This is a genomic window from Moorena sp. SIO3B2, from assembly GCF_010692525.1.
Taxonomy (GTDB): Bacteria; Cyanobacteriota; Cyanobacteriia; order Cyanobacteriales; family Coleofasciculaceae; genus Moorena; species Moorena producens.
Genome location: NZ_JAAHHE010000027.1, coordinates 1 through 50,193, shown reverse-complemented (window position 1 = coordinate 50,193; position 50,193 = coordinate 1). Strand labels below are relative to the sequence as shown.

Below are 50,193 nucleotides of genomic sequence, written 5' to 3'. Positions count from 1 at the left end.
CACCGCAGTTTTCAGACACCCAAGTGGTTAGAATACTTCCTAGTTTTGTGTGGTACCATTTCCTGTCAAGGAGGAGTGATCGATTGGGTAGGACTACATCGCATCCATCATTTGCACTCTGACACCCAACCGGATCCCCATGACTCCCATCAAGGGTTTTGGTGGAGTCACATGGCTTGGATGTTGCATAAAATTCCTGCTGATGAGCAAATTTCTAAATTCACTAAAGATATTTCTGGAGATCGGGTTTATCAGTTTTTGGATAAGTATTTTGTGCTTGTTCAAGTGGTTCTAGGACTGTTGCTGTATGCCATGGGTGGCTGGCCATTTGTAGTGTGGGGGATTTTTGTGCGGCTAGTACTGGTGTTTCACTGTACCTGGTTTGTCAACAGTGCTACTCACAAATTTGGTTATCGCACCTATGAGTCTAATGATTGCTCAAAAAACTGCTGGTGGGTAGCCCTACTAACCTATGGCGAAGGCTGGCACAACAATCACCATGCTTATCAGTATTCTGCAAGGCATGGCATTAAATGGTGGGAAATTGACCTGACTTGGATGACGATTCAGTTCCTACAACAGCTGGGTTTAGCCAAAAACGTGAAACTGATTAGTCCTGAACAGACATAAGTTTCCCTAGGGTAGTACCTTGAGTGCTACCCTGCCAGTTGCCGAGCGGCTTCAGTTCTGAGGGCGGCTTAGTTGTAAAACCTCCTGAGCAGCAGAGTATACTCCGGTTTCCAAAGTGCAAGCACCATGGATTTATCCTGTCTACTTCAGGACTTATGACTCTAGCACTGAGGCTTAGGGAGTTTCTGGTAAAATTATAAAATATTAAAAATTCTTAGCTTTTGTTTACAAAAAACGTAAAGTCTGCCTTTATAATCGTATAAGTATTGTTACTAATCTCAAATTGTTCTTATCGAACGTTAACGGATACACCTTAGCAACAACTCCTTAGTGATGCCCCGGATACTGGTCATCGATGACGACCCCGCAATTTCAGAATTAGTCACCATCAATTTGGAGATGGCTGGCTACGATGTTAGTCAAGCAATGGATGGCATCAAGGGTCAGGCTCTAGCTCTGCAACTGCAGCCAGACCTGATTATGTTAGACTTGATGCTACCCAAGGTAGATGGTTTCACCGTCTGCCAACGGTTACGTCGGGATGAACGCACTTCCGATATTCCAGTATTGATGTTGACTGCCCTAGGTCAAACCCAAGACAAGGTAGAAGGCTTTAATGCTGGTGCCGATGATTATCTCACCAAACCCTTTGAACTCGAAGAAATGCTGGCGCGAGTGCGAGCATTACTACGGCGCACAGACCGAATTCCCCAAGCTGCTAAGCATACGGAAATACTGAACTATGGTCCTTTGACCCTAGTTCCAGAAAGGTTTGAGGCGATTTGGTTTGATAAAACCGTGAAACTGACCCATCTGGAGTTTGAACTACTGCACTGTTTACTGCAGCGCCATGGTCAAACTGTTTCTCCGAGCGAAATCCTTAAAGAAGTTTGGGGGTATGACCCTGACGATGATATCGAAACCATTCGAGTGCATATTCGTCACCTGAGAACCAAGCTAGAACCTGATCCCCGCCATCCTAAGTACATCAAAACCGTTTATGGAGCAGGTTATTGCTTAGAGTTACCCAATACAGAAAAGACCCTAGAAGTGACTTCGGCGACTGCCTAGGATGAAATTGGTAATGTCAGAGGTACTACAAATCTACCTTCTTAAGCTAGAGTGGAAAGCCCCCGCCCTTAAGCCGGGGGTAAGCTTTCTCACCGTTAGTCAGTTGGCTAATTCTGATCAAAAATTGATCAAGTTCTAGGGAGCCAAGGCATTGCCCCGCAACAAGCTACCAATTGTCTTCGCTGTAATCTTCATTTGGATAAGAGGATTAGCAGGTACAACGGTTTTATAGAGATAGCTATCGAAAGTCAGCCGCTGCACATCCTTGTCAGCACACATCTCTACAAAGGCTTCTCGGCTAGCATCGGAGTTATAGAAAACTCGTTGTAGAATATCTAGGACTTTGTAGGTCATGCCGTATTTCTTATCCCAGCGCTTCAGATAAAGCTTGAGGTCACTCTCTGTGGGGATACGGCTACCGCCATTAGAGGTTTCCACAATGGTTTCAGCACACATGCGAGCTGATTTAGCCGCAAAGTAAATCCCTTCCCCAGAGGATTTAGTTACTGTTCCAGCAGCATCACCTACCAAAGCTACCCGACCAACTACACGTCTAGGTCTGGGATGCTCAGGAATCGGATGGGCTTCCACTTTGATAATTTTTCCACCCACAAGTTTTTTAGCCGCACGGGCGCGAATCCCTGCTTGTAGCTTTTTGATCAGGGATTGGTTGACCCTCATAGTGCCGGTGCCAACAGCAACGTGGTCGTATTTAGGGAAGACCCAGGCGTAGAAATCAGGAGAGACATCATTACCCACATACATTTCTGCCAGGTCTTGGTAGTAATTCATCATGTTCTCTGGCAAACTGATGCGCTCTTGGAAAGCGATCGCATAATTGTAATCCCCAGCATCAATTGCTTTGGCAACCCGGGAATTTGCCCCATCAGCTCCAATCACCACATCTACTTTCAAGGTTTTGTGGGTTCCCTTGACACTGCCATCAGAATGGTCAGAATAATAGATGGTATAGGGTTGAGAGTTACTGGTGGGAATATCGAGTTTATAAACGGTGCCATTAATTAAGTTAGCCCCCAACTCAGCCGCACGATTGCGCATGAACCCATCAAGCACCTCGCGACGGCACATCCCAATATATTCGTTTTCCTTTTCTATATGGATATCAACTTCAAGATCAGACGGTGAGATCATCTTCATGTTTCTCACTTGCCGGTCAATAATTTCTGGTGGCAGGTCAAACTCACTCACCATACATAGTGGAATCGCACCACCACAGGGCTTAGCATTGTCCAGCTTACGCTCAAACAAATAGGTTTCGATTCCTGCTTTAGCTAACGTCTCGGCAGCAGAAGAACCTGCTGGTCCCGAACCAACTACTGCAACCCTTAGTGCTGGCATGTTTTCTCCCATGGTTTTTTAAGCTACGGAATGCATACTATCATGGACTTTCCTGTGATCTGAAGCTTCCCTAATATTTGGGGTCAAGTTGCAATACACCTTAACAAAAGTTCGTCACATTACTTAACAATTACAGCGGTGATTGGTCATTTTCATCGTTACCGATTAATTGTTAAGATTAATTATTAATTATTAATTATTGTGTAATTTTTAGTAATTGTTATTGTTAATGGTTAATTCTTAATTAGACCGAGCTTAGACCTGTTGGGAAATAAGAGAAAATATCGATAGTGTAGGCAAATCGGTAAAGTAATACCAATTCCTCAAAGTAGGACTACAGATGCAGATGATCCGAGAGTCGAGTTTTGGAACTACTGAATTTAGCGTTGCAGTTTCTTCCGTGCCTGCTGACGTAGCTTCAGGGCATTCCGGTGGTTAGGTTCAATCTGGAGTGCCTTATTTAAAGAAGTGATTGCCTGATTAAAGCGTCCTAGTGTCATCTGAGCTTCCCCCTTAGTCATCCAAGCCTCTGCCAAATTTCGTTGAAGTGCGATCGCTTTCTCCAAAGCCGTAATCGCCTCAACAGAACGACCCAACTTTTGGAGGGTTATTCCCTGTGAAAGCCAAGCTTCCGTTAAATCTGGCTTGAGAGTAAGGGCTTGGTTATAGAGTCTAAGGGCTTCTACAGACCTTTGCTGTTGGTCAAAGGCTTGACCAAGGCTCCACACAGCTTCTGGATAGTTAGGTTTGAAATGTAAGGCATCATTACAAGCAACAATTGCCATCTCCGGCTTTTGGAGTTTATTCAGACTGTAGCATCTGCCCCAATAGGCTTCCGCAAAATCGGCTTTTTTAGCGATCGCTTGGTCGTATAGTTTGAGAGCTTCCTGGTACTGTCGAGATTTCCGCAACTGCTCAGCTTCCTCTAAAAATTGCTCTTCTGTAACCGTAGCCTCAGTCTTATAGTCAGTCTTATAGTCAGTCTTATAGTCAGTCTTATAGTCAGTCTTATAGTCAGTATTTTCACCAGTCGGTTGAGCAGATAGAAAAGTTTTCCACAGCAGCAAGCTGACCCCCAAGATAGTTATCGATACAGTAATTAACCCCAACTTCACCAATCGTTGCGGAATAGATACTGTTGTCAAGTTAGTTGCTGAACCTCTCGAATGTTCGGTGAGGTCAAGTTGAGGCGTAGTTCTACTTTGACTCCTGGTCATCATTGACGAGTGGACTGTAGTTTTTGGTAGGTTCCTAATGTCGGGAATTGGGAGTTCCATCCCAGACTGGCTTTCCCTGGTAATTTCCTGAGTAGGGATTTCTTCCTCAGCTTCAGACAACAGTTGCTGTGTTGGTAAACTAGCCAATACCTCTAGAGCGTCAGTTGCTGTCCGATAACGGTCACGGAAATCATAGCGCACCATAATGTCAAGAATATGGGCCAACTCTGGGCTAACCTGCTTTGCGTAGTGTTGCCAATCAATTTCACTAGTTATGGGATTTTCCTTCAAGTTTTTGGGATGAACCCCAGTTAATGCCTGGATACCAACCATCCCGACAGCATAGATATCACTGCTAAAGCGGGGCTTTCCTGCCAATTGCTCATGGGGCATATAGCCCTGGGTGCCTATAGAAACCGTTAAATGAGTTTCCCCGGTTTCAGGATTAATCTTTTGGCTACTGACTTGCTTAACAGCACCAAAGTCAATCAGCACGATTTTCTCGTCCCCTTGGCGGCGGATCAGGTTAGAGGGCTTAATATCCCGGTGGATAATCTGTTGTTGATGAACAAAGGCCAATACCTGTAGAATGTCTGTTAATAAAGCAATAACTCGCTCTTGTGAACACGGATCACCCTGGACAAGTTCTCGATTCAAAGGTTGTCCTTCAATCAATTCCTGAACCAGATAAAACTGCTGATCTTCCTCAAAATGTGCTAGTAGGCGAGGGATCTGGTCATGATTACCTAGCTGGTAGAGAAATCGAGCTTCTCTATCGAAAAGGCGTCTTGCCATTTGCAGCGTTGCCGTCTGTTCGGTTTGGGGCAAAAGATGTTTAACCACACATCGGGGTTGATTTGGCAAATGTATATCTTGTGCCAGGAACGTTCGACCAAACCCACCAGATCCCAGTTGGTTGATAATTTTGTAGCGTCCGCCTACTAGGGCTTTTGCAGGTTTTGTCTGTGCAGATAAGCGGCTCATCGAGGGGTTAGTGATGACTACCTAATTATGATTCCAAATTCAGTAAATATACCATTGATTTGGATCCTAAAGCCAGTTATACCACAAAGAAAGTTAACATTACCAGTTGTTTAATTAACCCTCAACTCCCTCGTCTTGGTGCCCGTTCACGCTTAGCTTTTAAAAAGCGCAGGGTCCCACGGCAACATTAACTTTTTCCTTGACTATCGGACATTAAGAGACTTGTCCCTTAATCAGCTCAACTAACGATAAGTTACTCAAATGAGGGAGTAAGCTGTCACCCATTGAAATTGTGCATGGGGCTGATGGTCAGATGGTCAGATGGCGAGATAGTCAGAGGGTAGACCGGCTTTTGCAGAAGTGGCTCGGACTGAAATTTCAATAGAGCTCTGCGGAAAATACTCAATACCTCTGTGCAACTAGCTCTAAAAACGCGATCGCCAATTTCAATTACCAGTCAGTTTCTAGCTAAAAATAGGTACTTGAGCTAATTGATGTTAATAAATCAGCCTTTTAAAGAGGGTTATACTCATTGTTTATTTCGACAAAAAAAGTAATCAATTATTATAACGCCATTATATTGGGGGGATTAGTGCCCCAAATCTTAATCTCAATAACCCCAAATACAGCTAATTATCTGTTCATACTTCCTGGGATTCTTTATCGATGATGTTTTGACAAACATCATATCACCCATCAGCAACCAAGATGCGCTGCTCTACATAGATTTGAATTTGACCATAGCTGAACAAAATCCCATCAGAGTGCATAATACCCATAAGACCAGTATTAAACCAGCCTTAAAACCCCCTACCCCCTTTTAAAATTACCAATTCATCGAGTATGCTATGGCTATACCCTTTTGTCAGGATAGTAGCTTGGCCGCAAAACAAGCGGTTGCTTAGGTCTACTTTCTGAGATCTTCTTCCAGAAGTGGTACAAAAGCGTACAAAGTACGGCTGGCTATCGCCTTTTGGCTCTTAGCTCAGAGATTACCTCTGGGATGATTTATGTCAGTCGATAAAATCATTACCTTAAACCAGTATTTTTCGACCAAACTTTTATAAATTAATCCAAGACTACCAACCAGATAATGCCAACAAAATTTGGTCATTACTGACTTTTAACCTATGGTATAAATAATTTATTTCATGAATACATCTGTCTCAGTAGTTATCACCACCTTTAATAAAGCCCAGTACCTCGAACAATCAGTAAAGAGTGTACTAGCGCAAACATTTTCCCAGATTGAATGCATTATTGTCGATGATGGCTCTACCGATAATACCCGCCAAGTTGCTGATCAGTTAGTCCACTACCACCCAGAGATACAGTACTTTTATAAAGACAATGGAGGGGTATCGTCTGCTCGTAATTTTGGCGCTGATAAAGCCACTGGAGAATGGATTCAATTCTTAGATGCTGATGATTGGATTCATGAAGATAAAATCAGATTTCAATTGAGCTGTTTAGAGGGAACTGGTGATAATGTAGTATTTTACTCCGACTATGAACGGGTCTATGTTGATCAAAACGAAAACATTATTGAAACCAAGCCTCATGTTGTTGGTGCTCTCACCAAAGAACAGCTCATCGAACGACTGCTAATTTGTCCAGATTTTCTGGCAGATTCTCCTTTTCCCTTGTTACAGCAATCGATGCTGTTCAAGAAAAAACTCTTAGACCAGAGAAATTTTGATACTCGCCTGAAAGCCTGTGAGGATCGAGAATGGGTATTAGAACTTCTGCAACGGAACGTCAGATTCGTCCATACTCCAATCATCGGAGCCTATTATAGAAAACACCGCTTCAATCTCACCGATAATAGCTCACTGATGCGGGAGTCTTACATTAAGTATTTTGAAATTGTCTTGACAAATCACCAAAAATTAGTTAGCTTATGCCAGAAAAGTATTAAGTATTTGATAGAAAAAAGTTTTGAGGAAAAAGACCAGGAAAGTTTTACCAGATTAGCTAAATTAGTGGAATTACCAGTAGATCTGCTCAATGGCAAAATTAAAGTTAATCATCGTTGGTTATTAAATTTACTCTATTGGCTCAGAACGATGATACCAAACTTTTTACTATACGAAAGATACCGAGGTCCCCGTTCTCGTAAACTTTTATCCATCATTAGCCGTCGGTCTTAGCATAAACTGGGATAAAAGTCCCGTTCCGTAGAATCAGCCTCAGGATAAATCCTAGAGAGCATCCTGATTAAATTCCTGATTAAATTCCTCCTGTCAACAGCAGCAACACTGTTTGAAATAGTCCCACCATCACTCCTAAAATACCCCCTAAATTCACAATAGCTTGTAATTCACTTTTCACTAAAGTCTGAATCGTGATTTCCATATCTTTTGGAGAAGTAGCGTTTACCCGTTCAACAATCACCTCATCAATAGATAAAATCGGAATCACTTCAGTCATAATTTTTTCCAAATCCTCCTCCAGGTAGCGCTCTATAACCAAAGCGAGTTCCTTGCTAATCATTGTCAACGATGTAGTCATAATTGCTGAATCTCGGAGCCGATTAACAATTAAGGCAGACACTTTTTCCCAGTCAATAGATTGATTTAATCCTTGTATAAATTCAGCACCCCCCTCTTGAATATAAGCACGCACCGAATCCCGCATAGTTTTCCGTAGTTGTCTCACTGTTGACAAAGGCAGATTTTGCAATGAAACATTTTGCAACCATTCCCGCAAGCGATCGCGAGTTCCTAGAGCCACAATTAACTCTTCGATGCGAGCATTAGTCGCTTCTTTTTCGTCAAGGCAAAAGCTTCGCAGGCGGATCAAAGCATTGCGTATACCAAATAAATTTGCCACTACCCAGTATGTCCCACTGGACTTTTCCCGAAAGTCTTCATCAATGATTTGAATGTTGCGGTCAGTTAGGAAATCAATAACTGCCTGTCGCAAAATATCTGGGGGTAGTACTACTTTTAAGATCCACTCAGAAAGCTTCCGAGCTTGTTCTTGATCCAGTCGAAACTCCAATAAAATCTGGTCAAAAACATGGTTAAGTTGGGCTTCTAGGAAATCCTTACGACGGGCTAAGACTTTTAGCATACGTGGCAACGATTCCCCGATCAAGTCTCGGAGAATCCCAGCAAGAATATGAGCTGTTTTCTGTTGCTTATCCGACCGGACTTGATCTAGCGCTAGGTTTAATAGCCACAAGATCGCTCCTTCCACACGTTCAGTATGGAGCAGACGCTTTGCCAAACGCTGTAACTCTGTTGGCGTCAGCAGAGAACCCATAATAGTGTCAGCAACTCGCCTAGCCAGCCGTTCCTGGTTGCGAGGAATTAAACCTGGTGTAAAAGGTAGCTGACGCTTACCGATGTAAATTGGTCTGTAGGGACGGAACAACATTTTGATGGCTAAATCATTGGTGAAATAGCCAATAATTCCCCCAGCTATGGGAGGAACAAACAACAATAATAGGTTAAACAGATCCAAAACAAAAATCGAGTTGTGTAGAACTTAAAAAGCAGGTAATAGGTAATTTTAAAGTATGATGGAGAAAGTATGAAGTAAACTAGTTATAGCATTTATTAAATAGGTGAGGTACCCCGCCCTTGGAGGAGTAGGGAATAGGGAATAGGGAATAGGGAATAGGGAATAGGGAATAGGGAATAGGGAATAGGGAATAGGGAATAGGGAATAGGGAATAGGGAATAGGGAATAGGGAATAGGGAATAGGGAATAGGGAATAGGGAATAGGGAAAAAATCCTCTGTACCTCATTACTATGAGAACCGCTATATATGGCTGCGGTCCCTTAACAATTAGTAGGTTTGAGCATTAATTCAAAGATGCACCATCCCTCACCTTTATCATTATTGCTGCCTTTACACTTGCTATCTTCATCTTTTATACTTCAAGAATTTATTTAATGCCCAATCTCTATTGTAGGCTTTTTCCAAAAGTGACATCCTGCTACACTAAACCCGAACGGGATATAATACACATTGCCGTTGATGGCACTGTTCGTTTTCTTTTTCTTTAAACCATGACTGAAGTACCACCAGGCTCTCCTGAAAGTCACCCTCAAACCAATTCAGAACAGATAAATGCTGAAGATTTATTAACCTTACTGCGGCGCAAAGAACGTAACTGGGTGGAGTGGGGTCAAGCCTGTCAGCAGCTACAAAAAGCTGGCTACAGTTCTCAGGTAATTTTTGAAGAAACTGGGTTTGAGCCAATTCAACAGAATCAAGTGATGGTGGCATCTCAGGTTTACACAAGTTTGATTACAGTCGGGGTGTCCGATGAAGTGCGATCGCGTTTTGAGAGTACTGGTAGCGATTCCCTGTACGAGTTGCGGATTCTCACCCAAGAGGAACGAGCTGCTGCTGCTGAATTTCTCGTTGCTAGAAACTTGAACTCCGAAGGAGCCCATGAAGTTGCCAAAGCACTCAAGACCTTTTCCCGCAGAAGCCGTCCACCGGAGGGATTCACCAATCATCCTGGTGATGCTGTTGCCTATCAGTATTGGAAACTTGCCAAACAACACAATGATTTGCAAGAACGTTCTCGTTTGATTGCCCGAGGCTTGATGTTTGCTCATACTCAACAAGCCCGACAACAAATCGAAGAATTACTCACAGGAGCATTTGGTAGCACTCAGCGTCCAGCCCCCAGATTACCCATATACCGCCTTGAAGCTGAAGAAGATTTGCCCCGTTTGCTTCCGGTAGTGGGTGCCTTACCCCTGACAATAGCTGATCTCAACCAGGTTCCTAGAACTGACTATAAGGGCACTTTTAGTATAGTTAAGGGGCTTCGAGAGCAGATGTTCGCCGCAGTACCGGGCTGGCAGGTAGTTTTGAAGGCACAAGATCCAGTGGTGATTTTGTGTAACAGTAATCAGCTGCCTATTCAACAGAATAACAAACCTGAAGAGATTTTGCTTATTATTGACCGCTCACAGCAGCAGTGGGATGGGGACAGCTACTTTTTGGTTGAAGAATCAGGACAGTTAGAGATTAAGTGGTTTCCAGATTCTCCTGATATTAGTTTTTTGGGACGCCTCATCCTAGTATTACGACCGAAAAAAATTCTGGATGAAGCATTAAGTCAAGATGTCTGGCAAATTGATGAGTAATTAGTCATTAGTTATTAAGTTAGTTAATTTCTGTTTTGTTGACTCTTGACTCTTGGCTGTTGACTCTTAAAAATTACCCTCAACAAAACCCTTTTCATCAGGCTCAAGTAGTTCGATTAGCCAGTACTGCATAGAATGGATCGCCTAAAGTGATCCCAAGCTGTAGCAGAAAAGTAGGAAGCGGGGATGGTCGAGCAACAACCTCAGGCGAACTAAATCCAGGAATAGACTGGTAATAGGTTTTCACTAACTCCACTCGACTTGTCTCGGTCCCATCTCGCCAGGACTGAATCGCCTTTTGAAAAAACATTCGGTTAGAAAAGCTAATAATTGCCATTCCCCCTGGTTTTAAGACACGATGAATCTCAGCAAAAACTTTTTCAGGGTACTGAAGATACTGAACTGAAACAGCAATCAGCACAGCATCAAAGTCTTGGTCAGGCAATGGCAATTGCTGGTTTTGATTCAAGTCTTGGATAAAGTAGTGATTAAGTCTAGGATTTTTGACCAATTCTTCCAGATTCATGCCATGCCCCTCAACATGAGCAAACTCCATGTCTTCTGGTAAGTGAGAAACCCAACTGCTCATGAGATCCAGGATTCGCGTGTTGGGTTGTAGTCGTTCCCGGTAGAGGTTTACCAGCTGATCGATAAAGCCCTCATCGACATGAGTCACAAACCGTGGAAATGAATAGAACAGAACATCATCGCTCTCATCCAATTTACTGCGTTGAAGGCGCTGGTAGATCATTTTATGATATGGTACGTATCTTGCTCACGAATATTATAAAGATTTATGAAGTTTATGGTAAGTATTTCTGAGTTTGGGTTATTGCAAGGAATATTTTGAGGCGGTTAGACAGGATTCTACAACAAAAATAGGGAAGAGCATTAATATCTCTTCCCCATTGTTGATTTTTGTATTGATTTTGGTTGTCTTGGTTTCGGTTTTGGAGTGCTTTCCGACTTTCCTTAAGCTTCCGGCGCAGCATCTGAGTCTGTTTTTTCAGTTGTTTGCGCCGTGCAGAGCCGATACTTTTTAGCTACCAGAATCTACCAAAGGTAAACTCTAGCTCGCCAATGCAAGCTGATTTCTCAGCCAGGGGGTATCTCCCAAAGCCCTCAGGAATATCCCGCGAGCGCCATAAAAATTTCAACAAATTTGGTTCCACCGGGAACTAAGCGCAACTATTAAACCCTTGGTTTTCGGCTTTAATTTAAGTTACATAATAATCCCTGTCGGTGTTACCCTAATTTAAGTCTAACAAATAATAAGAGTTTTTGCTAGACTCTGCGACATTTTCTCTAGCTGTTTACTAACCCTTAGTTACAGTGGGCGGGGAGAGACTCGAACTCTCATGACCATAAGGCCGCCACATTTTGAGTGTGGTGCGTCTACCAATTTCGCCACCCGCCCGTTTGGGCATCTCCTTTATTATAACTAATTAATCGCTGATTTAACAAGGACTGATAAGATTGAGAACTTGCCCAACGGTCAATTTCTCGCGCCCGTAGTACAGGTAAGGGATGGCTCAGTTGAGAGATCTGCAATTGTTGGAGTACTTGACCCAGCTCAGTATCACCAGCGCTATCGTAAGCTCTAGCTTGAGTAATAAACGCATCTAGGTTAAGTTGTGGTGCCAGAGTTGGCGAACCACCAGCCAGTTTCATCAATACAGACATGACCACTCTCGGATTTTGAGTAGCCAGTAAAGCAGCGCGATCGCAACTAAATTCCGCACATCTTAGCCACTCTAACATCTTCTCCTGTATGCTTTGAGCAATGAGCATCCCCCAATTGGGAATTAAACTAGCCGCTAATACCATGATATTGAGCGGTGTCAGGTACACCCCATGTTCACATTTGAGATGACCCAGTTCATGGGCAATAACCGCCTGAATTTCCTCTGGTGTCAGGAGATCAATTAAAGAGGTGTGCAAGACAATGAAAGGCTGTTTACCCCGCATAGCGAAGGTATAGGCATTGGGAGCGGGATTTTGCTGCACATAAAGCTGAGGCGGCTCTAAATCTAAAGTTGTGCAGGCATCTTCGAGTAGTTTATGAAGATGGGGCAGTTGATTTTCTCCCACCAAGACACTAGCAGCAATATTGTTCAGGTAAAAAAACTGTTCCGCCACAGGACCTAGTAAATTTCGCACCACCAAGTCTATCCCTGGCAACTGTTTCAGGGCTGTGGTTGCTTCCAAATCTAGGGGATGACGAAAATGATCTGCCTTCAGACCAAATAGTGATGTTTTAGTCATTAGTCATTACTTATTACTCTAGGACTTACCCAAAATCTCTGGCTCAAGCCTAATCTATTGTAGGGGTACAAGCTTTGCGGCCTAACTAGATATAGCGCTACCTATAAGCGCAAACTATATAGCGCCACTACCTAAGTCCTCTATTCCTTGGTGGTGGTCTTGAACTGACAGACTTTCAACTAACCATGCCCTAAACGCTAAACGACTTACCACAGCCACAGCTTTGATTGGCATTGGGGTTGGTGAATTGGAATCCACCACCAATCATAGCATCGCTGTAATCCAGTACCAGACCGTAGAGATAAAGCAGACTTTTTGGATCACAGATTATTTTGAAGCCATCGTAGTCAAAGATTTCATCATTCTCCCGAATGTTACTAGGTTCTTCAAAATCCATCATGTAAGACAGTCCTGAACAGCCTCCCTGGCGAACACCAACTCGCAGGTAAAGGTCTTTTCCTTGACTTTGTTGCAGGGCTAAAACGTGCTTTAGAGCTTTGTCTGTCAGTTGAATACCTTTTTGCTGTGACTCAGTTGCTTGTGCCATTGCTTACTTTTGACTCCTAATTTTGCTTGGTCTTAAGTTGTTGTGGATTTTAAAGAAAGATAATTATCAGGCTCTAACCCAAGATTTAGCTTAGAGTGTCTCATCAAACTAGATCCTTCACAGCTTATAGCTGAATCAGCTCTGCCAGTTCACAGTTTTGTTGTTTATCGATAATTATCTAATTTGCGTGAAATGGGAATTATCGGGGGTTTAGATTTTAATTGTAACGAGTCTTTAGGCTACCATGCATTAATCATTCTACGTTATGGTTTAACCTTCCACCGTGACTAAGATACTGGCTAATCTCTTCTTCACTAACTCGGTAACCACAGTTAATAATCATCTTCTGTACTTGTTGGCTGCACTGCACCCCTTGCTCAGATATACCCAGACAGTTATAAACTGTCCTGAGTTGAGAGAATTCAGCCTTTTCATGGAACAAGCTCTCCCCCTCCCCAGGATGGGCGATTTCTTGCCAAAGTCTTAAGGCTTGTAAGTGATACGCTAAGGCATGGGGGTAATTTCCCAAGTGGTAGTGAACCGCTCCGATATAATCCAAGCTTCTGGTGTTACGATGAAGTGATTTACTCAGTTCCTGACCAATCTCCAAAGCTTGATGATAGAAATCCAATGCCCGTAGTTCCTCACCTAGTCGGAAGTAAACTGTGCCAATCCTCTCAAGAGTAGTTAACTTCCGACTAGAGTAACCAGAGGATGTTTTTTTTTCGTGAATGCTTAGGGCTTGCTCCAAGACAGCTAGAGCTTGACGGTATCTTCCAAGCTGGGTATAAGCTTCCCCTATATTTTCCAGTGCTCTGCCTTCGCCCTCAACTGAATTGCCCGAGTTTTGAAAAATCTTCATCGCTTGGCGAAAGCATCTCAGAGCCAGTACTGGTTGATGCCAGCTATTGTGAATTTCCCCTAGGTGATTAAGGATTTTAGCAATTTCTGAATGATCTTGAGTTTTTTGGAAAATCCTCAATGCTTTTAGATAAACCTTAAATGCCTTATCATCCTGGTTAGTCTGGCAATAAGCCATTCCGAGATGATGAAGAATGACGCCTAAACTCTTGGGCGAACCAATATCATTGGCCATTTGTAAACTTTGCTTGAGACACTTGATTCCCCAGGCATACTCTCCCAAACGGCAATGAACTAACCCAATGCGTTTGAGAGTATCCACTTGACCAGCCAAATCTTCCTTAGTTTGACAAATTGCTAAGGTGTTTTGCAGTGTTTTGAGTATATTTTGTAACTGACTTTGGCGATACTTACGAGGTTGAGGCTGGACAGGGTCATCTCCTGCACTCTTGTTTTGGTGTTGCTCGACTTCCGTTTCAACTAGATTCTGAACCAGATGTGCCATAGTAATATTGCTCCCTGATGTAGATGGGGGGGATGATGGAGCCAAAGAAACTTGAGTAGCCCATCTCCCTTGCTCATTTTCAGCAGTTATGTCTCTGTTTTACCTCGGTTACCAGAGATAAGATTACTCACAACTTGCTGTATATTCCTAAATATATTTTTCAGTAAGTTAAGGAAATTATTGAGCTATTTATAAAAATTAACATCAGTAGCCTGTGCACACTAATCTGGAAAGACCTAGTTGCCGTCATACATACTACCTTCTTTCCCAATGTCCCCCTCAACAAGTTGCCGAGGATGCGCTTCTTGAAGCGAACTCACTCTCAAAATCTGTCCGGAGAAGCGTCATACCTACTCGAATAAGGAAGTAGTAGATGCACCCTGATCACCGCCCCCAGCTTTTACAGCTTGGGGGTTTCCTGATTTTTTAAGCTATTCCTCTGGTGTTCAGTTTTCTGAGCAATAACCACTTATTTCCCCCGAAGAGTAGTAATTTCTTTAAGCCTCAGCTAACACAAATAAACTCAAGCCTCAGCTAACACAAATAAACTCCCGCACCTGCTCTAGATAAATCCCTGGAGCCTCCAACATCGGAAAGTGAGCTGTATCAGGAATTTCAACATACTTGACTTTTTGACTTAATTGTGATGCTCTACGTCCTAGTGCTGAAGGAATAATTTTGTCGTATTCACCAGAAACTAGCAGGGTTGGCACCTTTAACTGAGCAAACTTATTAGGCATTACCTCCGCCGCATACTTACTAACCGCAGTCAGCATTGTTCCCAAAGCTGCCTCATGATCTGCCATTAGGTAATCTGCCAAAAAATCCCGGCTCACTGCCCTAGGTAGGGGATGGTGCAAAAATCGCATCATGAACAGTGTACTGGCCAAGGGAATATTTAACAACCAACCGGGGCGGAACTTTACTACTAACTCACCAACTTTGTGAAAAGCGGTGAAGGATTTCTCGTCATAATCAAAAACACCGCTATTATTCAAAATTGCCTGCTCAACCCGCTCAGGATAACGATTGAGAAACATGGTAGCAGCAGATGCGCCTAGGGAGTGGGCATTGATATAGATACGACTAACTCCCAGGGTATCTAACAACACCGCTAAATCTTCAGCATAGTCCTCCATCTCATAGGTCAAGTTTGTCCCCTGTTGGGGTAATTTTGACCTACCAAACCCCTTTAGGTCATATAGGAGGCAGTCAAAGGTATTGGATAGAGCTTTAGCGGTACTTTCCCAGTAGCGAGACGAACCACACCAGCCATGGATAAATACCATCACAGGTTTATTTCCACAAGCTGTTGACTTCTTTACCCATTCATAGTAGTGTTCTACACCCCGAATTTGAATGTAAGGCATTTTTCGACCTTTGTCCTTTGTTAATTGAAAATCAACAATCAAAAATTAATAATAAACAATTAACAATCAACAATTAACAAGCAATAAATTTTATTTTGACCAATGACAAATGAAAAATTACTACTATGCTACTACTATGCTGATTCTGGCTTTGGCAATGAAGAAGGATGAACCAATAGTTCAGCAGTGGAGCGCTTCTCTACCATTTCCCTAGTGATTGTACAGCGAGTGACATCCTTACGAGAAGGCAACTCGTACATCACTTCCAGCATCAATTCTTCCACAATGCCCCTTAACGCCCTAGCACCAGTTTTACGACGGTAAGCTTCCTGGGCCAGCGCTCGAATTGCATCTGGCATAAACTCCAAGTTAACATTGTCCATCTTCAACAGCTTCATATACTGTTTGACCAGTGCATTCTTGGGTTCTGTCAAAATTGCCATCAGGGCTTCCTCATCCAGGGGTTCAATGACCGCTACCATTGGTATGCGACCAATGAACTCAGGAATCATGCCGAATTTCACCAAGTCATCTGGCTGCAAGTGTCGCAGAATATCTGCTGTGCGCTTTTCCTTCGACTGATTCTCTCCAGGCTGAATAAATCCCATGGAACGCTTGCCTAGGCGTTGCTCAACCACCTTATCCAAACCAACAAACGCACCACCGCAAATAAACAGAATATTGCTGGTGTCAATCTGAATGCAGTCTTGATAAGGATGTTTGCGTCCACCTTGAGGCGGGACATTAGCAATTGTTCCTTCTAGCATTTTCAGTAATGCTTGCTGGACTCCTTCCCCAGAAACATCCCTGGTAATGGAGGGATTTTCACTCTTGCGGGCTACCTTATCGATTTCATCGATATAGATAATCCCTCGCTGGGCTTCCTCCACATCCAGATCTGCCACTTGCAATAGTCGCAGTAAGATGTTTTCTACATCTTCGCCAACATAACCAGCTTCTGTCAGGGTTGTGGCATCTGCCACAGCAAAAGGCACATCTAATATTTTGGCTAAGGTTTGGGCGAGTAATGTTTTACCACAACCAGTAGGACCAATTAGAAGAATGTTGGACTTTTGTAGCTCTATGCCATCATCGATTATTCCCTGACCCTGACCCTGAGCTTTAGATTGGAGCAAGCTTAGGCGCTTGTAGTGGTTGTACACAGCAACTGACAGAACTTTTTTGGCTTCCTCCTGACCAATCACATGGTCATCTAGATACCGTTTAATTTCCCTGGGTTTGGGAATCTGATTCATGGAAATGCGGTTGGCACGGGGACGACGTTTCTTGGCAGGTTCTGGTCGAGGAGCAGGCTGGGGAGCAGGCGCACCGGAATCAAGTAACTCCTCATCTAAAATTTCATTACATAAATCAACACACTCATCACAAATATAGACTCCGGGGCCAGCAATTAATTTGCGTACTTGCTCTTGAGACTTACCGCAGAAGGAACATTTTAGATGGGAGTCGTATTTAGACATAAGAAGCCTCTTTCTAGATAGAAGCGACAGCTGCTTCCTGGTTAGGAAGATTCTGCCGGGAGATCACCTGGTCAATTAAACCATAGTCTTTAGCTTCCGCCGCTGACATGAAAAAGTCGCGTTCGGTATCTTCGGCAATTTGCTCCACCGGTTGACCGGTGTGATTAGCCAGTAATTGGTTAAGGGTTTGCTTGTGGTATAGAATTTCCCTAGCTTGGATTTCTATATCCACCGCTTGTCCCTGAGCACCGCCTAGGGGCTGGTGAATCATAATCCGAGAATTGGGCAATGCCATCCGTTTACCAGCAGCTCCCCCTGCTAGGAGAAATGCGCCCATACTAGCAGCTAAGCCATAGCAGATGGTAACCACATCAGGGCGCACTTGCTGCATCGTATCATATATTGCCATCCCTGCAGTTACCGAGCCACCTGGGGAGTTGATATACAATTGGATATCCTTTTCCTCGTCTTCAGCTTCTAGGTATAACAGCTGGGCAACAATTGAGTCAGCTACCACATCATCGACCTGGGTTCCCAAAAAGACAATGCGTTCTCGCAGCAGCCGCGAATAAATGTCAAATGCTCGTTCTCCCATTCCAGACTGCTCTACCACCATTGGTACAACAGTACTACTGGAGGTGATTTGGTATTGGTCTAGAGAACTTAAGCTGGTGATTGAGGAATGAGGGGACACAGATTGCAGCATAGGATACAACTCGTCAAGACCTCTCGATTTATTAATAAAGGTGCTATCTAACAAGGGCACGAATAGGCATAAAGTCAAAGTCTCTATAGAAACTATTATGCCTTAACTGTTTGCTTGTTGGTGCAAGAGTTTACGGTTAGAGAGTTGAGGCTTATCTACAAGCCTAAGCTGTTGAGCTAAGGTGTGTTTATTCTAAGCAATCTAAGCTGAGCCTTGGGTTTCAGCCTCAGAATTATGAAAGTTAAATCCGCAACAGCTTAGCCACTCACTACCACTTCCCCTGGGCAAATCACCAACAAGGCCAACTCTAGGATTTACTCAGAAACTGGTTCAGCTGGTACTTCAATGGTCTGGGAAGCCGCATCGGTTGTTTCTAGTTCGGTTACTGTAACGGCCGTGTCTTCTGCTTCAGTTTCTTCTTCTTCGGTGATGGTTCCTTTGGGAACCAGCTCTATAGTACCGTGATCTTCTAACCATTTAATGGCTTTGAGTTTGAGCAAATCGGACTCGACGAATTCCCTCAGCCGATCCGGATCTACCTCTTGACCAGCCAACTCCTTCATCAATTCTTTACTTTTCGCTTCTATTTCCGACTCTTCAACGGTTAGGGATTCACGTGTAGCTATTTCCTTAAGGGCTAGGGATTGTCGGAGGCTTTGGATGGCATCAGGACGTGATCTTTCTCGCAGCTGTGGTAGATTCTCTTCGGTAAACAGCCTTTTGACATCCATTCCCAACTGTTGCATCTGGATCGCTGTTTGGGTCAAAATTGTTTGGAGTTCCTGGTCAATTAGCGTTTCAGGCAAGTCAACTTCAACCTTTTCCAGGAGAGCGTTGATTAAAGCCTCCTCCTTGCTGGCTTGCGTTTCTTGATCAGCTTTTTCCTGAAACTCCTGCTGTAAATATTCCCGTAACTCTGCCAAGGTTTCTTTATCACTAACTTCTTGAGCGAAGTCGTCATCTAACTCTGGCAGCTCTTTTTCCTTGATTTCTTTTAGGGTGATGCTAAAGACCGACGACTTGCCAGCTAAATCTTCTAGGGGGTAATCTTCAGGAAACGTTACTGGTACTTCTTTATTCTGATCAGGATTCATACCAACGATGCCTTGAAGAATGTCCTCTAGGAACTTGCCTTCCCCAAGTTCAATTTCAAAATCCTTAGCCTCACCGTTAGGTATTACTGAGCCTTCATCCTCTTCGCTATCACCAGTAAATCGACCGACATAATCCACCACGACCACATCTCCCATCTGAGCTGGGCGTGATTCCACTGGTACTAGGGTAGCCTGCTCAACACGCCGTTCTTCGAGAAAATTCTCGACGGCATCCGGTTCAACCTTAGTTTCCTCAGCTGTCACACTTAAGCCATTGTATTCCCCTAAATTAACCAATGGTGGCACATCGACCGATGCGGTGAAGGTTAGGGGTTCCCCTGGTTTGAACTGGCTGAGCAAATCTTCTAAGGTAGAGGTTAAATTATAGTTCCCTAGTGCCTCAATTTGGGCTTGCTCAATCGCCTGCTTTAGACTACTGTCTAGCAACTCTTCGATGGCAGCAGCTTTTACCTGTTGGGCACCAAGACGTTGTAGCAAAACCTGACGGGGTACCTTACCTTGGCGAAACCCAGGAATTTTGACGGTGCGGGAAAGGTTCTGTAAAACCTTTTCATAGGCTTGTTTGGTCGTTTCAGCCGGAATTTCAATTTTCAGACCAACCTGGCTAGCGGGAAGTTTTTCCTGAGTTACTTTCATTGACGCTTGGGTGTGAAGAGTTAATTGTTTAATGAGTCGGGACAGTGGATAATCAACCAGGCTGAATCAAAGATTCGACCTGGGGACTCCTATATTACTTTAGGTGTTGCCTGCTTCGACCAACAAAATTCACCAAAAAGATTTACATTGTTTCAGCCAAGGTATTTATCCACATGCACTAGTTGCCCTAGCCGACGCGCCATCAGGGGGTTTGGCAACAAAGTCGCTAGCCACGAATTTCTCAAGGGGTTTGAGTCAAAACGCCGATCTCCAAAGGAGTAGAGGTGAACATTAACCGTTATCGAGTATCGATACAGATGGACAACCTCTACTTCGGATTGAACTAGACGGGAGAATCCAAAGCAATTATGGTATGCTGATCCTAACAACCAGTAAAGCGTGAAGCACATCTACCAGTTCCTTTACGGCAGTAGACAGAACTATCTATAGGTGGTTACTACAGCCTTTAAGCCAGCTCTTAGTCGATCAGAGCTTTTTAAGTGTACCTAACACGCCAGTCGATGACTCTGGCCCGGGCTAAATAGGGCAGTGTGAGCGATTACACTCGCGCTAATTGATAAGTTTATTATTTATGTGGTAATTCCAGGCATTTTATTAAGACGCCAAGGGAAGATAGGGAACAGGGTAAGGCCAAGAATCAATAAGGAGGCATTATTATCAACAATATTGAGACAAAAGTGCAATAGTACTGAGAATCAAGGCTTATTATGGTCATAACCCTTGGGCCATATCACATTTTGGATCAATTTTTATTGCGCTTACCCTGCTATAGCGAACCGTTATCAGAGGTTAAATACCTAGTAAGGGAAAAAAAATTTAGATACTCTTAAAGAATGCACTGATGAAATTATCAAAATATTTACTATGTTGAATTGAATGAGTGGAGGAAAGTCATTTGTCTAGTCAAGTTCGCGTTGCCATCTTAGGCGCAACGGGTGCCGTAGGTGAAGAATTACGGTTACTCTTGCAAAGCCGAAACTTCCCACTGGCTGACCTTAAGCTGTTAGCCTCACCCCGCTCTGCTGGTCGTGTCATCCCCTTTCAGGGAGAAAAGTTACCAGTGGAAGCGGTGGGAGAGCACTCTTTTGATAAGGTAGATTTGGTCTTAGCATCAGCTGGGGGGGCAACGTCGAAAGCTTGGGCGGCTATTGCTGTAAAAAGTGGTGCAGTGGTCATTGATAACTCCAGTGCCTTTCGGATGGATCCACAAGTGCCTCTAGTGATTCCGGAAATCAATCCAGAGGCAGCAGCAAATCATCAAGGAATTATTGCGAATCCCAATTGCACTACGATTTTAATGGGTATGGCAGTATGGCCATTACATCAGGTACAGCCAGTAAAACGCATAGTGGTAGCTACTTATCAATCCGCTAGTGGTGCTGGAATGAAAGCAATGGAAGAATTAAAATTACAGACTCAGGCAATTTTGGAAGGAGGAACGCCACCAACAGAAAGCTTTCCTTATCCCCTGGCATTTAACTTGTTCCCCCACAACTCCCCTTTAAATGAGCAGGGGTACTGTCAGGAAGAAATGAAGATGGTCAATGAAACCCGCAAAATATTTAATGCTCCACAGTTAAAAATTAGTGCTACCTGTGTACGGGTTCCCGTACTGCGTGCTCACTCAGAAGCAGTTAACTTAGAATTCGACCAACCCATGCCAGTGGCTCAGGCAAGAGAAATATTAGCCACTGCCCCTGGAGTAAAACTAGTAGAAGATTGGCAGGCGAACTACTTCCCTATGCCTATTGATGCGTCCGGTAATGACGAAGTACTAGTGGGTAGGATTCGACAAGACCTTTCTCACCCTTGTGGTCTAGAAATTTGGTTGAGTGGAGACCAGATTCGTAAGGGTGCTGCCTTGAATGCAGTGCAAATTGCTGAGTTATTGGTAGCCAAAAATTGGCTAAAGTCCTTAGTCCCTAGTTCTTAGTCCTTTGTCGGGTTTTGTCAAAAGTCCTTTGTCGCTCGCAAAAAGTATTCTGGCACAGAAGCTACACCAATGACTAATGAATAATGACTAATGAATAATGACCAATGACCAATGACCAATAATTAATGAGGAGTTAGAAAAGGGTGGTCAATTTTGGACGTGTGCTAACGGCGATGATTACGCCGTTTAGGGAAGATAGCAGCGTCAATTATGCTGTGGCAGAGCACTTAGCAGCTCATTTGGTTGACAATGGGACAGATACTTTGGTCGTATGTGGTACGACTGGGGAATCTCCTACCCTTACCTGGGATGAAGAGTACCAGCTATTCCAAGTAGTCCAAAAAGCAGTTGCAGGTAAAGCCAAGGTAATTGTTGGAACGGGTTCAAATTCTACAGAAGAAGCGATCGCTGCTACTGAAAAAGCTGCTAAACTAGGGTTAGATGGATCATTACAAGTTGTACCGTATTACAATAAACCGCCACAGTCAGGACTATACCAACATTTCCAAGCGATCGCAAAATCGAGTCCTGACTTTCCCCTGATGCTCTACAATGTACCGGGTCGCACAGGACAAAATCTCCAACCGGAGACGATTGCTCGTTTAGCCCAAATTCCTAATATCGTAGCTCTCAAAGAGGCTAGTAGCGACTTTGAACAGACTAGTCAAATTAGGCGTTTAACCCCACCAGATTTTGCCATCTATTCTGGCGATGACTCCTTTACCCTAGCCACCCTGGCACTAGGAGGAGCAGGTGTAGTTAGTGTAGCCAGTCATCTGGTTGGCTCCCAAATCCAACAGATGATTCAAGCTTTTGAGGAGGGTAAAACTACCGAGGCTACTCAAATTCACCTCAAGCTTTTTCCCTTATTTAAAGTACTCTTTTGTACTACCAATCCTATCCCGATCAAAACAGCACTAGAACTTCAAGGTTGGCAGGTGGGTAGTTTTCGCTCACCCCTGTGCGAACTACCCTCTGAATTAAAATCCCGTTTAAAGGAGGTTCTAATTGAGCTGGATTTAATTTAAATCAGTACTCATTTTTTGGTAACAATTACCTTTGATCAGATCTATCTTCGCTTTGTAAGGGAGGAAAGATGAATGACTGCTTAGCGAAGACTATGTTAGGGATTGCGAGGGAGATTAGTTAGCTATAAAGGGTTGATTGAATTTTGGCTTCCTTTATCCCTAATTTTTTACTATTTTTTTATTTTATATTATTTTATTTCCTATTATTTTCACGTTTATTTGCTAATAATGATTTTAGCATAAAAAGCTATACATCATTGCTTTATATGTGTAATTGATATCTATATTAAAAAGGTAATTGGTATCACTTTTATCAAATTTTTACTATCAAAAACCCCCCGAGGATTAAAATGACTAAGCAAACATCTAAACCAGCTTTAAAAATTATTCCCCTAGGCGGACTCCATGAAATTGGCAAGAACACTTGTGTTTTTGAATTCAATGACGAAATCCTGCTCTTAGATGCTGGGATTGGCTTTCCTAATGATGAGATGCATGGAATTAATATCGTCCTCCCCGATATGACCTATTTACGGGAAAATCGTCACAAAATCAAGGGCATGATTGTCACTCACGGTCATGAAGACCATATTGGTGGCATTCCCTATCATTTAAAGCAGTTTGATATTCCCGTGATTTATGGACCCCGCTTAGCCATGGCATTACTTCAAGGCAAGCTAGAAGAAGCTGGTGTAGCTGATCACACGGAATTGAAACCTGTAATGCCCCGTGAAACGGTACATATCGGTTCTTCATTCCTTGTAGAATTTATTCGCAACACTCACTCAATTGCTGATAGCTTTACCATTGCCATTCATACGCCAGTGGGTGTGATTATCCATACAGGTGATTTCAAAGTTGACCATACCCCTGTCGATGGAGAATTCTTCGATTTCCAAACACTAGCGGAACATGGGGAAAAAGGGGTCTTGTGCTTGATGAGTGACTCGACTAACGCCGAAGTTCCCGGACATACTCCATCTGAACGTTCGGTTTATCCGAATCTAGAACGGGCCATTGCCCAAGCACCAGGACGAGTCCTAGTGACTACCTTTGCCTCCTCAGTTCACCGGATAAGTATAGTCCTGGATATCGCCCAAAAACAAAACCGGAAGGTGGCAATTGTGGGTCGTTCCATGCTGAATATGATTGCCCACGCTCGTAGCCTGGGTTACATTAAATGCCCAGATAACTTGTTTGAGCCGTTAAAAGCAATTAAAAATATAGCGCCAGAAAAAATCCTGATTCTGACAACGGGTTCTCAAGGGGAACCGCTAGCCGCAATGACTCGGATTTCTAAAGGGGAACACCGGGAAATTCAAATCCAAGCAGGGGACACAGTTGTCTTCTCTGCCAACCCCATTCCTGGTAATACGATTGCGGTGGTGAATACCATTGATCGGTTAATGAAGCTGGGAGCCAATGTAGTGTATGGTCGTAAGCATGGCATTCATGTTTCTGGTCACGGTGCTCAGGAAGACCATAAACTGATGTTGGCTCTAACACGACCAAAATTCTTTATGCCGGTGCATGGTGAACATCGGATGCTAGTTAAACATGCCTTGATGGCTCATAGTATGGGTATCCCTGTGGAAAATACTGTGATTACCGACAATGGGGATGTAGTGGAGTTATCTGAGGACAGCATTAGTATTACAGGTAATGTCCCCTCAGGTATTGAACTGGTAGACCGCACTGGTATTGTTCATGACAATGTTATGAAAGAACGTCAGCAGTTGGCTGGAGATGGAGTAGTGACTGTAGCTGCAGCAATCAGTTGGGATGGCAAACTCCTTGCCAAGCCAGAAATTCATCTGCGGGGTGTGGTCTCACCGTTAGAAACATCCCTCCTGCAACAGTTGGTGATCAAAAGAATTGAACGGACATTAAGCGATCGCTGGTCAGATTTTGATAAATCCTTGACAGGGAAACCGACGGAAATTGATTGGGAAGGCTTGCAAAAGCAAATTCAAGCTGACCTCCAGCGTTTAGCTCGCCGGGAACTCAGAAGTCGTCCGCTGTTGGTGTTCTTGCTGCAAACCCCAGAGGAACCACCAGTTAAGGTCACAGGTACACGACGTCGGCGCTCTACTGCCAAGGTGGCATCATAAGCAGAAGGGTGAAGGTTCGCCCTTGGCGTCCTTTTTGCCTTATTTTCGTTCTTAATTCCCAAAAAGACTGACTTAAACACTCAGGAAACAACTCAATGTTGAAGTCAGTCTTTTTTTTTATGACATTAGATTCACTGATGAGTTATTCTAATCAGTGTGATGAGTTATTCTAATCAGTGTGATTACTCAATCCCTATTGCCAAATTGCCAAAGTTCCGTAAGACTGACCAAGCTTGGTCATTACGGATCTTGGCAGCATATCAGTAGATGCAGTTAATTACACAGATAAGCTAGTTTCACAGATAAGCTGGTACACACTAAACTGATCTATTGGAATTGATCACAGCTTGTTGGCAGTTGATCCTTAACCCTTAACAGTCAACTATGCTTTAAGCGCGCTACTGGAAAAGCTGCGCTTGCCAGTTATCAACTCTGATGCCCCTGTAGCGAAGGAGCTGAGGCTGGATTACTAAACCAAAAGCTCAGTTTATGTCCCTCGGAACTATCGCGCACCAATGGCTGCAATTGAGTAGCGTAAATGGGTATTAGCTTACCTGGTTTACACTAACTGCTATCTATAGGATTTTTCCAGGATTTTTCCTGACCTAGCCATGTTTGTGTCGATTGACTATATATATTTAATTCGATTTTAAGATCAGCTGCTGATTTCCAGCGGCGAAGAGACCCTATTCCAATAGTGATAGGGTAAGGACAAAAAAAAGGCGGTATGCCTGTAATAACCACCAATATCGGCTCTCCTCAGGCAGAGGGGGGGGTGTTATCTTGCTCTGGCAAGATATGCATAAAAATGATCCTCTGTCAATCCGGTATGAGAAAGATATCTTGTGTAGTTATATTACAGGCGACTGGATTACCGCCTACTAGTAGTATCACAGGTAAAAGACATGAGTGTATCTGATTATACAATAAGTAAGCTAATCATTACAAGCCGGGTTTGGATTAACCCAGGAACAGATTCCTCCAAGGTTACAATTCCTGCCTTACCCGGCAAGACCAGGAAGACTTTTGATCTGCTGGAGTCATTACGGCAGTGGCTGAACCAAATTGAGGTTGATAACCCCAAATTAGCCCACCGTCTCTGCCGACTAATTCCAGCCCAGTGTCCTTTTGAACGGCAGATTAAACTGTTCAATCGCACTCTACTTCGGATTCCACCATTGTGTAAACTCAATCCTGTCTATGATGAAGTGGTAGCCCTGCGCTTCCGAGCACTGTCTTATCTGGCGGATGAATGTGGTGAAGATATCACCTGTTACTGCTAAAATTCCGAAACGAGAATTTTAGCTGCGGGCGTCGGGAAACCGTGCCTATTAGAAAACATCATGGCCATTATTGCCCTAAAAGCCTGGTATCTCCAGAAATACGAACCCATCAAAGAATTGGAGAAACGCCACCATGACCTGCGTTTGAGCAAAAATAGTTTGCTTAAGTCAGGCTTAAGAGCAGATTTTTTGGATGATAGCCAGGATGTGAAAAACTCTGAATGGTTTAAGCGCTACCTAGCAGGGGAAACGGTGGAGTTCTACATAGAAGGTAGTGGGGGCTATGCCATTTCCAATATTGACTTGATTTCTCACGAGATTTACTTCACGAAGCGAGAGGTAATGGCACAACTGTCGCCAATAATCTTTGTGAGTTACCAGACTGAATACAGTGCCTCTAGTGAGGCTTTGCGTAGCACCCTGTCAGATACCCTAGACACCTTTAATCAGCGATCGCGTTTACCCCTAACCCTAGAAGAATCCCGACGCCCCATTGGTCAACCAATGCGCCTGGGGAGTACCCAGATGCGCAAAATCCGCAAAAGTCTGGTATTCATTGCTGATGGAACCCCGGTGGCTGGTCTAGCAACGGAAAACAAACCGTTACTGATCCCTAGTCCCTATGTTTGTGTGGAAATCGGCTATGCTTTAACGGCTAAGCCGACGGAACAGATTTTGCTGGTGAAAATGGAGCGACCAGATTTACCAGGACAGTTTCCTTTTGATCTGCCTAGCTACCAGCAGCTGATCTACCAAAGTCCACAGGAACTGCGCCAAATGTTGCCAACGGTGATGGAAAATTTGCTGAAACGGTTTAATTTATCAATCTAAGTAATCTGTAAATCTCAAGCAAGACTGGTGGATAAAGGACAAAGGAGGTGTAAGGGGATTTGGTGTATTGGGAATCCCTTTGAACTTGGAGCAATGACTTTTTGCCTTCCCCTTCAAGGTCGCTGATAATAGTTGGGATGGATTAAGGAGAATTTTCGATGCCAAGAACCCCAGACGAGTACGCTGTTCACATTCTTTTGTCAAGTGGTCACCGGGAAGAAGTACGGTTTGCCACAATTAAAGAGTTTCAAAAGTGGTATAGTGGCGAACTTATCCCAAAATCTAACTCTGAAGACTTCATTAGCGTACCCATTAAAAATGTTCAAGGGGAGTACATGGTAGTACGTCCTGCTCGGATCGCTGCTATCCGGGTGGAACCTATTTTCTCTGGTAGCGTCGAACGTTTTTAATGCAGCTTGACTGCTTTGACTCGGCAATAGCTGGTGATTGAATTCTTGGCAAGTATGAGAAAAACTCTAACTAGGATTTCCCTGACCATAGGAATAGCCATCCTACCGATTAGTGGTGCTGCAGTTGCTAGTGTTCCGCTGCAAGCGGTTCAACTAGAGACTGTTCAGTTCAATCAGGATCCATTGGGTTTAGATGAACAGCTTTGGAAGCGTCCTGGTGGTAAGTCAGGGGACTGGCGAGCCATGTTGAGGGCGATAGACAATAGCTTGCGTTATCTGAAAACCCCTAGTGCGGCTAAGGCTTACCAAAACTATTCCGTACCAGGAGTAACTCGCGATCGCGTCCGCCGTTCTCTAGTCCGTTTCCGCCAACTCCTGATCAAGTCCCCTACTCCTAAAGCGCTGCAAGCAGCCATCCAACAAGAGTTTGTCTTTTACAAGAGTTTGGGGAAGGACAATCAGGGAACTGTTGGGTTCACGGGTTATTTTGAGCCAGTGTATGCTGGGAGTCGCACACCTAGTGCTGAGTATCGCTATCCCCTTTACCGACTACCTTCTGATTTCCAACGTTGGCAAAAACCTCACCCAACCCGTGCGGCATTGGAAGGATGGGATGGTTTAGGGAAAAATAGCCCACTACGAGGGAAAGAACTAGTTTGGTTACGCGATCGCTTAGAGGCGTTTTTGGTTCACGTTCAGGGTTCAGCGCGAGTTAGAATGCCGGATGGCACCTTGATGAGCGTGGGCTATGCCGGTAAGACGAGTCATCCCTACACTAGTATCGGGGGACAACTGGTTAACGATGGCAAGATGGAGCTAGAAGGGCTAACCCTGCCTGCGGTGATCGATTATTTCCGCACTTCACCGACGGAACTGAGTCAATATTTACCCCGCAATAAAAGTTTTGTGTTCTTTCGGGAAACCAGGGGGGCACCTGCTACCGGTAGTCTTGGTTTGCCAGTAATGGCTGAGCGCTCGATTGCTACCGATAAATCTATCATGCCTCCAGGAGCCTTGGCCCTTATCCAGACTAGTATCCCTTATCCCAATGCTGTAGGTCAGTTGGAATCTAGGCTAGTCAGTCGCTATGTGTTGGATCAGGATACTGGTAGTGCGATTAAAGGGCCGGGTCGAGTGGATATATTTATGGGTACTGGTAAATTAGCAGGTAATCGGGCAGGGCTGATTAATGATACGGGAGAGTTATACTATTTGTTGCTGAAAAATTAAGACCTCAAAATAGGCGTCAAGCTTTACCTATAAACTTTAATTATAAAACTATACATAAAACTATACATAAAATTATAAATAAAACTATATTCGAAAACACACCTGATCACCTACATTACCCGTTGAAACTGAGAAGAAAGGCTAAAAAAACGAGGTAGGTCAATATGAGTCGTTTTCAAGGGTCAAACCAAAATTATTTCAGTCAGCTTGATGTGGTTGCTGTGATGTTTTTCAGTTCTTTTGTACTTGGCTTTATTCCTATTAATATTGGTTTTAACCAAAACTTACCAGTTAATGAAGATTTTGTCAATCCAACAGAAGTAGAACTTTGGGGGGTTGAACTTTCCCCCGGCTTAAAGCACGGGGGCAGCCCGTTAACCTAATTTCCCTTATCAATCTCCCACAGTGGCAATTGTTGAATTGGGTCTAACTGGACATTCTTTAACCCTGACTGGGCAAAAGCATATTCCTTTGGTTGCCATAAGGGTATTAAGGGTACATCCTTTGCTAACAGTTCTTGGATCTCAGCAAAAATCTGCTTTCGAGCGGCTGGATCTGATTCCTGACGCTGTTGCTGAATCAGTTTATTGATGCGATCGCTATAGTAAAAGGATCCTTGAGAACGACTGGCTCCGGCTTCACACCCTTTCCCTTCCGAACCTTTAGTACAACTGACTAAGGGCTGAATAAAGTTATCGGGGTCAGAAAAGTCAGGATACCAATCGACTAAAGCACTCTGATAAACTCCCTTACCTAGATTGCCAAAGAAATTCGCTGACTCCACAGTTTGGGGCTGGATTTCCACAATTCCCCCAAGTTCCTGGGCAGCATATTCTTTCAGAAGACTCGCAAGTTGTTGCCGGGTTGCTGAACCTGAGGAATACCAAATTTCTAATGTCAACGGATTGTCTTTAGTAAATCCCGCTTTGGCTAGCAGTTCTTTGGCTTTGGCAATATTACCGTCACCGTAGGCGTCTTTAAAGGTGGGCTTGGAGACATCAAAGCTAGTGGGAATGATACTAAAGGCTGGTGCAGCTTGGTTTCTTAGCACCCGGTCGTTGATCAGTTTACGATTAACAATCGCAGCGATCGCTTGTCTGACTTCTGGTTTATCCAAGGGTGCCATCTGAGTATTGAGCACCATGTAGTTAATATTATTGCTGGGAGATTCTATGACTTGCCAACCACCAGAAGCTGCTCCTTTTTGCAAACTGAGGATTTGATCGGGATCTAAACTTTGATAACCAATGTCTACAGCACCGGTCTTGATGGAATTGAATAAATTAGCCGAATTGGTGAGGATTTGAACGTTTAATCCCTGATTGGGGGGTTTTTTACCCCAATATTCTTCAAACACATCTAGGCGAATCCCATTAGGACTAAACTTGACTAGCTTATAAGGACCAGTGCCTACAAATTTGGTCGGTTCAAATTTACCACTACCAATTTCATAGGCATTGGGGGAAACAGCACAGGTTCCAGAAAAAGCTAACAGTGCTGGAAAGGCAGCGAAGGGATTTTTGATTTTAATCGTCAGTTCGTACTCTCCAGAGGGTTCAATCGAATCTACCAAACCTTCCAGTAGAGAAGAGGGCTTGCCACCATTTTCGATAAACCGACGCAAGGAAAATGCCATGGCTTCAGCGTTAAATGGGGTGTTATCATGAAAGACTACACCTTGGCGTAGGGGAATGGTATAAGTTAAGCCATCCTTGCTGATGGTAGGCATAGCAGTTGCCAGTTGTGGCACTAATTCTGAGGTACCCAGCTTGTAGGTATAAAGGCGATCGCCTAAGCTGTAATGGATGTTACTAGCTGCTAGTTCGTAGGCATCGGCTGGATCGAGGGTTCTCGGTTTTAGGGTAGTACCGATGGTGAGTCTATTACTGTTACTGGTGATGGAGGAACCTGTCTGTTGATTGCTCGGAGAACCACCACAACTAATAATTAGGAAACAGCTACAGAGGAATAAAGCTAGGAATTTGGTAGTTGACCAGTGTTTGCGGGATAGGGTAAACCAGTTCATGCTTTGGTAATTGTGATTAGCGACGAGTAATTTCTTATCGTAGCTATCTTATAACCAATTTCAAAAAATCTAGCGTTGTAGAATACAGCGATGATTGATCGAGAGGGGGGTTCTTCCGTAATTAGTATGCTAATTTAGCCTAAAAAATAAACTATCAAAATATCAAAGCTATATAACGTAGTAGGTTTATTTAATTTAACTTATTATTTTAGAAAATGTACCGAATAGCCATATTATTTAATCCTCAATCCTAAGCAGTCAAACACAAGCTGATAGCTGTTCGCGTAGCGTGCGCGTAGCGCATTACCTAAGAGCTTACCTAATACCTGAGAGCTTACCTAATTTGTGAATAATTGTTACAAAAAAACCTACTTTAGTATAAAAACACCCAGCTTAACCTGAATAACTAATTAGATCCCATAACTCCTAGCTAACTACCGTTGGATGAAAACACTTCCCCACTTACTACACTCAGCACTCAGCACTCAGCACTCAGCACTCAGCACTATTGTCAAATCGGGATTAAATGGGAATATAAAACACAGATATAGCGATATGTGGCAACCCAACATAAAACATCTTACCCCAGAGCAAGAGACTTTAATTTCATTTTATCAAGAAAAATGGCACAACTTATCTTTTTTAACTGGAGTTATTGATCGTCACGAAGCAACACTAGCCATAAACGCTGCCTATACAGCCATTGGCAAACCAGTACCAGATATTGTTTTTTGTGATAGCCCTTACGGTTTTTTTAAAATTATCCTGAACCAACTCCAGCAACACATTGACAGCCAACTAGAGAGTAAACTCCAGCCACGACTAGAGAGTCAATTAATCAGTCAACTACGGCAACATCTCAACACCCAACTCGGCAAAGAACTCCAACAAGAGCTACTCTACCAACTCGGGCAAAAGCTTAACATTAAACGGATTAGCCGTCAACTTGAAGAGAAACTGTGGCAACCCTTGGACACGTCCATGGGAACCCAACTACACAGGCAATTGCAAAACCAATTGTTATATGAACTAGATACCTCAAAAGTTAGCCAACAGCGAATTCGACTGGGCTTGCAAGTACTTGAACAACTTGGGACTGAATTGAGACTATTCATGTCACCCTTATACTGGAGTATTTACAGTAGTCGGTTTGACTTTTATATTTCCGTCTTAAATTGCCCTCACCATCAAACCACATGGCAAATATTCCAATCCCTAGCCAAACACTGTAGTTGGATGTTCCCATTTGAAAACATCTGCTTCGTTTGCGATCGCCCAACCAAGCTCTCCTTTGACACTCAACACCGCCTTCATAGAGAAGGACAGCCAGCCATGGAGTTTGCCGATGGATTCAGCTTATACTCTTATCATGGCGTGAAATTACCAGAAAAATACGGTAAAGTCAACCCCAAGCAGTGGCAAGCTGGGTGGCTTTTAGAAGAACCCAACGCTGAACTTAGGCGAGTCCTGATTGAGGGGATTGGTTACGCCCGAATTTGCCAAGACCTAGAAGCACAGCGATTAGATTCCTGGGAAGAATACACCCTATTAAAAATTAATAACGATATCGATATCGAGCCAATTTTTCTACTCAAGATGACTTGTCCTAGCACCAACTTTGTTCACATTATGCGAGTGCCGCCTCATGTAGAATCAGCCCGTGAGGCAATTCGCTGGGTAAATTGGAATACTGATCCAGAGGAATTTTTAGTCCAGACTTGAGTCCAACTCAGGTTAATATCAAGTGGTTAATACCAAAGTTGCCTTCAAACATAGCACCATTCCCATCACCAGGGATAAGAGGGAGCAGGACTTACGGAACGACTCTAAGGGACTCTAGCTGTAGGGTGCCTTAATAACGCAGCCTACAACATCAGCGCGTTTGTTGCCCAGTTTGGCGTAAGTCTTGAACTTGCACAAATGGTGCAACTGTTTTGTGGTTGAAGGGTGACCTTCAACCTACCCAACAAGGGACGCCTGGGCAAGAACAACCTTCAACCTTGAAAATGTATATGGGAGTCAGGATTGTTTTAGTAGAACCCGCTGGTCCATTGAATGTGGGTTCTGTAGCACGAGTGATGAAAAATATGGGGTTATCGCAGCTCGTGCTAGTGAATCCTCAGTGTGACCATCTCAGCCAAGACGCACAGCAGATGGCAGTGCACGGGGTAGATATCTTAGAAAAAGCCCAAGTCGTAGCAACCATACCAGATGGCTTAGTCGGGTGTCAAAGAGCGATCGCAACCACCGCTCGTAGCCGCGCCATCCCCACTACTCTCGAACATCCCAGAACCGCCTTACCCTGGTTATTGTCAGCTGGCGTAACCTCTGCCCTGATTTTTGGGCCTGAATCTAGGGGATTGAGCAATGATGAACTCAATCATGCTCAGCGGTTTGTCCGGATTCCCACTAGTTCCACCTATCCAGTCTTAAACCTAGCCCAAGCCGTAACAGTGTGCTGTTATGAACTTTATCAATATCAACTTTATCAAAGTACACACCAGCCATCACCCGTCCCAAGTCAACCCTTATCCCCCGCTCCCCCCTACCAAGATTCTGCTCCTTTGGACCTGATAGAACGCTACTCTAACCATCTAGAAGCCCTACTATTGAAAATTGGTTATCTTTACCCCCATACCAAAGCAGCACGGATGGAAAAGCTGCGACGTCTATTAAACCGAGCAACCCCCACCACAGAAGAGATCAACATGCTCAGAGGAATGGTCCGCCAGGTAGAATGGGCGCTACAATTTTTGCCAAAGTCTGGGGTAGATGATCCATCAAAACCAAACCAGTCCTAAAATAGGCTTGCATAGGTTCTATTGGAGGTGTGATAGATGGGCGCTTCAACTGTTGATACTAGATCAAAACTCTGTAATCGGAAGACTCAAGAAAAACTGAAAGGGAACCTTGATAGCGCTACATTCATTAAAGTTCTCTCCCTTATGATTAGACCATACTCAGAAAATTCCGAGAACTAGCAGATTGTTTCGGGTTTTATGTATCTGGTAAACCTCAGCCTAAGATTCAGCAGTGGAAAAACAACAGAAACCAACCTCCTCCCGCCGCCGCCCGCGTCGCCACGTTAGCAAACAGCCACAAACTAAGGACATTAAACCCTCCAAATCCCAACCAAAACAGAAAGCGCGCCGCCAAAGCTCATCCGCAAAATCACATAAATCTCGGTCAACCCCGCCACCTACCCCCCGTACCCGTGCTCGTCTATCCCGTTCACCAAAACCTTCTACAATTCGCTCCAGTCAATCCCAACTGAGGGTAGCATACCGAACACCCCATTTACCAAACCTTCGTAGAAGAGTCAATCCCTTTGCCACACCAGCGTCCTCATCCTTGCCCACCATAACCAATGCTCGTAATCCAATTCGGCAACGTCCTCAGCCACAATTAGTTGCTGATTTATCCTCTAAATCCTCCAAACCAAGCCGACTAAAGGCTAGCCTACCCCTCCCCAATCCCCTAAATCATCAATCTGTACAAATTCGGAGAACTCGCCGAGAACGCCGTTCCGAAAACTCCTCTACCCGGCTTTGGATTTTGATTATCCGTTTGCTGATTGTAGGAATTGGTCTCGGAGCGATCGCAGGTACCGTATTATCCAGCTTGGGTACTGCTAGCCAACCATCTACCAAAACCACAGACAATGCTCCCATTGAAGTCCAGCAGAGTTTGAGTCAGACAATTAGTTCTCAATTGACACCCCTGCTGCTGAACAAATCTCCCTTACAAAAACAAATTCAAACTCTAGTAAAGCAACACCCCCAATTGCAACCGGGAATCTTCATCCATGATCTTGATACCGGTGCTTTCCTAGAATCAAATAGCCGTCTAATTTTTCCTGCTGCTAGCACCATTAAGTTACCAATTCTAATTGCTTTCTTTCAGGATGTAGATGCAGGCAAAGTTTTATTAGATGAATATATAACCATGAAACCAGAGATGATTGCTGGTGGTTCTGGAAACATGCAATATCAAAAACCAGGCAAACAGTACAAAGCTCTGGAAGTAGCCACCAAAATGATCACCATTAGTGATAACACGGCTACGAATATGCTGATTGAACGTCTTGGTGGCATCGAAGTTCTCAATCAACGATTCCGCTCTTGGGGTTTGAAAAAAACTGTACTGCGCAACCCCCTACCAGATTTGCCAGGAACAAACACCACTAGCCCAAGAGAACTAGCTAGTTTGATTTTTAACCTTGAGCAAGGTAAGTGGATTTCTCCCCAATCTCGTACTGACCTGATCGATATCATGATCCAAACTAAGACCAACACCTTATTACCCCAAGGACTAGGTAATGGTGCCACCATTGCCCACAAAACTGGCACCCTTGGCCGACTACTGGCCGATGTAGGTTTGGTAAAAATGCCCAACGGCAAGCGTTACATTATCTCTGTAATGGTCAAACGCCCCTTTAATGATGCCAGTGCCGAAAAACTGATTCGCACCATTTCTCGACAAGTCTATGACTACTTTAATAATTAGCCATTAATAATTAGTCATTTCTTAATTACCGGTTAAACCTTGACAGTTGACTGTGGAAGGTTGACTGTTGTCTTTGAGCAATCTGCCACTGACAACTGATCTAGAGATTGCCAGATTTTCGATAACAAAGCATCCAAGCCGATTTTAGCAACAGCTGAAATCGAAAAAACTGGTACCTGAGTAAGCTGATTTAGGTAAGTAGAAACCTCTTCGATCATGTCTTGATCAACCGCATCTACTTTATTAAGGGCAAGAATTTGGGGACGCTCTGGCAATTCTCTGCCATAGGCTTGTAACTCCTGTTGAATGGTTTGATAATCAGCAATCGGGTCAGCAGCAGTAATATCAATCAAATGCAGTAACAAGCGAGTGCGTTCGATATGACGTAGGAAGTCGTGACCGAGACCAATACCTTGATGAGCTCCAGCAATCAACCCAGGAATGTCAGCAAATACAGTACCATCCCCAGTTGGTTTACGAACCACACCTAAATTCGGAATCAAAGTGGTAAAGGGGTAATTGGCTATCTTGGGTCGTGCCGCTGAGAGTGCTGAAATCAGAGTAGACTTACCAGCATTAGGTAGACCAATAATGCCCACCTCCGCCAGTAACTTCAACTCTAAGCGTAACCTCAATTGCTCTCCTGGTAGTCCAGGTAACGCATGCTCTGGTGCGCGATTGTGATTACTCAGGAAATGCCGATTTCCCAAACCTCCTTTACCACCCTTGGCAACACAAAGCATTTGCCGAGGTTGCACCAAATCCCCCAGCATTTCTCCCGTGTCAGCATTGTAAACAACCGTGCCACAGGGAACTTCAATAATGCGATCGCTACCATTTTTTCCCGTCCGATTATTAGGGCCTCCCCGACCCCCATTCTCAGCTCGAAAGCAATGGGCGTATTTAAAATCTAGCAACGTTTGCAGGTGCTCTATAGCATTCAAAATCACGCTACCCCCCCGACCACCATTACCCCCCGCCGGTCCTCCAGCAGGAACATACTTTTCCCGCCGAAACGCCACAATTCCATCGCCCCCGTTACCAGCGACAACTTCAATTTCTGCTTGGTCGATAAATTGCATAATTAGTTCTTAGTCCTTAGTGTTTTCTTGACACCAGTCAGTTGACCCCATTCTCCTTAATCAATCTAACTACGAATGACCAATGACTAATGACTAGTCACCAATGACTAATGACTAATCACCAATCACCAATTACCAATCACCACTTATAAATAAGATGAAACATCTTCACCACAATCATCGGCTAAATAAGATAAAGCCCGGAAGCGCAAGCCGACTAACTGATCATAGAGAGGATTAAGCTTACACATCGGTGGGATGTGGACGATTTTGTGATTAAATAGCTTCACGTCCCGTTCAAACGGACACTGAGCAGGAATCAGTTTGCACATAAATCGAGCAACACGTGGGTCATTAACATCCATACCATCTAACCAATCCCGTACTGGCTGTAGAATATCCGAATGGGGATGGTCAGAACTTCCTGGTTCTTGAGCTAACGCATCAGCAGAATCCCTTTGCTCAGTTGCCTTATCGTCATAAAGAGTTACCTGCAGTGATTCAAGAGCCTCAACCTTATGACCTAGTGCTTCACAGAACTGGTCTAGAACATCAGCTTCAGTCGCAGAGTACACCCCATCTGCCAAGGCTACCATTACAGCAGTTCGTAGAAAATTCTCTGCCGTTGTGTTATCCTTACCTAAAGCTGCTGCCAGTTCTTCAGGAGTAATCGGTTGATCAAAAGACTGCAAATCAGTACCAGGAGCCAATGTCTCCTGGGTGATTTGAGCCATAACCTCTTGTTCTTCAGGGTCAAAGTGACCATCAGCCCAGGCAACGGCAAATAAACCCCGCAGCCAAGCTGAAATCTGTTCTTCGGTGTAGGTAGCAGTGCTGGAAGTAGCCATAAATACTTAAAATCAATCTCCTAACACTATTTTAGGAGCAATCACAATAACTTAAGCTCCTGAAGGTTGAAGCCTATAGCATCAAACTAGCAATCGGATTAAGAAGCATCGACCACTTGTAATTCTGAGATATTCGTGAATCTAGCAGAATTTAGTCTTTTCTTAATGTCAGTCCTAACCAGTGCTACTGGACAGTTCTTGCTCAAAACTGGAGCCGAAAAGCTGGAAAAAGTTAACGCTAGCAATTGGCTAGATCAGATTTTCAGTATACCCAAGACCCCAGAAATTATAGCAGGGCTAAGTTGTTATGGTTTAGGGGCACTGGCATACATTTTGTTGCTGACGCGGGTAAATCTCAGCGTTGCTGGTCCTTCAGTATCCTTGACTTACGTCTTCTCCGTACTGATGGGCTATTTTTTCTTTAAGGAAACCATCCCCGTTAGCCGTGCCGTGGGGTTGGGTTTGATTATCTGCGGTGTAATGTTGGTAATTTGGAAAAAATCAGTTAGTCATTAGTCATTTGTCAAGACTATGGATGTAAGCCTCTTGTTTACCCGGCTTTTTTAGGGGGGTAATGGGGGGATACCATCCAACCATACAAGCCTTTTACCTACTCAGGACTTACCCACTCAGATCTGTAAAATCAGATCTGTAAAACTGCTGTAATTCCCTATTCCCGGTTCTTTCCAGAGCCGAAGTTCCCTATTGGCTAAAACCTTAATTTCTCGATCAGCTGCGTAAGTCCTACTTGTGATACACACACATAACTTATTCATAAGTTTGACATCGTGAAAACGCGATCGCGAACAACAGGTGGCAATACTGTAAATAATCACTAGTCTAACTATTACGGCAATGGCAATAAAAAATCAACGGAATGAATTAGATTATTTACCTGCTATTAATGTACATTTGCTAGAGCGTAGAATATCTTGTGTAACCGTCCCTAGGATTGTAGACGCCATTCATGCCGCTTGCGTTGAAGACAGAAAAATAACCGTAGCTCACTATAACGTACATAGTTTTAATTTTTCAATGCAGCTCCCATGGTTCTATGAATTTATCCAAAGTGCAGAAATCGCCCATTGTGACGGTATGGGTATATTAAAAGCCCTTCAGTTTATGGGGTACAATTTATCCCTAAAATACCGCGCATCTTACACACTATTAATGCCCAAATTACTGGATAATTTTAACCAAAATAGTTTGTCAATGTTTCTGCTGGGGTCAAAGCCTAAGCATCTAGAAACAGCCCTTAATAACCTTAGACAACAATACCCCAATATTATTGTCGATGGTCATCACGGATATTTTGATAAAGAAGACCCCAGCCAAAATGAAGAGATAATTAATAAAATTAACCAGGCAAAACCTAATATTTTATTAGTAGGCATGGGTATGCCAATTCAAGAAAAATGGATTTGGCAGCATCGTAGTCGTATTAATGTCAATGTGTTCATGCCTTGTGGTGCAGTGATCGACCGATTAGCAGGTTTGGTTCCTGACTGTCCAGAATTTATTTCCAATCTTGGTGGAGAGTGGCTTTATCGTCTATCCCGTGAACCCAAACGTCTCGCAGCTCGCTACTTACTCGGTAATCCAGCCTTTTTCTTTCAACTTGCTCTAGCTAAATTTTATGCACAACCTTTGAGAGTAGAGAAGATGGGGTACATGCTAAATGGACAAAAACACAGTTTAGACGAGCCTGTAAGCCTTCTTTCACCATTACCTCAGGGAATGAACTAGCAAAATCAGGATGTACCTGATGTGTAGCTGTTAGTCAGTTCTAGCCAGTCAACTCAGAATAACTGAGAAAATTAATTTTATTAATTTTGTCTCAGTCATGGTGCAATAACACCATGATCGTGATTCATACCAAGTGATACTAAGTTGCATTCATACTTAGCACTTTCTTCCCATCACCCCATCACTCCATCACCTTTTGAGGAAGATACTATCTTTGATCCCAACTTAGTATCAATTGCCCATTAGCTACGGTTGACATTTACAAAGCACTTCGTATATTGCAGGTATATTTCCGTATTTTAGAGTGTCGGTTCACTGATCACTATTGACATAGGCAAAATGCTGTGAATACCCTGGCACCATCCCCCCACTAAGCCTGCGGCTAAGCTGGGGGTCTTATGTAGTGTATGGTTGTATCCCAATTGTATAGGCACCACAGAGGTAATTCACCAACCTTCCAAGATCGGGAGAAAGTTTTGGAGTTTCCACAAAGACACTGCTTTCATGATCGATAATTTTTCTGCTTGAGAGTAATAGTGTTACTTTTTCTCCACTAATGGGAATTCTGTCATTAGATAGTCTGAGATTTCTCACTTAGCCAGGGCAATGCTTTTATTGCCCGTTTTCTGATTACTCTTTTCAATGCTAGTCTCCTTAACTACTTCTCTATCCTTACTTTTCCCTTGAATAGGAAAATCAGGGTAGTCAGGAAAACGAAAACATAGATATGGCAAGGCAAACCCAAAACTGGATTAGTTTTTTAGCAGCTTAGCTTCAAGATAGGTCAGATGGATCACACACTAGCCAAGATCATCAGTAAATCAAAATACGTATCATTTGATATCTTTGATACCGCAATTATACGCAATGTTTTAGAGCCAAGTGATGTCTTTACACTGGTTCAAAGGCAGTATGAGTATTGTCATTCCGAGTTATTACCAAATTATCCTAAGCTTAGGCAAAAAGCATAAAAAAAATCTAGGGAAAAACTCTGGAGACGAGAACAAGTGTCAGAAGTTACCTTGGATACCATATTTGAGTGTTTGGTAGAATATTTTGGAGTTAATGACCAAACGGCACAAATACTCAAAAAAATTGAAATAGAAACCGAAAGGGATGTTTGCCGACGTAATGAATTTATTTTTTCGGTCTATAACTATTGCCGAGAAAATCAAAAACAGATTATTTTCATCTCAGATATGTATCTCCTATCGGTGATTAATAAAATTCTTCATGCCGCAGGCTATGATCAGAGTGACAATCTATTTTTGTCTTCTGCTATAGGGAAAACTAAATTTATGGGAGATATTTATCCATATGTTCTTGAACAGCTATGATGTACCCCAAATGATATCCTTCACATTGGTGATAATTATCATTCCGATGTTTTGAATGCCAAAGCAAATGGCTTATTAAGTTATTTTTATGAAAATCAAAGAGAGAGAGCTATTAATAATTATTGGTTTCAAAAGTAAAAATTTCATCAGCTTATAACCAAAAAATATATCGATAGTTCATTTTACCTAGCAACCCTTATCAATCAGTATTATAGCAGAAGTCAAAAGTCAGAAGTCAGAAGTCAGAAGTCAAACTCTTGCGCTTACTTAGGTTTGAGACTTTTGTCATGTCCTAACTGCCCTGGCGACTGCTATATTGTGACCCTCAGGATAATCAAACGGGTGCATCTCATATTTGTAAACAAGCAGGGGCGGGGGCGCGGGGAGTCTGGAGATTTTATTATAATTTTTGGCTAATTGCAAAAGTGAGATGCACTCAATCAAACTAGCTGCGAGGAGTAATTTTGCTATAACTTCGGGTTTAATAATTTTGGGTTCCTTTTTTTTTGTTTCATGAATTGACTGATATCCCCCTACTAGTATTGAGATTTTATAAATTATTCAGTTAATTCAAATAATATTATTGGCGTAGGGGCTATATAAAGAGGTTGTTAGCTAATATTTATTCCTTTGATTACTTACAAATTTGAGTTGGTTTTGGTTCCCTAATTACCCAAGGGTAGCCATGCTTAATCAGTCCCTAAAACTAGTTATTTTTTTTTAAAAATATTGCCAATCATTAGGATTTATAATCAGCAGAAATTTTTCATTTTACATATCATCAGGAGGATATAACCTTGAAACCCTTAGTTAGTGTCGTAATACCTACCTATCGCAGACCAAAGTTAGTTAAACGAGCTGTTCAAAGCGCTCTAGCTCAAACCCTTAGTCAAATCGAAGTCATTGTTGTCATAGATGGTCCGAATGAGGCTACTTGTGCCTCACTCGCAGAAGTGGATGACTCCCGGCTAAGGGTGATTGAACTGCCCACCAATCAAGGTTGCACTGCCGCTCGTAGGGCGGGGATTGCTGCAGCTCAAGCCCCATGGATTGCTCATCTAGATGATGATGACGAATGGATGCCCCAAAAACTTGAACTGCAACTGGAAGCGGCTAATCGTTCCCAATACAAATACCCCATTGTTACCTGTTACCTAATTGCTCGGACTCCCCAAAACGATTCCATTTGGCCGAGAAGAATTCCCTCTAAATCAGAAGCACTGAGTGAATATCTGTTTGTTCGCAATACCTTCTTCCAGGGAGAAGGACTAATTCAAGCTTCAACTATTCTTACATCCAAAGAGTTATTGCAAAAAATCCCCCCCGGAAGCAGCGGTAAAATTCACGAAGATTGGGGCTGGGTGTTACGGGCGACTACTTTGGAAGAGGTAGGAATTGAGTTTGTGACTGAACCATTGTCAGTGTGGTATTTAGGAGAAAACCATCCTAGTATTAGTAGCACTACTAAATGGCGGACTTCATTAAACTGGATTCAAAATTTACAAGAGTTAGTTACACCCCGTGCTTACGCATCCTTTATCTTGACACAGGTAAGTTCAAGAGCTGCCTTCGCTGGTGAGTGGAAGGCATTTTTTCCCCTTCTCTGGGAAGCCATTCGCCATGGCAAACCCCTACCTATGGATATAATTTTGTACTTCGGTATGTGGCTAATCTCTCCCAAGACTCGACGCTGGTTGCGGAATTTACTGACTAAGAATCCTCAGCCATTAACAACTTGAGCAAAACATCAGGTTATATCAAGTCCGTTTTTGTCGTTTGTCATATTTAGTGTTCATAATGTAGTGTTCATAATCCAAGGTTGTTTTGGGTAATGGGTCACGGAAATAGGCAACGGGTAATCGGTAATGGTACAGGAGTAATCGCAATTGCCAATTACCCATTACCTCTTACCTATTACCCACGCCTTACAATAACGATGCTACCGGAGTGGATCTAAAAAATTAATCTAGCAATCTACCCTGCTAGAACCGTCTTCTACGGTTTCGGAGTCTTCGACGTTCCCGATGTCTCGCAATTTCTTTACGTTTGCGTTTTTGTGCAAATGTCTCAAAATGACGATTCTTTTTCATATCGGCAAAGATGCCAGCTTGGGAGACTTTTCGCTTAAATCGACGTAGGGCTGACTCTAACTGCTCATTTTCACCAACCACCACTTGGGTCATTCAATGTCCTCCTGTTTTGATCGCTTCCGTGGTCGAATAACAAGTCATCATTCATCCCATAAGTACAGGACAGGGCAAACCTCTGATTGACTGAGAAAACTCCTACAACTGACGGAAGGTGTTGGCATCTGGCCAGTTTTTAAAACGAATGGCTTATATCTCAAGTCCGTTGAAAATCATAATCTTGCACCTGGATAGCCTGCACTCGTCTATGGCAAAGAAATCCGAATTAAGCCTGCCAAAAGCAGGCTCTCAAATCCTTATTTTTTCCTTACTCCTTGTCAAGTGGACTGTGATGGTGTACCTCCACGCTTCAGCCTGGAGAGTTTGCTACAATATCTCCCTTAAAACTGACTTTAGCTATGAGCCGTGGAATTAATGATATTGTTGGTTAACTCACACACTACAACTAGTGTGATTCTCGATCTGAACACTGCCTATTTGGGTTTTCCTACTTTAGGTCTTAAACGTTCATACTTGTCTGAATCAAAAAGTTTAAGATGCCTTCAATCGACTGATAGACAGCAATCCTACCCACACTAGTATCTTCCAACTAGAGTTCGAGTTTGCTTTACCCTACCAGGATTACTCCCTAAATTCTGACGCGCAGGGTAGAACTAGACAGGGGTAAAACCCCTGCCCTGGGCTCAGACCTGAGAATTGGGTTTTGATTTAGATCAAAGCGAGCTTAGTAGCGACGAGCGCCGAAGTTATCACCTTTGCGACCGCCCCCAAATGAGTTTCTTTTTTCCCGAGGCTTGGCTTTATTGACTTTGAGCTCGCGCCCCATCCATTCAGCTCGATCAAGCTCTTCAATGGCCTTCGCTTCTTCCTCCTCTGTGTTCATTTCCACAAAAGCAAAGCCCCTTAAGCGACCTGTTTCGCGATCGGTGGGCATGTGAATTCGCTTGATTTCGCCATATTCTTCAAACACAGATTTCAGATCCTCTTCTGTCACCTCACGTGCAAGGTTACCAACATAGACAGACATACAATATCTCCAAAATTTGATTTATGTAGAGATAGAAATTTCGGAGGCATGCTTAGCAATATGAAACAGAAGAAACCTGTCAACACTGAAAACAAAAACTGCAACCGATACCTATACTCGCTTTTTATGATAACATAGACATTAACGTGACTAACCTCCTACTTGGGTTGTGCAATTAAGTTGTGCAATTAAGCTGTTGTGGATTTTAATTGCATAGTTGCCAGTTTTGAAAAAACTTTTCATACCCACTCCTCATCTCTCCCTCTCCCCTCACAGCGGTTTCATTATAGCCGCAAATCTCGATAAACCAGGGCAGGTGACCGAATTTGGGACTGAGCTTTTGACGGACGCTATCAGCGTGTCGCTGATCAGCCCATTTGGTGATCACCTTTTGCTGATCAGTAGTCGGACCAAAGTTTTTATCGCTATGTAAATTTTTGTAAATTTTTATGGGATCTGCTTGGAGTAAGGATGGCAAATTTTTTAACTTTTCTTCATGTAGCACCGTTTATTTTTGAAAGAACTTCAATTTGTAATACATTAAGTAATACAGCGGTTGGCCATTGGGTGAGGTACAAATTCTTGGGTTTTAGGGAACTTCGGATCAGGGAACAGGGAAAAAATCCTGAGGTGCGACCCGAAGGCGCGACCCAAGGCCGGGTTACCCGGCCTTGGAGGCGCGCAGCTAATGGGAATTTAATAATTAGATGCGGAAAGCGCACCTATGTACCTTATAGTCATGAAAAACGCTGTATATAAAAACCTCATGCTGAGTGATCATCCCAACTAGAAATACTTAGAATTATTTAACAATTTGCGATTAGCCCTTCGGGCGATAAGGTCAACCCCATTGCAAAATCCTCAAAATTCGTAATCTTTTAGAACTACACAATGTAGTGAGTAATTTTTGTGACAAGATGCTCACAAGTGACCCAAACAGAACCCAAACCACTCGCTATTGCATCAAAACGGGGTAATAAACTTGAATGTTTCTCATAACTGAAGTCACACCGTTCATTTGTACTACTTTCAGCCTCAAACTCTCTTACTGTAAACGATGTAGCGATTGAGTTTCCCAAATATGTACCCATGTAGGTTTTGGCTTGATGCTTGCAATCATGGTACTATGCACAAAAATAGCATTCGCTTCAAATCCTTTCAAATGCTTTTCAGGAGTCGCTTCTAAATGTACCCAGTAGCGGTAGCTTAAAAATGGCTGGAAACCTCTCTAGGCAAGGGTTTTTATGAAATCGCTAAGGGTAACTTCAGTCGTAACCGTCCCAGCCTCCAACGAAGAAATGTGGGTTTCAGTGGCGATTCTGTGGTAAGATTGGGTTTATGAGTGTAGAGATTAACATCCCAGGGATTCAAATTCCTTTGGGAGATTGGGATGCCACCCCAGGGAGTGTAAAAGCGGTGGTAACAGTTTTGAGTGAGCGTTTGGCCTATATAGAAGAGCAACTCAAGCAAAATTCACAAAATTCATCTCGTCCCCCCTCAAGTGACGGTTTTGGTCAGCAAGATTTGTCAAACCCCCAGACTCTCAACAAGAAAAAGACAAAGAAAAAGAAAAAGTCTAGCAGTGATGGCTGATCCGAGAAAACACCACAGCTCTATCCGCTCGAAGCCTGTAGCGAAGTCCATTCCCATGTACCAGATATTGGTCAGCATTGTGGAGAGCAGTTGAGCGGCTTCGACCAGCGCACCCTTATCGTGATCAAATCGTTGATATTCCGCCGCTATCGGCCAAGGGAATTGAACATCAACTGCATCAGTTGGAATGCACTTGCTGCGGCAGGAAGAACCGTGCACCACTCCCTGCCGAGGTACCATCATTAGGCTTAGGAGACCGATTAGCGGCAGTGGTTGCAAGGTTTAGTGTAGAACATCGCCAAAGTCACCGGATGGTGAAGTCCTTACTTGCTACAAAGTTTAGTGTTGAGCTTTCCCGTGGGAGGATCAATCGTCTTCGTCACCAGGTGAGTGAGGCGGTCGCAGCTCCAGTGGAACAAGCTCAGCAGTATGTTCAAGGCCAGGGGTTTGTTCATAGTGATGAAACCAGCTTTAGCCAAGGCAATGGTGATGGACTTTTGTATATGTTCCAGGGGTAGAGCCCACGAATAATGCCGCAGAACGTGCCCTACGCACTGCCGTGATTTGGCGGCGAACCAGCTTTGGTTCCCAATCTCAAGCCGGCAGTGAATTCGCGCACGAGAATTTTGACTGTGGTGACATCCCTCAAAGCACAGCACCAAAAAGGGATTAGGGTTATCGGCTCCATCCCTATTACCACAAACTCTGATCAACACTCAAATACCTATGGTGGCGTAAGGCCATGGGACGGTTACCTTCAGTCATAAGTATGAGTAAGGCTATATAGCGTTGATCGCAGTTATGAGGTACAGTCTTTTTTGACGTTGATTCCCTGTTTTGATGCAGCGCATTCCTCTTCCCTCTTCTGATTTCCCAGATCCGCTGTTCCCTAAAATCCCGAAATTTTGTACCTCATAGCTATGATAATTGCTATATACCGCAATTATACGTAATTTTTACGGGTTTTTACCTAATGAAAAAATGTAGAAAAATAGTAAATATATCGAAAAATAATCTAAAGTATTCACACTATAATTAAATCAGACAAATTGATGAATATAAGTAGGTTTCAAAAAAATAGCTATTTTTGAATTAAAGCTAATTAAAGTCAGCAAATTATTTTTGCATAAAGTAAGATCTACTTAGATTTAGCACATGTTTATAGATGAATGAATGAGCAGATATAGATCAGACCTCGCAGCATTAGTATTGTCTTGATGCAAAGCAGGGTAAAGGCATCTTGTCAATACACTGGGGATAGTTCTCAATAAACCCAGCCTTATTGTGCTTGTTGACAAGGTATTTTCCACATATAGTGTTTATTTAATTACAAAAACATTATATATAGGAATCAGCAAATTAGATACGTTTACCCTGTGATGCAAAGCACGAGTGGGGAGGGGCTGCGTGGCTCGATAGTGGTACACAAGTAGTGATTTTAGCACCGGAAATCATGACCAGACCTTAGCCAAATCACTACATCTTTTGAACTTCAATAATATTCTTCACCCGATGACCCCATCATTTCATCATCATCTGTATTATCTGTAGTCTGAATAAGTGAAATAGATATTAGAGATAGGAGTTTTGAATGATTACTTCACCAAAAGTCAGTGTTGTCGTTCCTGCTTATAACGTTCGCTCCTACATTTGGGAAGCGCTAGTCTCTCTTGAGGGTCAGTCTTGTCGAGAATTTGAAGTCCTCATTGTTGACGACGGCTCTACTGATGATACCGCTGAACTGGTTAAACCGTTTTGTCGGCGGGATTCACGCTTTCAGTTATTGCAGAAGTCCAATGGAGGACTCTCATCGGCTCGTAACTATGGCATCCGTCATGCTCGTGCTAGCTACATCGCTCTACTTGATGCAGATGATGTCTACAAGCCGGAGAAACTAGCTAACCATGTGGCTGTACTGGATCGGGAACCAGAGGTAGGGGTTGTCTACAGTGCCTCACAAGCAATCCGTGATGATGGAAGTCCCACGATAATGCGTCTGAGTGGTAAGCCAGTTATGTCTGACCCACTCCTAGCCCTACTGTGCAAGAATTTCATTGGTCATGGTTCTAATGGTGTATTCCGAAGCTGTCTAGTGGATGAAGTCGGGGAATTTGACGAAGGGTTACGCAGTTCAGAAGATATAGATTTCTGGTTAAGAATTGCCGCTACGGGACGCTGGCGTTTTCATCGGGAGCCACAAGTCTTGTGTTGCTACCGAGTTCGTCCTTCTGGACTTTCTTTTAACATAACACAAATGCAGCATTCTCATGAACAGGTACTTAAATCAGCTTATCAACGCTCTCCAGAATTGGTAGAGACAGTATTGCCGACGGCTTACGCCTATATGTATCGCTACCTAGCTCGATTATCCCTAACTGCTGGTGATGCAGCTAAAGCTGTTCACTTTATCAACCAAGCGTTAGCTGCCAATAGCTCAATCTTCTATCGGGATCCGCGATCGCTTCTGACGCTCGTAGCTGTACGTCTGGCACCACTAGCCAAGCTGGTGATTAAGCGATCGCTTGGCTCCGTAGAATACAGAGCAAACAACTAAAAATTTTGTATTAGTCATCAGTCATTGGTCATTGGCCTTTGACGTGCAAGCCTTTTACATGCAAGCCTTTTGTCCCTTCCAAACCTTGCTAACCTAATGAAACTCAGCTCGTTACTCACAAGTGGGTTCTGGACAACATACGGAGCCCTCGGGACACGTCTGCTGGTATTGCTAAGTAACCTGATACTAGCAAGGTTGCTGTTGCCATCTGAATTTGGGGTGATTAGCGTTGCCTATATTTTTTGGTCTTTCCTGAATTTGTTCACCCAAGGCATCATCAACTCTTTTATTGTCTACAAGGGCATTGAAGACCAGCGTTATTTAAATACAACATACACAATTGCTATTGCCAGGGGATTGATGTTGGCAGTGGCAATGGTGGCGATATCTCCCCTAGCGGCTAACTTTTTCGGTGTACCAGACCTGGTATGGATTCTGATCGTGTTCGCCTTTAATCTGGTGGTGGCTTCTATCCAGTCTGTTTATCAGGGAGTACTCACTAGACAGATGAGGTATCGGGAAATAGCCCATGCGACCATAATCGCCTCGTTAGTGCGAGTAGTCTCTACCACTGGTTGCGCCTTTATCGGTTTGAGCTACTGGTCATTTGTAGTGGGAGATGCGGCTTTTTGGTTTATAGAGTATTGGATTAGTCGTGGTCATGTAGAACACAAATTCCGCTTACAGATTGATCCACAGGCTAGCTCAGAAGTTTTGTCGTTCTGTTTTGGTGCCACTGGCTCCAGTTTGGGATTTTATGTAAATGCCAATGGTGACAACTTTGTCATTGGTAAACTGCTGGGTAATACGAATTTGGGATACTACAACTTTGCTTACCAATTGACCCAGACAATTAACACTGTAATGGGTGAGGTGATTAATCAGGTAGGAATGTCCTCCTTCGCCCAGTTAGAGAATGACGAACAGCAGCAAAGTGTTCTAGTCACAATGGTTGAACAAATGGCTTTCCTGGGGGCTCCTCTATACGCCTTATTTTTTTTAGTGGTAGACGATCAGCTCATCTCTATGATATTTGGCCAGAAGTGGGTGCCAGCCTGCCAGGTGATTCCTTGGTTACTTGTGTTTGCTTACTTTAGGCTGATCAATAATTCACTGATTAATATGCTTGCAGCAAAAGGCAGAACTGGGATTAACGCCAAGGTTAACCTTATGATTGCTCCGGTCGCTTTCTTGAGCTTTATCATTGGTGCTGAGCAAGCAGGACTAATTGGGGTGGGAATTGCAGTTGCTTTCGTGCTAGGAATTGTCTGGACAGTCTACTGGTGGTGGGTAGGTTGCCGAGCACTAGGTTGGCCATTGATGAAGTTTTTACTTCCGTGCTTTAAAGCTGCTCTGATTGTACTGTTAGCCATTGTCAGTTGTCTAGGTTTACCAACAATCCTGAAGCCCTTCCTATTTATGAGTCTCTATATCGTCTGTATGCGCCTGATCGCTGCCAAACAATTTTTGAGTTACCAGTCTCTACTAGGGAAATTGGCTAATCAGCTGACAAAGTTAGGTAAAAGTCAGTTATAAGCTAATAAATTCAGTAAATTTACTGAATGTTAGGTTAACCGAATTCACTGTTTAATCCGTAATTTTTCTAATCTAAATTAAGGCATTAAATAGGCACAATGTTATTGTAGCTGCTCATATATAGCAGTTATCACTTGAGTAATGGAAAAAGTCATGGATTGTAGGGAGTAGGAATCCCCTCTTCCTTAATCAGGGGGGAAGAAAATTGACTGTACCTCATAAGTATGATAAACGCGATCAAACAATACTGTTATGGAAACGGCAAAACCTTGGGAATATCAATAAAAATAAAAAATGACAAATAACAACCAAAATAACACTATAAACGAACGAAGCTAGTAGATTTGAATCACTCTCATCTAATGAACGTGCTCTAAAACATCAAAGTATGGACTGTTAACTATGACCTCTAGCATACCAGATTTCCACACTAGAAACTTTAAACTGGGTGCCATGTCATTTCCAGAAAAAGTTATTTACTGGGTGATTGTGCTAACACCGCTCTGGTGGTTGTTGGGAATACAAACACTCTTCTACCCAGCGGTAGTTGTTGGTTTCTTAGGAGTCAACTTTGACATTGACAAACTCACTAGAAGATCGATACCCGCCTGTATCTGGGCTTGGTTAGGTATGGCTCTAGTCATGGTCTGGACTGCTACGTTTGGTCTCAATGACGTCGGGTTTGCCTTGCAGAAAATTGCTGCTACGTTCGTAACTTTTTTCAAGAGCTACTGTTTAATTTTTGCCGCACTGCTCCTACCATTTTGGCATGCCATCAGGGTTAAGGTGGTGACCCGTGCTGTAGCTTGGATGGCAACAGGATATTTAGTGACTATCGCCATTGAGATGCTCATGCTGGTAGTGGGATTAGGCAAAGAACCTTTTCTACCGCCCTTAGCCCGTCTAATTCCGGGAGGTGCTTTGAGTTTGCAAGTTACATTTGCTGACTTACAACCTTTTTTTGGTATCCCTTTACCCAGGACAGTTCTTTACACCCCCGACCCCCCCATTGTAGGGGTGTGTTCCATTCTAAGTTTTTTCATCTGCTTGGGTGAAGAAAACCGCCGCTTACGTCAAATATC

Annotated in this window: 42 protein-coding genes, 1 tRNA gene and 2 pseudogenes; 25 read left to right on the top strand and 20 right to left on the bottom strand. The window is 43.3% G+C overall.

What is annotated here, in order from left to right; all coding sequences use genetic code 11:
• A partial coding sequence (locus tag F6K38_RS09570; RefSeq protein WP_287356511.1) for an acyl-CoA desaturase occupies window positions 1–630 on the top strand: 630 nt, incomplete at its 5' end.
• Window positions 631–963: 333 nt separating this feature from the next.
• Window positions 964–1,701, top strand: a complete 738-nt coding sequence (rpaA, locus tag F6K38_RS09565) for a two component system response regulator RpaA (protein WP_008185733.1) — start codon at window positions 964–966, stop codon at window positions 1,699–1,701.
• Between the two features lie 135 nt (window positions 1,702–1,836).
• Here rpaA and chlP read toward each other — a convergent pair whose 3' ends face one another.
• Both chlP and F6K38_RS09555 read right to left on the bottom strand, forming a co-directional pair.
• Window positions 1,837–3,072, bottom strand: coding sequence for a geranylgeranyl reductase (gene chlP, locus F6K38_RS09560; protein ID WP_008185738.1), 1,236 nt, complete (start codon window positions 3,070–3,072; stop codon window positions 1,837–1,839).
• Between the two features lie 368 nt (window positions 3,073–3,440).
• Window positions 3,441–5,261 (bottom strand): serine/threonine-protein kinase, encoded by a 1,821-nt coding sequence (locus F6K38_RS09555; RefSeq protein ID WP_008185740.1) that lies wholly within the window; start codon window positions 5,259–5,261, stop codon window positions 3,441–3,443.
• A gap of 1,151 nt (window positions 5,262–6,412) precedes the next feature.
• Between F6K38_RS09555 and F6K38_RS09550 the strand changes: the two genes are divergently transcribed.
• Window positions 6,413–7,411 (top strand): glycosyltransferase family 2 protein, encoded by a 999-nt coding sequence (locus F6K38_RS09550; protein WP_008185744.1) that lies wholly within the window; start codon window positions 6,413–6,415, stop codon window positions 7,409–7,411.
• A 79-nt stretch (window positions 7,412–7,490) separates the two neighbouring features.
• On the opposite strand, the gene F6K38_RS09545 is transcribed toward F6K38_RS09550, so the two are convergent.
• Entirely contained in the window at window positions 7,491–8,729 is a 1,239-nt protein-coding gene (locus F6K38_RS09545; protein ID WP_008185745.1) for a DUF445 domain-containing protein, read from the bottom strand.
• Between the two features lie 95 nt (window positions 8,730–8,824).
• Entirely contained in the window at window positions 8,825–9,016 is a 192-nt protein-coding gene (locus tag F6K38_RS09540) for a hypothetical protein (protein WP_287356509.1), read from the bottom strand.
• 265 nt (window positions 9,017–9,281) lie between these two features.
• On the opposite strand from F6K38_RS09540, the gene F6K38_RS09535 reads away from it, so the two are divergent.
• Window positions 9,282–10,376 carry a RuBisCO accumulation factor 1 gene (locus F6K38_RS09535; RefSeq protein ID WP_008185747.1) on the top strand — a complete coding sequence of 365 codons (1,095 nt, stop codon included), beginning with the start codon at window positions 9,282–9,284 and terminating at the stop codon, window positions 10,374–10,376.
• A gap of 103 nt (window positions 10,377–10,479) precedes the next feature.
• Here F6K38_RS09535 and F6K38_RS09530 read toward each other — a convergent pair whose 3' ends face one another.
• From F6K38_RS09530 to tig, 9 genes are all read right to left on the bottom strand, one after another.
• Window positions 10,480–11,127, bottom strand: a complete 648-nt coding sequence (locus F6K38_RS09530; RefSeq protein ID WP_008185750.1) for a class I SAM-dependent methyltransferase — start codon at window positions 11,125–11,127, stop codon at window positions 10,480–10,482.
• Between the two features lie 582 nt (window positions 11,128–11,709).
• Window positions 11,710–11,793: transfer RNA gene (locus F6K38_RS09525), tRNA-Leu, on the bottom strand.
• Window positions 11,772–12,641, bottom strand: a complete 870-nt coding sequence (locus F6K38_RS09520) for a M48 family metallopeptidase (protein ID WP_071986898.1) — start codon at window positions 12,639–12,641, stop codon at window positions 11,772–11,774. The genes F6K38_RS09525 and F6K38_RS09520 overlap by 22 nt, the downstream gene beginning before the upstream one ends.
• A 190-nt stretch (window positions 12,642–12,831) precedes the next feature.
• Window positions 12,832–13,188, bottom strand: a complete 357-nt coding sequence (locus F6K38_RS09515) for a HesB/IscA family protein (protein WP_070394331.1) — start codon at window positions 13,186–13,188, stop codon at window positions 12,832–12,834.
• Window positions 13,189–13,441: 253 nt separating this feature from the next.
• On the bottom strand, window positions 13,442–14,554 hold the full coding sequence (locus F6K38_RS09510; RefSeq protein WP_287356507.1) for a tetratricopeptide repeat protein: 1,113 nt from the start codon (window positions 14,552–14,554) through the stop codon (window positions 13,442–13,444).
• A gap of 530 nt (window positions 14,555–15,084) precedes the next feature.
• Window positions 15,085–15,924: an alpha/beta fold hydrolase gene (locus F6K38_RS09505; RefSeq protein ID WP_044493593.1), complete on the bottom strand. Its 840-nt coding sequence runs from the start codon at window positions 15,922–15,924 to the stop codon at window positions 15,085–15,087.
• A 134-nt stretch (window positions 15,925–16,058) separates the two neighbouring features.
• The gene (clpX, locus tag F6K38_RS09500; protein WP_008185758.1) at window positions 16,059–17,405 is read right to left on the bottom strand and encodes an ATP-dependent protease ATP-binding subunit ClpX; all 1,347 of its coding nucleotides are present in this window, start codon (window positions 17,403–17,405) and stop codon (window positions 16,059–16,061) included.
• A gap of 13 nt (window positions 17,406–17,418) precedes the next feature.
• On the bottom strand, window positions 17,419–18,111 hold the full coding sequence (gene clpP, locus F6K38_RS09495) for an ATP-dependent Clp endopeptidase proteolytic subunit ClpP (RefSeq protein WP_008185759.1): 693 nt from the start codon (window positions 18,109–18,111) through the stop codon (window positions 17,419–17,421).
• Window positions 18,112–18,425: 314 nt separating this feature from the next.
• Window positions 18,426–19,862, bottom strand: a complete 1,437-nt coding sequence (gene tig, locus F6K38_RS09490; protein WP_287313036.1) for a trigger factor — start codon at window positions 19,860–19,862, stop codon at window positions 18,426–18,428.
• 916 nt (window positions 19,863–20,778) lie between these two features.
• On the opposite strand from tig, the gene F6K38_RS09485 reads away from it, so the two are divergent.
• From F6K38_RS09485 to F6K38_RS09450, 8 genes are all read left to right on the top strand, one after another.
• Window positions 20,779–21,816: an aspartate-semialdehyde dehydrogenase gene (locus F6K38_RS09485; protein WP_044493596.1), complete on the top strand. Its 1,038-nt coding sequence runs from the start codon at window positions 20,779–20,781 to the stop codon at window positions 21,814–21,816.
• Between the two features lie 143 nt (window positions 21,817–21,959).
• The gene (gene dapA, locus F6K38_RS09480; RefSeq protein WP_044493598.1) at window positions 21,960–22,844 is read left to right on the top strand and encodes a 4-hydroxy-tetrahydrodipicolinate synthase; all 885 of its coding nucleotides are present in this window, start codon (window positions 21,960–21,962) and stop codon (window positions 22,842–22,844) included.
• A 350-nt stretch (window positions 22,845–23,194) separates the two neighbouring features.
• Window positions 23,195–24,955 carry a ribonuclease J gene (locus F6K38_RS09475; protein ID WP_287356505.1) on the top strand — a complete coding sequence of 587 codons (1,761 nt, stop codon included), beginning with the start codon at window positions 23,195–23,197 and terminating at the stop codon, window positions 24,953–24,955.
• Between the two features lie 905 nt (window positions 24,956–25,860).
• Window positions 25,861–26,238 carry a Mo-dependent nitrogenase C-terminal domain-containing protein gene (locus tag F6K38_RS09470; protein ID WP_008185771.1) on the top strand — a complete coding sequence of 126 codons (378 nt, stop codon included), beginning with the start codon at window positions 25,861–25,863 and terminating at the stop codon, window positions 26,236–26,238.
• 60 nt (window positions 26,239–26,298) lie between these two features.
• Entirely contained in the window at window positions 26,299–27,069 is a 771-nt protein-coding gene (locus F6K38_RS09465; protein WP_008185773.1) for a hypothetical protein, read from the top strand.
• A gap of 158 nt (window positions 27,070–27,227) precedes the next feature.
• Window positions 27,228–27,479 carry a hypothetical protein gene (locus F6K38_RS09460; protein WP_008185775.1) on the top strand — a complete coding sequence of 84 codons (252 nt, stop codon included), beginning with the start codon at window positions 27,228–27,230 and terminating at the stop codon, window positions 27,477–27,479.
• A 54-nt stretch (window positions 27,480–27,533) separates the two neighbouring features.
• Window positions 27,534–28,709: a murein transglycosylase A gene (gene mltA, locus F6K38_RS09455; protein WP_008185777.1), complete on the top strand. Its 1,176-nt coding sequence runs from the start codon at window positions 27,534–27,536 to the stop codon at window positions 28,707–28,709.
• A 164-nt stretch (window positions 28,710–28,873) separates the two neighbouring features.
• Window positions 28,874–29,092 carry a hypothetical protein gene (locus F6K38_RS09450; RefSeq protein ID WP_008185779.1) on the top strand — a complete coding sequence of 73 codons (219 nt, stop codon included), beginning with the start codon at window positions 28,874–28,876 and terminating at the stop codon, window positions 29,090–29,092.
• On the opposite strand, the gene F6K38_RS09445 is transcribed toward F6K38_RS09450, so the two are convergent.
• Window positions 29,089–30,735: an ABC transporter substrate-binding protein gene (locus F6K38_RS09445; protein ID WP_008185781.1), complete on the bottom strand. Its 1,647-nt coding sequence runs from the start codon at window positions 30,733–30,735 to the stop codon at window positions 29,089–29,091. The genes F6K38_RS09450 and F6K38_RS09445 overlap by 4 nt on opposite strands.
• A 555-nt stretch (window positions 30,736–31,290) precedes the next feature.
• On the opposite strand from F6K38_RS09445, the gene F6K38_RS09440 reads away from it, so the two are divergent.
• From F6K38_RS09440 to F6K38_RS09430, 3 genes are all read left to right on the top strand, one after another.
• Complete coding sequence (locus F6K38_RS09440) at window positions 31,291–32,457, top strand: DUF6745 domain-containing protein (protein WP_008185782.1); 1,167 nt, start codon at window positions 31,291–31,293, stop codon at window positions 32,455–32,457.
• Between the two features lie 284 nt (window positions 32,458–32,741).
• Complete coding sequence (locus F6K38_RS09435) at window positions 32,742–33,536, top strand: RNA methyltransferase (RefSeq protein ID WP_044493650.1); 795 nt, start codon at window positions 32,742–32,744, stop codon at window positions 33,534–33,536.
• 232 nt (window positions 33,537–33,768) lie between these two features.
• On the top strand, window positions 33,769–35,241 hold the full coding sequence (locus tag F6K38_RS09430; RefSeq protein WP_008185787.1) for a hydrolase: 1,473 nt from the start codon (window positions 33,769–33,771) through the stop codon (window positions 35,239–35,241).
• Window positions 35,242–35,273: 32 nt separating this feature from the next.
• Here F6K38_RS09430 and obgE read toward each other — a convergent pair whose 3' ends face one another.
• Window positions 35,274–36,323, bottom strand: a complete 1,050-nt coding sequence (gene obgE / locus F6K38_RS09425) for a GTPase ObgE (protein ID WP_008185790.1) — start codon at window positions 36,321–36,323, stop codon at window positions 35,274–35,276.
• A 146-nt stretch (window positions 36,324–36,469) separates the two neighbouring features.
• Window positions 36,470–37,171: a Mo-dependent nitrogenase C-terminal domain-containing protein gene (locus tag F6K38_RS09420; protein ID WP_008185791.1), complete on the bottom strand. Its 702-nt coding sequence runs from the start codon at window positions 37,169–37,171 to the stop codon at window positions 36,470–36,472.
• Window positions 37,172–37,306: 135 nt separating this feature from the next.
• Between F6K38_RS09420 and F6K38_RS09415 the strand changes: the two genes are divergently transcribed.
• From F6K38_RS09415 to F6K38_RS09400, 4 genes are all read left to right on the top strand, one after another.
• Window positions 37,307–37,687, top strand: coding sequence for an EamA family transporter (locus tag F6K38_RS09415; RefSeq protein WP_131827148.1), 381 nt, complete (start codon window positions 37,307–37,309; stop codon window positions 37,685–37,687).
• A gap of 339 nt (window positions 37,688–38,026) precedes the next feature.
• Window positions 38,027–38,917 carry a WecB/TagA/CpsF family glycosyltransferase gene (locus F6K38_RS09410; protein WP_044493600.1) on the top strand — a complete coding sequence of 297 codons (891 nt, stop codon included), beginning with the start codon at window positions 38,027–38,029 and terminating at the stop codon, window positions 38,915–38,917.
• Between the two features lie 1,007 nt (window positions 38,918–39,924).
• On the top strand, window positions 39,925–40,254 hold the full coding sequence (locus F6K38_RS09405) for a hypothetical protein (RefSeq protein ID WP_008185796.1): 330 nt from the start codon (window positions 39,925–39,927) through the stop codon (window positions 40,252–40,254).
• 797 nt (window positions 40,255–41,051) lie between these two features.
• Complete coding sequence (locus F6K38_RS09400; RefSeq protein WP_008185798.1) at window positions 41,052–41,993, top strand: glycosyltransferase family 2 protein; 942 nt, start codon at window positions 41,052–41,054, stop codon at window positions 41,991–41,993.
• Between the two features lie 18 nt (window positions 41,994–42,011).
• Here the strand turns inward: F6K38_RS09400 and F6K38_RS09395 are convergent, their stop codons facing one another.
• The 4 genes from F6K38_RS09395 to F6K38_RS09380 all read right to left on the bottom strand — a co-directional run bounded on the left by F6K38_RS09395 (window position 42,012) and on the right by F6K38_RS09380 (window position 43,933).
• A complete protein-coding gene (locus F6K38_RS09395) occupies window positions 42,012–42,155 on the bottom strand; it encodes a hypothetical protein (RefSeq protein WP_154659833.1) in 144 nt (47 codons plus the stop codon).
• An 81-nt stretch (window positions 42,156–42,236) separates the two neighbouring features.
• The gene (rpsU, locus tag F6K38_RS09390) at window positions 42,237–42,437 is read right to left on the bottom strand and encodes a 30S ribosomal protein S21 (protein WP_008185800.1); all 201 of its coding nucleotides are present in this window, start codon (window positions 42,435–42,437) and stop codon (window positions 42,237–42,239) included.
• A 688-nt stretch (window positions 42,438–43,125) separates the two neighbouring features.
• The gene (rbp, locus tag F6K38_RS09385) at window positions 43,126–43,428 is read right to left on the bottom strand and encodes an RNA-binding regulator (protein ID WP_008185801.1); all 303 of its coding nucleotides are present in this window, start codon (window positions 43,426–43,428) and stop codon (window positions 43,126–43,128) included.
• 205 nt (window positions 43,429–43,633) lie between these two features.
• On the bottom strand, window positions 43,634–43,933 hold the full coding sequence (locus F6K38_RS09380) for a hypothetical protein (RefSeq protein ID WP_008185803.1): 300 nt from the start codon (window positions 43,931–43,933) through the stop codon (window positions 43,634–43,636).
• Between the two features lie 833 nt (window positions 43,934–44,766).
• On the opposite strand from F6K38_RS09380, the gene F6K38_RS09375 reads away from it, so the two are divergent.
• From F6K38_RS09375 to F6K38_RS09350, 6 genes and pseudogenes are all read left to right on the top strand, one after another.
• Entirely contained in the window at window positions 44,767–45,021 is a 255-nt protein-coding gene (locus F6K38_RS09375; RefSeq protein ID WP_008185805.1) for a DUF6444 domain-containing protein, read from the top strand.
• 77 nt (window positions 45,022–45,098) lie between these two features.
• Window positions 45,099–45,539 (top strand): transposase, encoded by a 441-nt coding sequence (locus F6K38_RS09370; RefSeq protein WP_008185807.1) that lies wholly within the window; start codon window positions 45,099–45,101, stop codon window positions 45,537–45,539.
• A pseudogene (locus F6K38_RS09365) lies at window positions 45,512–45,677 on the top strand (IS66 family transposase); the annotation flags it as partial. The gene F6K38_RS09370 and the pseudogene F6K38_RS09365, both read left to right, overlap by 28 nt.
• A gap of 935 nt (window positions 45,678–46,612) precedes the next feature.
• Window positions 46,613–47,575: a glycosyltransferase family 2 protein gene (locus F6K38_RS09360; protein ID WP_008185809.1), complete on the top strand. Its 963-nt coding sequence runs from the start codon at window positions 46,613–46,615 to the stop codon at window positions 47,573–47,575.
• Between the two features lie 96 nt (window positions 47,576–47,671).
• Window positions 47,672–49,111: an oligosaccharide flippase family protein gene (locus F6K38_RS09355; RefSeq protein ID WP_044493605.1), complete on the top strand. Its 1,440-nt coding sequence runs from the start codon at window positions 47,672–47,674 to the stop codon at window positions 49,109–49,111.
• 402 nt (window positions 49,112–49,513) lie between these two features.
• A pseudogene (locus F6K38_RS09350) lies at window positions 49,514–50,193 on the top strand (O-antigen ligase family protein); the annotation flags it as partial.

Excerpts from the sequence above, each read along its gene's own strand:
- rpaA (WP_008185733.1), top strand. The coding sequence starts at position 964 with ATGCCCCGGATACTGGTCATCGATGACGACCCCGCAATTTCAGAATTA.
- chlP (WP_008185738.1), bottom strand. The coding sequence starts at position 3,072 with ATGGGAGAAAACATGCCAGCACTAAGGGTTGCAGTAGTTGGTTCGGGA.
- F6K38_RS09555 (WP_008185740.1), bottom strand. The coding sequence starts at position 5,261 with ATGAGCCGCTTATCTGCACAGACAAAACCTGCAAAAGCCCTAGTAGGC.
- F6K38_RS09550 (WP_008185744.1), top strand. The coding sequence starts at position 6,413 with ATGAATACATCTGTCTCAGTAGTTATCACCACCTTTAATAAAGCCCAG.
- F6K38_RS09540 (WP_287356509.1), bottom strand. The coding sequence starts at position 9,016 with ATGAGGTACAGAGGATTTTTTCCCTATTCCCTATTCCCTATTCCCTAT.
- F6K38_RS09535 (WP_008185747.1), top strand. The coding sequence starts at position 9,282 with ATGACTGAAGTACCACCAGGCTCTCCTGAAAGTCACCCTCAAACCAAT.
- F6K38_RS09530 (WP_008185750.1), bottom strand. The coding sequence starts at position 11,127 with ATGATCTACCAGCGCCTTCAACGCAGTAAATTGGATGAGAGCGATGAT.
- F6K38_RS09520 (WP_071986898.1), bottom strand. The coding sequence starts at position 12,641 with ATGACTAAAACATCACTATTTGGTCTGAAGGCAGATCATTTTCGTCAT.
- F6K38_RS09515 (WP_070394331.1), bottom strand. The coding sequence starts at position 13,188 with ATGGCACAAGCAACTGAGTCACAGCAAAAAGGTATTCAACTGACAGAC.
- F6K38_RS09510 (WP_287356507.1), bottom strand. The coding sequence starts at position 14,554 with ATGGCACATCTGGTTCAGAATCTAGTTGAAACGGAAGTCGAGCAACAC.
- F6K38_RS09505 (WP_044493593.1), bottom strand. The coding sequence starts at position 15,924 with ATGCCTTACATTCAAATTCGGGGTGTAGAACACTACTATGAATGGGTA.
- clpX (WP_008185758.1), bottom strand. The coding sequence starts at position 17,405 with ATGTCTAAATACGACTCCCATCTAAAATGTTCCTTCTGCGGTAAGTCT.
- clpP (WP_008185759.1), bottom strand. The coding sequence starts at position 18,111 with ATGCTGCAATCTGTGTCCCCTCATTCCTCAATCACCAGCTTAAGTTCT.
- tig (WP_287313036.1), bottom strand. The coding sequence starts at position 19,862 with ATGAAAGTAACTCAGGAAAAACTTCCCGCTAGCCAGGTTGGTCTGAAA.
- F6K38_RS09475 (WP_287356505.1), top strand. The coding sequence starts at position 23,195 with ATGACTAAGCAAACATCTAAACCAGCTTTAAAAATTATTCCCCTAGGC.
- F6K38_RS09470 (WP_008185771.1), top strand. The coding sequence starts at position 25,861 with ATGAGTGTATCTGATTATACAATAAGTAAGCTAATCATTACAAGCCGG.
- F6K38_RS09465 (WP_008185773.1), top strand. The coding sequence starts at position 26,299 with ATGGCCATTATTGCCCTAAAAGCCTGGTATCTCCAGAAATACGAACCC.
- F6K38_RS09460 (WP_008185775.1), top strand. The coding sequence starts at position 27,228 with ATGCCAAGAACCCCAGACGAGTACGCTGTTCACATTCTTTTGTCAAGT.
- mltA (WP_008185777.1), top strand. The coding sequence starts at position 27,534 with ATGAGAAAAACTCTAACTAGGATTTCCCTGACCATAGGAATAGCCATC.
- F6K38_RS09450 (WP_008185779.1), top strand. The coding sequence starts at position 28,874 with ATGAGTCGTTTTCAAGGGTCAAACCAAAATTATTTCAGTCAGCTTGAT.
- F6K38_RS09445 (WP_008185781.1), bottom strand. The coding sequence starts at position 30,735 with ATGAACTGGTTTACCCTATCCCGCAAACACTGGTCAACTACCAAATTC.
- F6K38_RS09440 (WP_008185782.1), top strand. The coding sequence starts at position 31,291 with ATGTGGCAACCCAACATAAAACATCTTACCCCAGAGCAAGAGACTTTA.
- F6K38_RS09435 (WP_044493650.1), top strand. The coding sequence starts at position 32,742 with ATGTATATGGGAGTCAGGATTGTTTTAGTAGAACCCGCTGGTCCATTG.
- obgE (WP_008185790.1), bottom strand. The coding sequence starts at position 36,323 with ATGCAATTTATCGACCAAGCAGAAATTGAAGTTGTCGCTGGTAACGGG.
- F6K38_RS09420 (WP_008185791.1), bottom strand. The coding sequence starts at position 37,171 with ATGGCTACTTCCAGCACTGCTACCTACACCGAAGAACAGATTTCAGCT.
- F6K38_RS09410 (WP_044493600.1), top strand. The coding sequence starts at position 38,027 with ATGGCAATAAAAAATCAACGGAATGAATTAGATTATTTACCTGCTATT.
- F6K38_RS09395 (WP_154659833.1), bottom strand. The coding sequence starts at position 42,155 with ATGGGTAATTGGCAATTGCGATTACTCCTGTACCATTACCGATTACCC.
- rpsU (WP_008185800.1), bottom strand. The coding sequence starts at position 42,437 with ATGACCCAAGTGGTGGTTGGTGAAAATGAGCAGTTAGAGTCAGCCCTA.
- rbp (WP_008185801.1), bottom strand. The coding sequence starts at position 43,428 with ATGTCTGTCTATGTTGGTAACCTTGCACGTGAGGTGACAGAAGAGGAT.
- F6K38_RS09375 (WP_008185805.1), top strand. The coding sequence starts at position 44,767 with ATGAGTGTAGAGATTAACATCCCAGGGATTCAAATTCCTTTGGGAGAT.
- F6K38_RS09360 (WP_008185809.1), top strand. The coding sequence starts at position 46,613 with ATGATTACTTCACCAAAAGTCAGTGTTGTCGTTCCTGCTTATAACGTT.
- F6K38_RS09355 (WP_044493605.1), top strand. The coding sequence starts at position 47,672 with ATGAAACTCAGCTCGTTACTCACAAGTGGGTTCTGGACAACATACGGA.